Origin of the sequence: Pseudomonas sp. CP-1, assembly GCF_021213715.1 — a bacterium.
Taxonomy (GTDB): domain Bacteria; phylum Pseudomonadota; class Gammaproteobacteria; order Pseudomonadales; family Pseudomonadaceae; genus Pseudomonas; species Pseudomonas aeruginosa.
Window position 1 is genome coordinate 1 of record NZ_JAJQKY010000015.1, and the last position, 57,501, is coordinate 57,501.

Here is a 57,501-nt window from a genome sequence, read left to right on the forward strand (position 1 = left end):
CCGGGGCAGACCTTCGCCCTGTTCGATTCGGCCAATGACGAATGGCTGGAGTGGACGCCCAGGATCGCCCTGAAGAGCGGGGCCCGTTGATGTCGCATCGCACCGCGGCAGCATGAATCCATTCGATCAACCCAGAAGGAGAACGCCGATGTCCAGGCGCTTGCTTTTCGTGGCCACCCTGGTCGCGACCCTTTCCCTTGCCGCTCATGCCGACGAACCCCTGCCATCGGTCGAGCAGGTGATGAACGAGCACAAGGAAAAGATCAGGAACCAGCTGGAAACCATCAACTACAAGCGCAAACGGATGGTCGAGGCAAACATGGCGCTGGACGGCACCGAAGCCGAGACGTTCTGGCCGATCTATTCACGCTACCGAGGCGAGACGGACAGCCTGCACAAGGAGACATTCCAGCTCCTGCTCGAATATGCCCGCGCCTATGGTTCCGGCAGCATTACCGACGCGGAAGCTTCGAGGATGGTCGACCTCTATCGGGGATTGCAGGAGAAACAGCTGGCCGTGCTGCACCGGTACGTGCAGGAAGTGGCCGAGAAGATGTCACCCCGGCGGGCCATGCGTTTCCTGCAGATCGAAGCGCAACTGGACGCGCTGGAGGCGTTGCAGATCGGCAAGCAGGTTCCGCTGATCAATTGAGTTTTCACGGCGCCGGCCGCGTCATGCCTGGGCGAGTTCTGCATCGCCCAGGCGCATCGTTTTGCTCAGCGTGCCGAACGAAGCCGCCGCCACAGCGTGGTCCGGCTGATCCCGAGCCGACGCGCAGCCTCGTCAAGGCTGCCCTGGCAGCTGTCCAGCGTCTCCTGTATGTAGCGCAACTGCGCGGTTTTGCCGATGGCGTGCAAATCCTTTGTGCGCGATGGCTCTTTCCGGGACCTGGGCTGAGGCTGGCCTTCGAATAGCTCGGGCAGCACGCGAGCCAGGTAATGCTCATCCACGCCGTGCTCATGGAAGATTTCGCTGGCGGAGAGCATCGCCCGTTCGATGACATTCTCCAGTTCCCTGACGTTTCCGGGCCAGGAATGGCGGACGAGGTAGGGTAGCAGGAGCGTCGTTATGCCTGCGGCACCCGGTGGCTGGCCCTGGACCAGCAGGCGCTGGCTGATTCCCTGGCAAATCAGAGGAATGTCCTCGGGCCGCTCGCGCAGGGGCGTGGTCTGCAAGCGCAGGATATTCAGCCGGTAATACAGGTCGGTGCGAAACTCGCGATCCTTCATGGCGGCCCCCAGGTCCTTGTGGGTGGCGGCGACGATGCGCACGTCGATGGAGATCGGCTCGGTGCCGCCCAGGCGCAAGACCTCTCGCTCCTGCAATACACGAAGGAGGCGAGTCTGCAGCGACACAGGCATGTCGCCGATCTCGTCGAGGAACAGCGTGCCACGGTGCGCCGCCTCGAACAGGCCGGGCTTGCCGCCTTTGCGCGAACCGCTGAAGGCGCCTTCCTCGTAGCCGAACAGTTCGCTTTCCAGTAGCGACTCGGGAAACGCCGCGCAGTTGATGGCGACGAAAGGCCCGTGCCGGCGAGGGCTCTCGTTATGGATCCCTTGGGCGAGCAGTTCCTTGCCGGTGCCGCTTTCGCCAGTGATCAGGATGGTCGAATGGCTGGCGGCAAAGCGCTTGGCCAGTTGCAACATCTCACGGTTGGCCTTGCTCGCGCCGTTGAGTTGTTCGAGCCGGTAACGCGCGGTGAAGGCACCTGGACGGCGAGTGGAGCGGATGCGTTGATCCGCGCGCTGCACGGCGGTGATGTCCTGGCAGGTGAGCACCAGGCCGGTACGCTCGCCATTCTCCAGGATCGGCAGGAGATTGCTGACCACGGCGTGCGAGCCCAGCCGGATCACCCGGTTTTCCTCGCCACCGCCATCCTCTAGCGCCTGTTGCAGGTCAAGCTCCGGGCATAGCTGCTGTAACGGTCGCCCCAGAGCCGAGCTGACCGGCAACTCCAGCAACTGGGCAAGGGCAGGGTTGAGCGATTGCACCACACCCTGGTTGTCGACCGCTGCCACACCGCTTGGAATGTGTTGCAGCACCGCGTCCAGATGCCGCCGCTTGGCGATCTCCAGGCGCTGGCTGTCGAGGACTCCCATGGCTTCCTCGAGCGCCTTGCGCGCAGTGTCTTCGCTCAGCGACAGCACGCCGTGCAGGCCTGCCTGTTCCGCCAGCTCCACCACCGTCGACGAACCGATGATGCTGCGGCAACCCAGCCGGGCTACCTCCAGGACAGCCTGGCGAGCCTCTTCCAGGGTGGTGTAGGCAACCTGGTGAACCTGCACCGTGAACAGCGTTCGCATGGCTTGCAGGTCCCGGTCGATGCGGTTGTAGCTGAGCAGGGCGACATGGGAGGAGTGTTCGCGGGCTTGCTCCAGCGCACGCAACAGGTCTCCGCCGCCAACGCGCATCGTCAGAACCGGACGTGCCAGGTGTCTACGCAGGTAGGCGGCAGTGGCGCCAGCGCAGACGAACACGTCGACCTTGCCGCGCTGTTCGAGATCGCGGGCGGTTTGCAGGGCTTCGGATACCGAGGTGTCGAGCACCTCGATATGGACGTCCGGGTAGCCCGCCGCCAGGCCGGCCACCAGGCTGGCGAGGCGACTGCGCTGCCGAGGTCGTTGAAGGTGACTGACCAGCACGACGACCTGGGAAAGGGGAGGACGCATGTCGAAACCTGTTCAGGATTGAATTGTTTCGATACTGAATCAGTTCGTTGCAAAAGTGAAACCAAGATTGCTTCGTCGAGCGCCATGGAAAAGCCTGGCGCCAGAGAGCGCGCGGGTTACAGGCATATCCCGAAAATTGGCCCAGGCGTTGCTAAAGCTGTCTGACAACATGACTACAGGCAGGCCCTACAACCCCATGAGCACTCCTCCTACGACCGTACGGGACGGCGAGACATTCGTGGCCCCGGACGACCAGTGGCTGGTCGAGTTCATCCGCGAGTACGCCGCAGCGAAGCGGGTGGTCATCCAGGCACGCCAGCGCCTGAGCGGCGGCGCCATCCAGGAAAACTGGCTGCTGGACCTGCTGATCGAAGGCGGCCCCTGGGCTGGCGCCCGGCGTTGGGTGCTGCGCAGCGATGCGCTTTCCGCGCTACCCGCCAGCCTGGACCGCGAACAGGAGTTCGCGGTGCTGCAAGTGGTTCATCAGGCCGGTGTGAAAGTACCGCGCCCGCTGTGGCTGTGCCGCGATATGCGCGTGCATGGGCGGGTGTTCTTCCTGATGGAGTACGTGCCGGGTGTCGCCGCCGGTCGCTTGCTCAGCGCCGGCGCCGGCACCCAGGGCCGGGCGCAGCTGGCGGCGCAGCTTGGCGCCAACCTGGCGCGCCTGCATCAGGTTCGCCCGCCGTGCGCCGCGCTGGATTTCCTGCCGATGCCAACCCGCTCACCGGCCTTGGCGACCATCGACGCCTATCGCCACTACCTCGACACCCTCGCCGATGCCTATCCGGTGCTGGAGTGGGGCCTGCGCTGGTGCGAGCTGTACGCACCGCACAACGGCACCCTGTGTCTGTTGCACCGTGACTACCGCACCGGCAACTACCTGGCCAGCGAACAGGGACTCGAAGCCGTACTCGACTGGGAGTTCACCGGCTGGGGCGACCCTTGCGAGGACCTAGGCTGGTTCACCGCCCGCTGCTGGCGCTTCACCCGCCCAGACCTCGAGGCCGGCGGTATCGGCCAACTGGAGGACTTCCTGGGGGGCTACCACGAGGTGTCTCCGCTGCGTATCGAGCGCAGCCAACTGCACTACTGGCAGGTCATGGCCACCCTGCGCTGGGCGGTGATCGCCCTGCAGCAAGGCCAGCGCCACCTGTCCGGCGAAGAGCCGTCCATTGAGCTGGCACTGACCGCACGACTGCTGCCGGAGCTTGAGCTCGACATCCTGCACATGACCGGAGCCGAAGCGCCATGACCCAGCCCGATGCCCATGAACTGCTCGACATCGCTCGCTCGACGCTTCTGGAGCAACTGCTGCCAGCGCTGCCCGGCGAGCTGCGTTACCCGGCCCTGATGATCGCCAATGCCATGGCCATCGCAGCCCGCGAAAGCCGCCTGGGGGCTCTGGCCGAGGACCAGGAGCGGACACGTCTGGCCGCCTTGGTCGACGAGGCGCCCGCAGCCTTGCCCGACCTGCGCCGCCAACTGGCACGGGCCATTCGCCTGGGCAGCCATGACGCCCCGCAAAACCATAGAACCCTGGTCGAGACATTGCGCCAGGTCACCCTCGCCCGATTGGCCATCAGCAATCCCAAGGCCTTGCCCTGAACGGCGTCAGCCATCTCATTCCCGACAGACAAGCACCCAGAAGGACAACCATGAACTTCACCCTCCCGGACGAACTGCTCGCCTTGCAGGCCAAGACCCGAGACTTCATCGCCGAACAGGTCATCCCGCTCGAGAACGACCCCCGCCAGGACAGCCACGGCCCCAGCGACGCCCTGCGCCAGGATCTGGTGGCCCGCGCCCGCGCGGCCGGCTTGCTGACGCCCCACGCCAGCCGCGAAATGGGTGGCCTGGCGCTGAGCCACGTGGCCAAGGCGATCGTCTTCGAAGAGGCCGGCTACTCGCCGCTGGGCCCGGTGGCGCTGAACATCCATGCCCCGGACGAAGGCAACATCCACCTGATGGACGTGGTCGCCACCGAGGCGCAGAAAGACCGCTGGTTGCGCCCGCTGGTCCAGGGCCATGCCCGTTCCTGCTTCGCCATGACCGAGCCTGCGCCAGGCTCAGGCTCGGACCCCTCGATGCTGCGCACCACCGCCACCCGCGATGGCGACGACTACCTGATCAATGGCCGCAAGTGGCTGATCACCGGCGCAGAAGGCGCTGACTTCGGCATCGTCATGGCGCGCATGGAGGATGGTACGGCGACCATGTTCCTGACCGACATGAAGCGTGACGGCATCACCCATGAGCGCCAGTTGGACTCGCTGGACAGCTGCTTCACCGGTGGCCACGGGCAGCTGCGTTTCGACAACCTGCGTATTCCGGCGAGCGATGTGCTCGGCGAGATCGGCAAGGGCTTCCGCTATGCCCAGGTGCGCCTCGCGCCCGCGCGCTTGACCCACTGCATGCGCTGGCTCGGCGCCGCGCGTCGCGCCCACGACATCGCCTGCGACTATGCGCGCACCCGCGACGCCTTCGGCAAGCCGCTGGGCGAGCACCAGGGTGTGGGCTTCATGCTGGCCGACAACATGATGGACCTGCACGTGGTGCGACTGGCGGTGTGGCACTGTGCCTGGGTGCTCGACCAGGGCCGGCGGGCGAATGTCGACTCCAGCATGGCCAAGGTGATCAGCGCCGAGGCGCTGTGGCGGGTGGTCGACCGTTGCGTCCAGGTACTGGGCGGGCGCGGGGTGACCGGAGACACCGTGGTGGAGCGGATCTTCCGCGACATTCGTCCGTTCCGCATCTATGACGGCCCGAGCGAGGTGCACCGCATGAGCCTGGCGAAGAAACTGCTCGACCAGCGCCTGGAGGCCCGCTGATGCAGCCGAACCTGACCCGACTGTTCGCCCTCGACGGGCGCCGCGCCCTGGTGACCGGAGCCTCCAGCGGCCTGGGCCGCCACTTCGCCATGACCCTGGCCGCCGCAGGCGCCGAGGTGGTGGTGACTGCCAGGCGCCAGGCGCCGCTGCAGGCACTGGTGGAGGCCATCGAGGTGGCGGGAGGGCGGGCGCAGGCCTTTGCCCTCGATGTGACCTGCCGTGAGGATATCTGCCGGGTGCTCGATGCCACCGGCCCGCTGGATGTGCTGGTCAACAATGCGGGGGTGAGCGACAGCCAGCCCTTGCTGGCCTGCGACGATCAAAGCTGGGACCGCGTGCTCGACACCAACCTCAAGGGCGCCTGGGCGGTGGCCCAGGAAAGCGCCCGGCGCATGGTCGCGGCGGGGAAGGGCGGCAGCCTGATCAATGTCACTTCGATCCTCGCCAGCCGTGTGGCCGGTGCCGTCGGCCCTTACCTGGCGGCCAAGGCCGGCCTGGCCCACCTGACCCGCGCCATGGCGCTGGAGCTGGCACGCCATGGCATCCGGGTGAATGCCCTGGCGCCCGGCTACGTGATGACCGACCTGAACGAGGCCTTCCTGGCCAGCGAGGCCGGCGACAAGTTGCGCTCGCGTATCCCCAGCCGCCGCTTCAGCGTGCCGGCGGACCTGGACGGCGCCTTGCTGCTGCTCGCCAGCGATGCCGGGCGGGCCATGAGCGGCGCCGAGATCGTGGTCGATGGCGGCCACCTGTGCAGCAGCCTGTAACGCGCCCTGGCGCAATAACAACAAGAACAGGAGGTATGTATGTGCGTGCAAGACCCGAGCAATGTGTCGATGAGGTGGCTGCCATGATGGTTCCTACCCTCGAGCACGAGCTTGCTCCCAACGAAGCCAACCATGTCCCGCTGTCGCCGCTGTCGTTCCTCAAGCGTGCCGCGCAGGTGTACCCGCAGCGCGATGCGGTGGTCTATGGCGCAAGGCGCTACAGCTACCGCCAGTTGCACGAGCGCAGTTGCGCCCTGGCCAGTGCCCTGGAGCGGGTCGGCGTACAAGCGGGCGAGCGGGTGGCGATACTGGCGCCGAATATCCCGGAAATGCTCGAGGCCCACTATGGCGTACCCGGTGCCGGGGCGGTGCTGGTATGCATCAACATCCGCCTGGAGGCACGCAGCATCGCCTTCATCCTGCGCCACTGCGCGGCCAGGGTGCTGATCTGCGACCGTGAGTTCGGTGCCGTGGCCCAGCAGGCGCTGGCCATGCTCGATGCGCCGCCCTTGCTGGTGGGCATCGACGATGATCAGGCCGAGCGCGCCGACCTCGCCCACGACCTGGACTATAAGGCGTTTCTGGCCCAGGGCGACCCCGGGCGGCCGCTGAGTGCGCCGCAGAACGAATGGCAGTCGATCGCCATCAACTACACCTCCGGCACCACGGGGGATCCCAAGGGCGTGGTCCTGCATCACCGAGGCGCCTACCTGAACGCCTGCGCCGGCGCGCTGATCTTCCAGTTGGGGCCGCGCAGCGTCTACCTGTGGACCTTGCCGATGTTCCACTGCAACGGCTGGAGCCATACCTGGGCGGTGACGCTGTCCGGTGGCACGCACGTGTGCCTGCGCAAGGTCCAGCCAGATGCGATCCACGCCGCCATTGCCGAGCATGCGGTGACCCACCTGAGCGCCGCGCCGGTGGTGATGTCGATGCTGATCCATGCCGAGCATGCCAGCGTCCCTGCCGTGCCGGTATCGGTGATCACCGGCGGCGCCGCGCCGCCCAGCGCGGTCATCGCCGCCATGGAAGCACGCGGCTTCAGGATCACCCACGCCTACGGCATGACCGAAAGCTACGGCCCCAGCACCCTGTGCCTGTGGCAGCCGGGGGTCGACGAATTGCCGCTGGAGGCCCGGGCCCAGTTCATGAGCCGCCAGGGCGTCGCCCACCCGATGCTCGAGGAGGCCACGGTGCTGGATACCGACACCGGCCGTCCGGTCCCGGCCGACGGCCGCACCCTTGGCGAACTGGTAGTGCGGGGCAACACCGTGATGAAAGGCTACCTGCACAACCCCGAGGCCACCCGCGCCGCGTTGGCCGACGGCTGGCTGCACACCGGCGACCTGGCCGTGCTGCACCCGGACGGCTACGTGGAAATCAAGGACCGGGCCAAGGACATCATCATTTCCGGCGGCGAGAACATCAGCTCGCTGGAGATCGAGGAAGTGCTCTACCAGCACCCCGAGGTGGTCGAGGCCGCGGTGGTGGCGCGCCCGGATTCGCGCTGGGGCGAGACACCCCACGCGTTCGTCGCCTTGCGGGCGGATGCCTTACCCAGAACCACGGGTGACGATCTGGTCCGCTGGTGCCGCGAGCGCCTGGCGCACTTCAAGGCGCCGCGGCATGTGACGCTTACCGAACTGCCCAAGACCGCCACCGGCAAGATCCAGAAGTTCGTCCTGCGCGAGTGGGCCCGGCAGGAGGAGGAGGCCGGCGACGCCGGCCGCTGATGGCGCTGCCGCACCCGCACATTCCATAACAATAACTAGGTTGCCCGAGGTGTCCCATGTCCAGCCTGCTATACGCGCGTATCCGCGCCAGTGCCCGGTTCCAGCAACTGGTGGCGCGCCGAAACCGTTTCACCCTGAGCCTGCTTCTGCTGATCCTGGCCACGTTCCACGGCTACATCGCGCTGGTATCGTTCTGCCCCGAGCTGATTGCCAGGCGTCTGGCGCAGGGCTCGAACATGACCTTCGGGGTCGCGGCCGGCGTGTTCCTGTTCGTGTTCTTCTGTGCCTTGTCGGCGCTCTATGTGTACCGCGCCAACGGCGAATTCGATCGCCTGACCCAGGCTCTGGTCGCTGGGCTGGAAGAGGAGCGGGGCGCATGAAGAAGCTCCTTCCCCTGGCGTTGTCGCTGCACTCCGGCCTGCTGTCGGCCTCGCCCGCGTTGGACGCTGGCCAGCGCCAGCCGCTCAACCTGCATGCCATCGGCATGTTCATGGTGTTCGTGCTGTTCACCCTGTGCATCACCTGGTGGGCGGCGCGACGGACCCATTCGACGGCGGATTTCTATAGCGCCGGAGGCGGTATCCGGGGCTGGCAGAACGGCCTGGCGCTGGCCGGCGACTACATGTCCGCCTCCACGCTGCTGGGAATCACCGCGCTCATCTACAGCTCCGGGATGGATGGCTACATCTATCTCATCGCCTTCTTCGCGGGCTGGCCGGTACTGCTGCTATTGATGACCGAGCGGCTGCGCAACCTGGGCCGCTTCACCTTCGCCGACATCACCTCGTACCGTCTCGACCAGGGCAAGGTGCGCACCATGGCCGCCATCGGATCGCTGACCGTGGTGTGTTTCTACCTGGTGGCGCAGATGGTCGGGGCCGGGCAGTTGATCAGGCTGCTGTTCGGCCTGGACTACCAGATCGCCCTGGTGATCGTCGGTGCGCTGATGATGCTGTATGTGACCTTCGGCGGTATGGTGGCAACCACCTGGGTGCAGATCGTCAAGGCATTCCTGCTGCTGGTCGGCGGCTCGCTGGTGCTGTTCCTGGCGATGCGCGAATTCGACTTCAGCTATGACAGGCTGGTCAGCCAGGCGATGGATAGCCATGCCCTGGGCGAACGCCTGCTGGCCCCTGGTGGCTTGCTGGCCGACCCGTTGACCGCGCTATCGCTGAGCCTGGGGCTGGTGTTCGGCACCGCCGGGCTGCCGCACATCCTGATGCGTTTCTTCACCGTCGGCGATGCCCGGGAGGCGCGCAAGTCGGTGCTCTACGCCACCGGGTTCATCGGCTACTTCTTCAATGTCATTTTCCTGCTGGGCCTGGCGTCGATCGTGATCGTCAGCCAGCAGCCCCGGTTCTTCGAGGGCGGGGAAGCGGGAGGCAAGCTGCTGGGCGGGGGCAACATGGTGGTCATGCACCTGGCCCAGGCAGTGGGAGGCAACCTGCTGCTGGGCTTCCTCTCCGCCGTGACCTTCGCCACCATCCTGGCCGTGGTGTCAGGCCTGGCCCTGGCCGGGGCGTCCGCTATCGCCCATGACCTGTATGCGCGGGTGATCATGAAGGGCGCGGCCAGCGAGGCGCAGGAGCTGCGGGTAACCAAGCTGGCAACCCTGGGCCTTGGCTTGGTGGCGATAGCCCTGGGCATCGTGTTCGAGAACATCAACGTGGCCTTCATGGTCGCCCTGGCCTTTGGCATCGCCGCTTCGGCCAACTTCCCGGTGCTGTTCCTGTCGATGTTCTGGTCGGGGCTGACCACCCGTGGCGCGTTGGCCGGTGGCTACGTCGGGTTGTTCAGCGCCATGGGCTTCGTGGTTTTCTCCAGGCTGGTGTGGGTGGATGTGTTGCACTTCGCCGAGCCGCTGTTCCCCTATACCCAGCCTGCGCTGTTCTCCATGCCGTTGGCGTTCCTGGTGGCGTATGGCGTTTCCCGCCTGGACCGGACCACGCGGGCCATGGCGGAAAGGGAAGCCTTCGCCGACCAGTACGTACGAGGCCAGACCGGCCTTGGCGCCAGCGGAGCCATAGACCACTGAGGCGCACACGGTCGCTGTCGAACGGGTGGCAGCGACCGCATGGCAGGCTTTGAGGCTGTCTGTCGCCCGAGGCCTGGCTAGTGCCCCCGGAAGATGTCTCCGATACCGACGGTGGGGTAGTGCTCCATGCGCTGAGCCGTCCCGCGGTTGACGACGGAAGGCTTCGAAAACAGTGCACTCAGGAAGATGACCAGTACAAGGACAGCCAGTAGAAAACCGAATCGGCGCATATGATTCTCCAGCGATTTTTTATAGTTGTTGTCTTCGGGCGCTATCCACGAGGACCTTAGAAGCGCAGCGCAGTCACTGTCCCGCCGCGCTTGCGGTGTCGCATTCGCGGGCGAACAGGTGGGTGACGGCTACGATGTCCTGGTCGCCATAGCCCATGGCTGCCGCGCGTTGCACGGCCTGGCACAGCGCGTCGAAGACCGGCGTCCAGGCCCCTTGTGTGTGCAGGGCTCCGGCGATATGGGCGAAGGCCTGGGCATGCACATCGAGCCTCGCCTGATCGCCTGCGAAATCCTGCGCTTCCAGCCGACGGACCGCTTCCTCGAGTGCATCGGCGACGAAAAAGCGCGACGTGTCGAGCATGAGCCGAGCGGTCTTCGAAGGCGGCAGGCCGAAGTGGACACCAGCCCCCACGGCCTCGAAGAAAGCCACCATCGCGGCAAACGCATGCGCGTGGAGCACGGTGGCGAAGGCCAATGCTTCGTCCCAGGGGAGGAACGTCGTATGACCGGCAAGCCCCTCAAGCAGCGCCCGATGCCGTTCGAAGGCCTCAGGATCACCGGTATGAATGCTGTGGCTTTCGCGACGACCAACATTGCGCGGGTAGGCCACGATCATCCCTTTGACGTAATGGCCGCCCGCGCGGTTGACGAGACTCTGAAGCGCCAGGCCCTCGTCCCGGGCGTTGGTCGTGTAATCGACGAGCGTACGGTTGGCCAGTGCCTGCATCACACCTGGCATCCCGAGCACCTCGTGGGTCGCCTGGTTGTCCAGGAGCACGAAGATCGTGGCCGGGCTTGCAGCCAGCGCGGCTTCGGCGCTCTCGCACAGGTGAGCGTCAGCGGCGACGAGCGCCGCGGCCTTGCCGGGTGAGCGGTTCCAGATCGCCACGCGCCTGCCTTGCCTGAGCAACGCTTGGGCCATGATGGTTCCCATGGCTCCGAGCCCGATCACGGACACTTCGAACTCGACGCTTTCATCATTGTGTTCACGCACGCTCGAGGTCTCCTGATTATTGTTCTGGCTGATGTCCAACAGGTCTCCGGCCTGCGCTTCAACACAGGCCGAAGGGTGACCCTGGCAGCTATTCGCCCAGCGCTGCCGCGACCGATTCGCCGAAGGCCCTGAGGCCGTCTTCGAGTTGGTCGGTCGGAGTGTTCAGCGGTGGCATCAGCTTGATGATTTCGCCATTCGGGCCGCAGCGGTCGACCAGCACGCCCGCTTGCAGCACGCGCTGCTGGGCGTCCTTGGCGACCTCGACGTTGCCGCGGCCGAAATCGATGCCGGCGATCATGCCGCGACAACGCGCGGACGCGACGCCTGGAATTTCCGCAAAGCCGGCAACCGCGCGCTCCATGGCCGCGCAGTTGTCGGCCAGCAATTTCAGGAACTGCTCATCGTGCCAATAGCTGAGCGCGATGCGGGCGGTCAGGAACGCCAACTGGTTGCCGCGGAAGGTGCCGATGTGATCGCCCGGTTGCCATACATCCAGCCCGGCACGAAGCAACACGATCGCCATCGGCAGGCCGAAGCCGCCGATCGATTTGGCGCAGGTGATCAGGTCCGGCACCACCCCGGAGCGCTCGAAGCCGAAGAAGTCGCCGGTGCGGCCGCAACCGGCCTGGATCTCGTCGCAGATAAGCAGCACGCCGTGGTCGGTGGTCCACTTGCGCAAGCGTTGCAGCCATTGGTTGGAAGCCGGGTAGACGCCGGCCTGGATCTGCACCGACTCGACGATCACCGCCGCCGGCAGCTCCGAGCCGCTGCCCTGGTCGTTGGCCAGGCGCTCGAGGAAGCCAATGCTGTCGAATTCGCCATAGGGGCTGTCTTCGTAGGGCACGAACACCACGTCGGTGGAAAGCCCGGGGCCACGGCGAGTGCGGTTGCCGGTGACGGCCAGGGCGCCGGCGGTCATGCCGTGGTAAGCCCCGTAGAACGATACGACCTTGGTACGCCCGGTCGCCTTGCGCGCCAGCTTCAACGCCGCCTCGACGGCGTCGGCACCGGTCGGGCCGGTGAACTGGACCTTGTAGTCCCAGCCGCGTGGCTTGAACAGGTCGCGCTCGATCGCTTCCAGGAACTGGCGCTTGGTGGTGGTGTGCAGGTCGAGGGCGTGGGTCACGCCGTTGGCCGACAGATACGCGATCAGCGCATCGCGCATGCGCGGGTCGTTGTGGCCATAGTTCAGGGCGCCGGCGCCGGCGAAGAAGTCCAGGTATTCGCGGCCATCTTCGCCGCGGATCCTGCTGCCTTGGGCGGTATCGAACACCAGGGGCAAGTCGCGGCAGTACATCCGCACGTTGGACTCGAGCCTTTCGAACGTCTCGATGTTGTTCATGCAAACCTCTTGAAAAATGATCTGGGTAGTCCGGGGTGTGGGCGGTCAGTGCTTGAACATCACGTGGCGCACCACGGTGTAGTCTTCCAGGCCGTACATCGACAGGTCCTTGCCGTAGCCGGACAGCTTGACCCCGCCGTGGGGCATTTCGCTGACCAGCATGAAGTGGGTGTTGACCCAGGTGCAGCCGTATTGCAGGCGGGCGGCCAGGCGATGAGCGCGCCCCACATCGGCGGTCCATACCGAAGACGCCAGGCCGTAATCGGAGTCGTTCGCCCAAGCCAGCGCCTGGGCTTCATCCTCGAACGACGAGACGGTCACCACCGGGCCGAAGATCTCGCGGCGCACCACCTCATCCTCCTGCGTAGCGCCGGCCAGGACCGTCGGCTCGAAGAAGAAGCCGGCACCCTCGGCGCGCTTGCCGCCGGTGACCACTTCGATGTGCGGCAACTCCCTGGCCCGGTTCACGAACCCCTCGACACGCTCCAGATGCTCCTTGGTGATCAGCGGTCCCATCTCGGTCGCCGGATCGTCCGGCAGCCCGCACCGGATGCTGGATACGGCCTCGCCGAGCTTGCGAACGAACTCCTGGTAGACCCCTTTGTGCACATAGAGGCGGCACGCGGCGGTACAGTCCTGGCCGGCGTTGTAGAAGCCGAAGGCGCGGATGCCTTCGACGGCGGCGTCGATGTCGGCATCGTCGAAGATCAGTACAGGAGCCTTGCCCCCCAACTCCATGTGCATGCGTTTCACGCTCTCGGCCGTACCTTCGATGATCCGGCTGCCGGTGCGCACGGAGCCGGTCAGCGACACCATGCGCACCTGGGCATGGCTGGTCAGCGGCTCACCCACCGAGGCACCTCGACCGTGGACGATGTTGACCACGCCGGCGGGGAAGATCTCGGCAAGCAGCTCGCCCAGTTTCAAGGTACTCAGCGGCGTGTGCTCCGACGGTTTCAGCACCACGGTGTTGCCGCCGGCCAATGCCGGGCCGAGTTTCCACGCTGCCATCAACAACGGATAGTTCCACGGCGCGATGGAGGCGACCACGCCTACCGCGTCGCGGCGGATCATCGAGGTATGCCCCGCGACGTACTCTCCCGCCGCCGAGCCCTGCAGGCAGCGCACGGCGCCGGCAAAGAAACGGAACACGTCCGACACGGCGGGCAGTTCGTCCAGCAGCACGGCGTTGAAAGGCTTGCCGCAGTTGTCCGCCTCCAGGCGAGCGAACACGTGCGCCTGGGCATCGATGCGCTCGGCAAGCTTGAGCAGCAGGGCCGCGCGATCCTTGGGCGGCGTTTGCGACCAGGCGTCGAAGGCCGCATCCGCGCTCTGCACCGCGGCATGGACCTGGGCGCCGCTGGCCTCGGTAATTCGCACCAGGACGTTGCCCTGGGACGGGTTGTACACCGCGTGGCTCTCGCCTTCGCCGGCCACCAGGGCACCATTGATCAGAAGTTTGGTTTGCATATCGATTCTCGCCATTGAAGGGCAGGCTCGAAGCCGGCCTTGTGGTTGTTGTCAGAGCGTTCGATAGAAGGGTGGTCGCTACGCCAGCGCGTCGGGCACCGGGTTGCGGAAGAAGCTGGTCCGGCAAGCGAGATAGACCGCCCCCAGGCCCAGCCAGCTACAGCCCATGATCAGCGCGTCTTTATCCAGGCTGACCAGCATCCACCCGGCCGTGACCAGGCCAACGAGCGGGCAGAGCACCCCGTGCAGCAAGCCCGCCCCGTCTCCGAGGCGGGTATCGAAGGAGAGCCGCAACGCGCAAAGGTTGACTGCGCTGAAGGCGAGAAACGCGCCGAAATTGACCAGGGACGTCGCGGTGGCGATCGTCAGGGCAAAACCCGCGCAGCCGAAAATGCCGCAGAGCAGAATGTTGAAGGCCGGGGTCTTGTAGCGAGGATGCAGGGCACCGAACAGCTTGCGCGGCAGTTGGTTGTCCCGCCCCAGGGTACAGCAGCCGGCCCACGCTGGCCTGGAACGACATGCCTGCGGCGAAGTGGGCGATGATGATCCCCGCCAGGACCACACCGAAGAACAGGTCGCCGCCGATCATGCGGGCGATCTCGAAGGCGGCGCCGTCCACATGCTCGAAGGCGGGGGAGGGATGCGCCAGGTACATGAAGTACGACGAGCCGACGTAGACCGAGCCGCCGATCAATGCGACCAGCAGGATCGCGCGCGGCAGTGTCCGGCCCGGGTCGCGGGTCTCCTCGCTGAGCGTGGACAGCGCGTCGAAGCCCAGGAACGAGTACGCGGCAATGGCGGCGCCGGCCATGCTGGTGGCGAAGGACACGTCCGGGTTGAAGAACGGCTTGGCCGACAGCAGCCCGCCAGGGCCGTTGGCCGCGACGATGTAGTGCACGCACAGGCTGATGAACACGACGATGATGGCCAGTTGCGCGACCATCAACAGCACGTTGAAGCGGTTGGCGACCTGGATGCCCAGGATATTAAGCAGCGAGGTGGAGACGATGAAGCCGATGATCCACACCCATTGCGGCACCTCTGGAAAGGCCATGTTGAGGTAGCTGGCGCCGAGCAGCCAGATCAGCATCGGGATGAAGAAGTAATCGAGCAGGGCGGCCCAGCCCACCATGAAGCCGAGGTTCGCGCTCAGCATCTTGCGGGTATAGGTGTAGGCCGAACCGGCGACCGGGAACACCCTGACCAGCCGGCCATAGCTCAAGGCCGTGAACACCACGCCGATTGCCGCGATCAGGTAGGCCATCGCCGTGGTGTTGCCGCTGGCCTGCGTGATCACGCCATAGGTGCCGAACACGATCAACGGAGCGAGGAACGCCAGACCGAACAGCAGAACGGAAAACGGACCCAGCGTGCGCTTCAATGAAGCGCCGGCGATTGATTCGCTCATGACGGGCCTCCTTCACGCTACGTAGTGGTAAGCGGCGGCGACGATTTCACGGTAGGTTTCCACCGTCATTTGCTTGGCATTGCTGCCGTCGGAGAAATTCTTCTTCGACTTTTCGGCGATGCTCAGGAAGTCTTCCTCGCGCACGCCTTTCACCTCGGCGAAGCGGGGGATGCCCAGGTCCTTGCTCATCTGGAACAGGTAGCCAACGGCGGCCTCGGCGGCCTCGGCCGGCGAGAGGTTGGGGTCGATACCCAGTGCATAGGCGACCTGCGCGTGGCGGGTGATGTCGGCGTCGCGGTTATGGCCGAACACGAAGGGCAGGAAGATCGCGTTGCCCACGCCGTGTGGCGTGTCGTACATGCCACCGATGGCTTCGGAAATGCAGTGCACGCTGCCGACGTCCGCGTTACCGAAGGCCATGCCGGCGATCAGGCTGGCCACCAGCATTTGCTCGCGTGCATGCAGGTTGTCCGGCTCCAGTACGGCGGGCCTGAGGTATTGGCTGATCAGGCGGATGGCATGCAGCGCCAGCCCGTCGCTGATCGGGTTCGACACGCGGCAGGTGTAGGCTTCGATGGCGTGGGTGAGGGCATCCATGCCGGTTGCGGCGGCAATCGATGCAGGCAGCGTGTCGAGAATGCGGGAGTCGAGCAATGCCAGAACGGGGCCCACCCGGTAATCCTGGACGCTCATCTTGAAATGCCGGGCGGTATCGGTGATCACCGAGAAACAGGTCACTTCGCTGCCGGTTCCGGCGGTGGTCGGGATGGCGACGATAGGCGGGATGGCGTGCCTGAGGGTGAAAGAGCCCTCGTAGTCTTCGATCCGACCCTCGTGGGTTAGCAGCAGGCTGATCGCCTTGGCCGCGTCCATCGCGCTGCCGCCGCCGATGGCCAGCAGGCCTTGGATACCTTTGCCGCGATACAGCTGCGCCGCCTGGTTGATGTCTTCGCTGCGAGGGTTTGCCTTGACGTCCGATATCTCGTCGAACGCGATCTCCCACTCATTCAGGCTGGCATACACGCCATTCAACAGGCCTGCGGCCTTTACCCCGGCGTCCGTCACGATCAGCACATGCGCCATGCCGAGTTCCCGCAGGTATTCGCCGGTGCGCTCACGCAGGTCGGGTCCCATCACGACTTTGGCGGGGAGTAAGAACTTGAATTCCATACGTACCTCTTGCTCGATTTTTGTCGTTGTTGAACGGCAGTGGAGGAATTCACGCGCAGGGCGAACCAACGGCTCCGGCGTGTGATGCATGGCTCTGCGGTCGAGAATCAACCGGGAACCTTTTTGTCTTATGTGGGCCTGGATAAGCACGAACTTCGAAAAGCCCCATGCAAGTCCCGAGGTGTAAAAAGAGGGGCGGCACCCACCCACCCACCCGCCCCTGAAGGGATGTTCCGTACTAATGCATTTGGCCTGCGAGCAGGGAAAGCAGCGTTCCTGTCAGGCAGGCGGGGAAGTCATGCCCCATTCCCGGCAACAGCACCAAGCGTGCCCTGGGAATGGCCGCCGCCGTGGCGAAGCCTCCGCTGGTGGCGACCATGAGGTCTTTCTCAGCATGGATGACCAGCGTGTTGCAACGAATTCGCTGGAGTTCCTGCGTTCGGTCGCCCGAGTTGATGATGGCGCCGATCTGCCTCGCCATCCCGAGGTTGCTCGCTTCCCCGCCGCCTCGTTCCCAGGCTTGCATGGCGTAGTCGCGATGGGCCTGCTCGTCCCATTCCAGCGTCGTACCGACGGAACGCATGATCTCCACATAGTCGCGAACGCTCTCCTGCTGGTTCCGAGGAGGGCGCCGGAGAAGCTGCAAGATGGTCTTGAACGCTGGCTGGCCTACTCGCAGCGATCCTGTCGTCGAGAAGATGGACGCCAGGCTCATGACTCGCTGCGGATAACGAGCGGCAAGTGTCTGGGCGATCATGCCGCCCATCGACATCCCTACGACGTGCGCCGCACCCAGGCGCAGGCCATCCATGAGGCCGATCACATCGTCGGCCATGTCGCCCAGGTCATACCCCGCAGTCGGTTTACGGAAGAACTGTTGCAGGGTCGTGGGCGGGGTAACCTCGGTGAAGAAAGACCTGCCCGAGTCACGGTTGTCCAGCGTTATCACGCGCAGGCCCCGCTCGACCAGACCGGCGATGAGCGCTTCAGGCCAATAGATCAATTGCAGCCCCAGGCCGACGATGAGGATGACCGCAGGCGCGGTTTCCGGACCGTGGCTGCGATAGCAGAGGCTACGCTTGCCCGGTAGCTCGCAGAACCGATCCGCAGTCATCGCCCGCCGCCCTGAGTCTGAAGCGCCACGCTTCTGTGCAGGTAGGCGTCAGGCACCGTGCTGAACCGGAGGCATTCGTCGGCGACCTTCCCTCGGCGCAAAAGCTTGATGTCACGGAAGTAATCCATCGACATCACCCAGGGCTCGCGAGGCCCCTGGCGCGGCATGCTATCCAATGCCCGCTGGACATATCCGGCCCCGAAATCCAGCAGGGGACGGGTTTCGACACCATCCGGCGCCTTCGGCTCGCAGACGTTATGGCCCTGGCTGTCCATGAAGCCCAGCAAGCGACAGAAGTGGTCGCACAGCAGGCACACTTTCAGCGTCCAGGATGAGTTGGTATAGCCCACCGCAAAGGCAAAGTTGGGTACGCCGGAAAGCATCGTGCCCTTGTACGCCAGCGTCTGGCTCAACACTACCGGCTCGCCATCCTTGTGCAGGGCGATACCGCCGAACAACTGCACGTTCAGACCGGTGGCCGTGATGATGATATCGGCCTTCAGTTCCGTGCCGGACTTGAGCAAGACACCGGACTCGGTAAAGCGCTCGATATGGTCGGTAACGACCGAGGCTTTACCTGCACTGATGGCCTTGAAAAGATCGCCTTCGGGAACCGAGCACAAGCGTTGGTCCCAGGGCTTGTAGGGCGGGTTGAAATGAACGTCGACCGGATAGCCCTTCGGTAATTCTCTACGGGTCAGCCATATGAGCAGCTTGCGGGCGAGCCCGGGGAAGCGCTGGCAGAATCGCCAGAAGACCAGGGTGATCTTGGCATTCTTGTAGCGCGTCAGTGAGTAGGCGGTTTGCGCCGGCAGAATCTTGCGAAGAAAAGCGGCAACGGAATCGTTGGCGGGCTGGTTGACGATATAGGAGGGCGTCCGCTGCAACATGGTGATGCTGGCGACCTCGTCGGCCATGGCGGGAATCAGCGTCACCGCCGTTGCGCCGCTGCCGATGACCACCACATGCTTGCCCCGATAGTCCAAGCGCTCGGGCCAGTGTTGCGGGTGGATGATTTGCCCCTTGAACTGCTCCGCGCCCTCGAAGCGTGGGCTGAAGCCTTGGTCATAACGGTAGTAACCGCCTGCGCTGAACAGCCAGCGGCATTCGATGGTGCGGGTTTCTGCCGTGTGGCCGTCCTCGACGCATACTGCCCACAGCCCTTTGTCGCTCTGCCAATTCGCCGAGACCACTTTCTGCCGGTACTGGATGAAAGGGTCCAACTGGTATTCAGCGACGGCTTCTCGCAGGTATTCGAGAATGTCGGCGGCATCCGCCAGAGATTTCGCCTTGGTCCAAGGCTTGAAGTCGAAGCCGAAGGTGTACAGGTCCGAGTCGGAGCGTATGCCGGGATAGCGGAACAGGTCCCAGGTGCCGCCCATCCGCTCCCGGGACTCGAGAATCGCAAACACCTTGTTCGGCTGGTGACGTCGAAGGTAAGCCGCAGCGCCGATGCCAGACACACCGGCTCCTATGATCAGAACATCGAGCGGCTCAATTGGAAGAGCAGTGTGAGAGGACATGTCGCCTCCTATTGTTGTGTTATAGAGACTTGATCTTTTGACTTGATCGTTTGACCAGAATAGACGCGAGCGAGTTGCTGGTACAAGGTGCGAAATGCACCAGGTTTCCATCGGTTTGGGTTTATTTGCACCTAGGTGCCGCACCCTGTTCCCCGCCAGGCCATGGCGGAAGGCCTGATCCATGGACGAGAAGCGCACAGTCCGCTTGCAGGACTACGAGGAGGAGACCGGGCGAGGTAGCCCCGCTGGAGGCGGGGAGAGGAGAGCTAGAAGAGGCGTCGCACCTGCACTGGCAAGAGGCCCGAAGAGCAGGGGCACGGCGAACCGTGTCACCATGCCCCTCTCTAGAGATGCGCCTTCGAAAAGATCAGAAGCTGGCCACCAACAGCTTCACAGCCTGGCAGGCGGCTTCGGTCTCGGCATTCAGCCGCTCCTGGTCACCATGGGCGGACCAGGCGAGAAGCAAGCCATCGAACAGGTTGATGAGCAAGCGACTGACAGTGCCCAGCGCTTCTTGGTCCAGCACCGAGCCAGCGACCTGTTCGATGGCCTGCTTCGTCGCTTCGATGGAGTCGGTGTAGATCTTGCTCGCCATCGCGGGGTTGTTACGCAGATTCCAGAAAAACAGCTCGAACTGGGTAGTCGCCAGTTGCGGATGCGTGGTGAACCACCCGACCAACTGGCGCAATATCTCTGCTACCGAGTCTGCCGCCGTGGCTCCCGCCGTAACGTGCAGCAAGGACTGCTGTGGCGTGTCTATCAGGGATTCATAGACCGCGTCGAACAATTCGTCCTTGGTGTGGAAGACATAGTGCAGGGAGGCCAATGGAGAATTCGCCGCGGCCGCGATGCGACGGGTAGTGGCGTTCGCCACACCATATTCCGCGATCACCTTCACGGCGGCCTCAATAAAGTCTTGCCTGCGCACTTCGGCGCCCACTCGAGCCATTCAGCTTCTCCTTCTTCGGTGTTGCCGCCAGGCGACTGGTCCGCTGTCGACCGGAACGAATGCTAACGCATGGCCGTTCTCCAATCCATGAGTCGACACGCCTGAAGACCAAGGCAGCGACCCTTTGTCTCTCCAGATGTTTCGCTCCGACCGCAGGCGATGCGTAGCCGAAGCGGAACAGGATCGAGCCTGGGCAATCCGCTATCGCCAGCGCGAACCCGCGTAGAGCCGCATCTTGATTCGGCAGGCCTTTCCTGAGCGCCGAGATGCCACGCAGAATTATTAATCGTTTGACTTGATCACGTGATCATGTCGTATGATCAAACCTCCTTTCCGCGCCAGGCGCAAGGAGAGGGCGGTCTGACCGCATGAGAGTGAACGCTCATGGGCTGAGGCTGATTGCGGAGGCCCTGCAGAACAATGACAACACCACACAGGTAGGCATCAGATGAGTACGCGAAGATTGACGACAGTCAGCTGCGACACCCCGATCGAGCAGGTAGTGGAAATCATCAGGCGTGATGGCGCTGTCGCTATTTGCAACTTCGTCTCGGAAGAAACCTTGAAGTCTCTTACCGAGGACCTGGACAGCTATCTGGGCGTTACCCCCTGCGGCATGGACCCTTACTTCGCCGGCACCCAGACTCGACGTACCGCGCGGATCCTGGCGAAAAGCGACTCCGCCGTGGAAGTGGCACTGAACCCCCTGTTCCTCGAGACGGCAAAGCAGGTATTGCAGACTCCCACCCATGTCTGGGTAGGGAACGATCGGGTCGAGATCACGCCCGATATCCAACTGAGCATGACCCAGGCCATACAGATCGGGCCTGGACAAGGTCTTCAACCCCTGCATCGCGACGATGCCACTTCGCTCTGGCGGCATCCGCAGTATGGTCGCGAGGCTCGCTTGCAGCTCATGCTGGCGATTACCGACTTCACCGAAGAGAACGGCGCGACGCGGGTCATTCCTGGCAGTCATCAATGGGATGACGAACGTATGCCCACCCAGGAAGAAACCATCGGCGCGGAAATGAAGGCAGGCACTGCGCTTCTCTGGTTGGGATCGGTATATCACGGCGGTGGCGCCAACAGATCCGACGCTCCTCGCACAGGCCTGACCATGGCCTACGACCTGGCCTTCCTGCGCCTGGAAGAAAACCACTTCCTTTCCATACCCGTCGAGCGCGTTCGGCAACTCCCCGCGCAAATGCAGCGTCTGCTGGGGTGGAGTGCCAGTTCCACGCTACTGGGATGGGTGGAGATCGATGGTCAGATGCGTGACCCGCAAGAGCTGCTGGGCATGCCCTCCTTTTCCGAGGCAGGGAAGGGGTTCTAGCGGCACTGCCATGGATCGGCCCATGAGAGGAACAACGTCCGGCAACCCGGGAGTGATGTGAATGAATGCCTTCAACGGAGCGGCACGCAACAATGCCGAACCCATGAGATTCCGCAGCCTTGGCGGATGGGTGGAGCAGCCAGACGACCTGCAGCCGGCGCTGACAGGCCACGAGCACGCAGACGTAGTCGTGGTCGGCGCCGGGTTCGCCGGCCTGTCAACGGCGCTGGAACTAAGGGCGCGTGGAGCGAACGTCATCGTTCTGGAACAGCAGTTCGCAGGCTTCGGGGCCAGCGGGCGCAATGCCGGCTATCTGCTCGGCAGCATGGGCATAGAATGCGAGGTTTTCGTCAAGCGAGTGGGGCTTGAGCAGGCACGTAAGTTCGTCGGTTTCTATGACGAGGCCGTCACTTATGTGGAAGAGCGTTTGGCTGCGCTGGACATCGATTGCGATTACACGCCCTCGGGAATCATCCGGGCCGCCGTCCATCCCAGCCAGGAAAAGCGACTGCGAGCGAACATGGAGCTTGGCCACGCGCTGGGCTCTGTCACTCGCTTCGTGGATAGCGCCGAGATGCGCGCGCGAGGCATACCGCCCGCATTCCTGTTTGGCAGCGAGCAGCGTGGCGGCACCTTGAATCCGGGAAAGTACGTCAACGGCCTGCGTCGTGCGGCAATCAAGGCTGGCGTGAAATTGTACGAACGCACGCCGGTGCTTTCCTACTGTGAAGGACAGGTGATTACCTGCAATACGGCCCAGGGTATCGCCACCGCCCCTGTAATGGTTCTGGCGACCAACGCCTACACGCCTCAGCTGGGAGTGCTACGCAACAAGGTTGCACCGATCCGGGTTTCGGCAATCGAAACCCAGCCACTATCGGCGGAGCAACTGGCGTCCCTGGGTTGGCAAGAGCGTGAAGGCCTCATTACGCCGCACTACACCATGGAAAGTCATCGCCTGACGGCCCATGACACCCTGCTGCTGACCGTGAAGCAATTGGGTTATGCCTACGGCTCGAAGACACCCAATATTCCGGACCACGCCGCCTACGCCGCGTTGTCGCGAGTATTGCGCGAGCGTTTTCCTTCCTTGCAGGGCCTTGCCATTCGGCATTGCTGGAGCGGGTATATCAGCGGGGCCTACGACTTCCTCCCCGTGGTCGGAGTGACAGGGGCCAGGCAGAACATCTTCTATACGGCGGGATGTTCAGGGCATGGCCTTGCCACTCAATCGCTCATGGGCGCGCTTTTCGCCGAGCGAATCGGCGGTGGAGAGCCTCCGCTGCTAGCGGCGCTGGAACACAAGACGCCATCCATGCTACCCGAGCCACTTCAATGGTGCGCCATAAAGTCGGCCTTTGCGGCCGCCAGGCTACTGGATGCATGGACCGACAAGAAAGTGCGCAAAGACAAAGCCTTGAATGGCTGATAACGATGCGGGGAGTTAATGGGGATATGCCCGTACTCCCTTGCACCGATTAGACACAAGGCATCGATACAACTCTATCTGAAGGGGCAGTTAACGTGGAACCGAGAGACTTGTTCGCTCTGCTCTCATGTATTCTCCTGGTGATTTCCGGATTGTTTTATGGCGCTGCATTCATCAGGCGGAAAAACTATTTGCTTGGTCTGGAGTTCTTGATCGTAGGTATCTCGGCATCGAACTTCACTACATTCATAGCCACCGGCTGGCAAGCCAACTACAACATCGCGATCTTTCTCGACGCCTTTTCGCGAGGGGTGGGAGTGCCAGTTATCGCTACTCTCGGGCTAATGGCAGTTACCCACGATTACAAACCGTCGCCCGCCAAGGACATTCTCATTTTTGTAGCTGGCTTTGCCGCTACCGGCGTCTATTTCCTGTCTGGAATCATCGCGGGATTCCTCCCTTATTTCTATGTATTCATGTGGTCAGCCTATACCTTGTATCTTTGCTACTTCACCTTGCAACTGGCCCGTGCAGGCGAAGCCCTCCATACTCTGGCCACCATCGTTGGCGGGCTGGCGGGCCTGGTAGTAGCGCTCAGGTATGACTTCTTCCCGATTCCGGGAGACGACACGAAGATGGTCTTCATGACCATGGCCTTCCTGGCTTGGTCCTATTCCATGGTGCAGTTGTACTATGCCTATGGTGCGCTGGAGCGTTCGAACAAGGTATACGGCCAAGCGTTTCCTCGTCCACGCTAAACAATACGGCGCGACAAGTTTTTCTTTCTGATCCGACAACCTGGCAGAACTGTTCTGCTGTAACTCCATGGCAGGCCCTGGCCCTGCCTTTTACCGCCCTTCGGGGCGGTTTTTTTTGCAGGCATTACATCCGCTATAGTCCCGCTCCGCCGCGGAGCGTGCATTGTCGGATAAAGTTGCTCGATTCATGACCGGTCATATCCGATCGCTCCCTCTGACTCGAGGCGAAACGACAATTGAAAATGCCCGAGCCGATATCTACGAAAGTTCCCCTCAAGCTCTCTTGTGCCCTGTTACCAAGCATCTCCAGGTAACACATGTTTCTTTACTTCCCAAGGTGGTGCACAGGGCACTGGGCCTGGAACAGAACTTTTTCCATAACCGCCTGATTTATAACAATTAAAAAAACATGAAAGAGAACTGGCATATGGTTTGCCTCATGATCGCCCGACATGGTCAATTGATCAGGTCAAATGATCATTATCGACAGGAGCCGACTTCTTCCCCTTGGGAGGTCGAGCAACCGGTCCATGCCCTGTGTGAGGAGCCATCCAATGAAAGATGTAACTGAACGGCTGGAAGGTGAAGCGCCCACCCGTCGTGTTTTCCAGCAGCAGTTGTTCATGACCCTCGCGGTATCGACCGTGCTCTGTTCGGTCCAGGCGGCGCCCCAGGGCCCCGAGGCGCTGGGGTCGAAACTGACCCCCTTGGGCGGGGAGATCGCAGCGAGTGCAAGCGGGGACATTCCTGCCTGGACGCAGCCTGGACAGCAGGACGAGGGATGGAGCTACGGCCAGGTGCGAGGAGAGCACTGGAAGTTCAAGGGCGACAAGCCGCTCTACAGCATCGACGCGAACAATCTCGCGCAACACTCGAGCAAGCTGTCCCCCGGACAGGTCGAGCTGTTCAAGAGGATTCCCGGCTATCGCATGGATGTGTATCCGACCCGTCGGACCTGTAGCGCTCCGGACTTCGTGATCGAGAACACCCGGCAGAACGTTGGTTTCGCCAAGCTCGATGCTGCCGGCCTCGCTCTGGACGAGGCTCACGTTCCGGGCATCCCGTTCCCCATGCCGAGTACCGGTGCCGAGGTGATGTGGAACATGAAGATGCGCTACCGCGGCGTTGGCGTCGAAATTCCCCGGACCATTTCCGGAATTTCTCCACGCAAAGGGGGGGAATGGTTACGTCAGTCGACAGATACCTTCTTCTTCACGCCCTGGGGGAAAAAGGGGAGTGCGCTCTTCTCGTCAGTTGGCCGCCTGGAGAATGCGACCTTCTTCAACTACCTCGAGCCGGCTGCTCTGGCCGGCCAGTCCGCGGTACAGACTGCCGTGGCCGGCGAACAGGCCACGACCTTCTACTACTTCCCCGGCCAGCGCCGCGTGCGGCGAATGCCGTCGTACTCCTACGATGCGCCACAGATCGGCCTGGATAACCAGTACACCGTCGACGAGGCGAACGTCTTCTTCGGCACCATGGACCGTTTCGACTGGAAGCTGATCGGCAAGCAGGAGTTGCTGGTGCCTTACAACGATTTCGGTGCCTACGACACTGGCGCCAAGGTGGAGACGTTTGCCGGCAACGACTCGATCGCGCCGCAGTCGCGTCGCTATGAGCTGCATCGGGTCTGGGTCGTCGAGGCCAATGTCCGTCAAGGCATGCGCCATCAGGCGCCGAAGCGCATGTTCTACATCGACGAGGACAGCTGGAACCCGTTGCTGGCGGTGGACTACGACAAGCAAGGGCAGATCTGGAAAGTGCGCGAAGGGTTCTCGATTCCCGTGTACGAGACAGGCGCCTGCGACGTCCAGGCCCAGGTCCAGTACAACCTGGCGGATGGCCGCTACCTCTTCGACATGACCTCGATCGGTGCGGGCAAGAACGATATTCGCTGGCTCACCGAAGACAACGGCTCCCCCCGCCTGAAGCGTGACTTCTTCACCTCCGACAATCTGCGAGCCATCAGCGAGCGCTAACCGACGTCAGATCGAGAGCCAGCATGAAAAAAATAATTACGAAAGCCTCAGGCCTTGTCATCGCGTGCACAACCCCATTGGCAATGGGATTCACGTTCGAAACCGAAACCCTCAATGGCTCCTTCGACTCCACGATCACCGCAGGCATGGGTCTGCGTACCGAGTCACGGGGCTGCAACCTGATCAACCAGGGACCGACCGGGCACAACGCGCCCTCCGGCTGCCTGGCGCAGAGCTCCGGCGTGGCCGACCAGGGCGACCTGAACTACGACCGCGGCGACATGTTCACCAACTACCTCAAGGGCACCCATGAGCTGTTGCTGAAGATGCCCGAGGACATCACCTTCATGGCGCGCGGCACCTGGATCCGCGACTTCGCTGCCACCGATACCACCGGCACGCTGTCGTTCAACACCCCGGAGAGCGTCGGCAGCAACGGGCTGAGCGACGACGCCCGCGACGACCTCGCGTTCAAGGCCCGCCTGCTGGACCTGTGGGTGAGCAAAGGCTTCGACGTGGGCGGGCAGCGGGTCCGCGCACGCCTGGGCAACCAGGTGATCAACTGGGGCGAAAGCCTGTTCGTGGCCGGTGGCATCAACAATACCAACGCCTACGATTACCAGGCCTTGGCGCGCCCCGGCGTGCAGCTCAAGGAGGCCGTGCTGCCGGCGCCGATGCTCAGTGTCGCGTCGGGCCTGGGTTCGGGTGTCAACGTCGAGGCCTACTATCAATTCCGCTGGAACAAGAGCGAATTGCCGCCGGTGGGCAGCTACTGGTCCACCACCAACGCGCTGGGTGAGGGCAGGGGGGACTATGGATTCTCCGAAAAGGACGCCCGTGACAGCGGCCAGTGGGGCCTTTCGCTGCGCTGGCAGCCGGAGGACAGCGACGTCGCCTATGGCTTCTACGTGATGCGTTATCACGACAAGTTGCCATCGTTGCGTGTCGCCATTCTCGACCCGAACACCTTCGCGGCGGCACCGACCTGGGAGTACCAGGAAGACCGGATGATGTACGGCATCAGTGCCAACATGCCGATCGGTGACTGGGCCGTCGGTACGGAGCTGTCGTACCGGCCGAAGGACTCGGTCATGCTCAACCCGGTCATCGACCTGTGTACCGGCAACGGCGGCAAATGCTGGAAGGACGAGAAGAAATTCCAGTGGCACCTGACCGGCCTGTACAGCTTCACGCCGTCCAATTCCCCGACGCTTCTGGATTTCAGCGGGGCCAGCACGGGCAGCTTGCTGACCGAACTGGTGGTCATCAAGTACCCGGGGCTGCATGACGAGGTCAATGGCGAACCGCTCGCCGCGGGGCTCAATGCCTGGCAGCTGGATCCTGCCAGAGCGCCGAAGTCCCGTGGCGACAAGACCTCTTCAGGGATCAACCTGGACTTCAGCCTGACCTATGACGGCACCTTGTTGCCGGGCTGGCAGGTCACGCCGGGCGTCTTCTATGCACGGTCGCTGGGAGGACGGACACCGAACCTCAGCGCAACCTTCACCAAGGACGCGAGCAGCATGAACCTGTACCTGAACTTCGTGCGGAACCCGGCCAGTTGGCAGATTTCCCTCAACTACGCGAAGTTCATGGGCGGTGAGACGCCCTACGACCAGCTTTATCGTGACCGCGATTATGTCGGCATCGCGATCTCCCGCACCTTGTGAGGCTTGCCTTGAACGGTTCTGTAAAGCTACCTGAGGCCCCGACACGTGGCCTGTTGTCATATGTCGAAGGTGTGTTGTTCAGGCATCGCCGGCTGGTGCTGGCGAGCCTGGCGGTATTCACGCTGATCATGGGCTGGTTCGCCGTACAGCTGCGCATGGATGCCGGCTTCGAAAAGCAATTGCCGGTAGGCCACGAATACATCGAGACATTCGAGGCCTACCGCAATGACCTGCTGGGGGCGAACCGACTGACCATCGTGGTCAAGGCCCGAGAGGGCGATATCTGGAGCGCCCCGGGCCTGAAGGGGGTCATGCCGAGATAAAGGAAAATTAGGACATACGCGCTGCAACTGATTGTATTTAAATATCTTTCTAGCGTCGCTAAGTTACTCAGGATGGGCTTTATAGGATTTTATAGTCAATTATAGAATCGGCTCTGAACGCCTGATTGAAGTTATGCCGAGGTAAGGGGGGAATCAGGGGTATGCCGAGATGAGGCAAAAATTAGTGCATTCGTTCTGTAACTTGCTGTATTTAAACGAACAGAATGGAAGTCCTGCTCAAGCGAAGGCGCGCTTAGCGCAATGGCTTCAGCCTGATACCGCTGAGGATCAGTTCGGCCTGCTGCGAATTAAGTAGGCCGATCTGGAGTTGGCAAAGGCACCGGGGTGTCGGTATCAAGGCTCTGAGCCCAGGTCTCGACCAATGCGTGATCGATCACCAAACCCTCGCTCACGTCGGCTAATGCCTCGCGTGTTAGATCAGCGAGTCGTTGGTCGTCATTTGTTGAGTTGGCCATTCCGCGTCCATTTTGCCGTGCCCTGCTGCTAGCTTACGGGCGTTGGCTCTGAATAGCCCGTCTTCACGCCCTGGGTGGCGGCGTAATGGCGGGTTTGGAAAGCCAGGACATCCTGCATCTGCTTGCTGACGTCCTCTTCAAGCCCCCATTCATAGGCCAGCTTGTCGAGTTGGTAGCGAGAGACAAGCTGGGTCGCACGAGGTGAGCGTTCTGCTGGTTTCAGGTTCGACCAACTGCTGACAAAGCCTTTTAGGCGCGCGGCTTTGTCCGTTGATACACAGGGAAAGCGACGCAGCAGGTCGACGAGATAGAGGGCACGCAGCTTCTGTTCAGGCTCGCGCAGCTTGCTTGCCACTTCACGCTGCAGTACTGGCACGAGGTCGCGCTCTTCGTACCACAACTGCTTGGCAAGCTCCACAAGAGCATCGGACGCAACTTGGCTAAGACGCTGCTGGGTGACAGTCTCCAGGAGCGTGCCAAAGCTTTGTTTACGATCCAGACGTGGCATCTCGCCCATCCTCCAGGTACTTCGCTATGACCAGTTTCAGGCAGCCTAGCATTGCGCTTCGGTTGCCCACGGCATAATCGATTGCCTCTGTTGCCAGTGTAACAAACTGGCCGACATCGACACGGCCACATTCGATGAGCTGTTCGATATCATATTGATCGTTTTCCGTAAAGCGGCCGAGCTTGGAGATGGCCAGATCCACGCCGGCGGCAACGAAGATATGCAGCGGCTGCTCACCCTCGAAACCCTCCATCGGGATGGCGCGCTCGCGGTAGTCCTCGTGCAGTGGCCCGAGGGCATTGGTGTAGTTCTGGTCCAGGTACACCTGCAAGTCGCGGCCGTCGCCGTCCTCATAACCCTCTGGCGGTGTGTAGACGGCCATGATCTCGTCCTTACGCAGCACGCGGGCCGCCTCGATCTCCGCATCGATGTCCGCACTACCACGCGCATGGGTGAGCAGGTGCACCGCGCAGCCGCCGAAGACGAAGACTTTGAGCGAGCCTGGCGGATTGCCATCCAGTAGCGGCAAGGCCCGGGCGAACAGATTACCAATGGCCTGGCCCAGTGGCGTAGTCAAACGGACAGGTTCCGCAGCCCCCTCATTGGTAGTCTCAAGTAGTGTCATCTTCACCTCCGCTCAGCGCATAGGCTCAGTGTGCCGGTTCATGTGCTACATGCGCCATCGCTGTTCGCAAGCGGTGCCCCGAGTAGCTTCAGCTGTGTAGTGGCTTCGACCAAGCGCTTCTGCAGGCCCTGCGTCTGCTGCGCCTGAAGCGCGGAGGCTTCGCTCAGCCGGGACACCTCCTCCTGCAATGTGCGACAACGCTGATCAAGGGCTTCATTCGTGCGTTCGGAGCCGGCCAGCGTGCTCTGCAGAGCCTCCAGGGCCTGAGTTTTCTGCGCCACTAGCTGTTGCTGTGCATGTCGCTCTTTTTGCAACTGCCGCGCCTCGGTGAGCAAGCGTGCATTGTCGCGGTTCAGTTGCGTCAGCTCGTCCTGCTTGATTATCAAGGTCTGCTGCAGTTGCCGCAGTTCTAGTTGCAGTTGTTGTACCTGCGACTCGTGTCGGCGTTGTTCCTGCTCACGCTGTTCCTTGCTGGCCTGTCGGTAGTGCTCCAGGGTGTCGCGCGCATGTCGGTGTTTTTCCTCCAGCGAGTGGATCTGTGCGTCGCGATCCTTGTGCCGCTCCTCGAGGTCACGATTAGCCTGCTGTAGGCGGGCGTTCTCGATCTCGGCCTGTTGCCGTTGCTCGCGTGCCTGCTGCAACTCGTGATGAGTGGTCTGAAGCCGTTCCGCGTCGAGCGCGGTCTGGCCTTCCAGTTGTTGGATGCGGCTTTCGGCCTGTCGAAACCGATGCTGGTAATCGAGCCGTTCGCGGGTCAGTTGTTCGCGCTCCAGGGCCACCGCGGCCTGCGCCTCCTCCTCTAGCTGATCTGCCAGTTGGCTGACCAGATTGGCCAGCTGTTCGCTGAGCGGGATCGAAGCCGCATCCCGGCCGCGCTCGGCGTCTTCGAGCTCTTTCAGGTAGCGGTGAATGGTGGTCTTTGAACCGGTGTTGCCCAGCTCGATGCGCACCGCATCAATACTGGGGTGGGCGCCGCGGGCGAGGAGGGCATGCCTGGCTTTCTGCACGACAGCTTTGTTGATTCCACCACGGGCCATGACGGAGCCTCCTAACGATTTCGTTCTGTGGTACATACCATGTAGATACATAGCACTTTATCAAGAATTTCCCTTATTTTCTACCAATAATCTAGAATTGGGTAATCATGAATTATCCAAGGTGAGGCGGCATTTTTGTCGTTTAGTCGTCGCTCACCGGTACACCAAGGGGATACGCCCAGATGAGCCAGGAGATCGAGCGGTACCTGCAGGCCGGCACCCGCGCTAGCACGCGGCGCAGCTACCAACAGGCGCTCGAGCACTTCGAAGTGACCTGGGGCGGCTTTCTGCCGGCAACCAGCGATGCCATCGTGCGCTACCTGGTCGATCACGCCGCCATGCTGTCCAGTAACACTCTCAAGCTGCGCCTGGCGGCACTGGCGCAGTGGCACGTCAGCCAAGGCTTCCCCGATCCGACCAAGACCCCACTGGTTCGCCAGATCCTCAAGGGAATCCGTACTCTGCACCCGCGCCAGGAGAAGCAGGCCGAGCCGTTGCAATTGCGCCAACTCGAACAGTGCGTGCTGTGGTTGGAACAGGCCGAGGGGAGAGCACGAGCGGAGGACGACTGGCCGCGGTTGCTGCGCTGTTGCCGCGACCGTGCGTTGATGCTGATTGGCTTCTGGCGGGCGTTCCGCAGCGATGAGCTGTGCCGTCTGCAGGTCGAGCACATCCAGGTAAGGCCGGGGGAGGGCATGCAGCTGTTTCTGCCCTGGAGCAAAGGTGACCGCGACAACCAAGGCCAGACCTTCAGCGCGCCGGCGTTGGCCAGGTTATGTCCAGTACAAGCCTACGTCGACTGGATCAGCGTGGCGGGCATCGCGCGTGGGCCGGTATTCCGTGGAATTGATCGCTGGGGGCATTTAAGTGAGCAGGGTTTGCACCCAAATAGCATTGTCCCACTCATGCGCGCCGTACTGCAGGCGGCAGGACTGCCTTCGGAGCTGTACAGTAGCCACTCGCTACGCCGCGGGTTTGCCACCTGGGCCACCCGCAGCGGCTGGGATCTCAAAGCGCTGATGCAGTACGTAGGTTGGAGCGATGGCCAATCCGCATTGCGCTATGTGGAGAGCACAGGAGTGTTCCCTGGGCAGTTGAGTGCGCTACAACACATCTCAAACTGGCCCGAGGGGACTGCCATAAGACCGCCTTCCGCGGCCCCGATCTGCACCTAGCTGCGCACTGGGAACACCAGCTCGTCATGTGCGGTGCAAATGAGTCGATGATCCAGCACATGGAAAATCGCAGGGTTCTTGGCATCCTGGGCACCCACAAAGAAGAGGTAACTGCGGGATGCCTGCTTGTCTTTTTTGGCTTTTATGTTCTCTTGCCGGGCTATTTCCAGCTCATTTTTCAGTCGCCCGCGGGCAGCTGCTGACCACTCGCTCCAAAGGACGACCACCTGGTAAGGCGTTAGTTTTTTCTCTTCCCATTCGCCCGCGTTGAGTGAAATGGTCAAGTGTTCATGCTACAAAGACGCGCTGAGGGAACGCTGGTCGAGGCAGTCCAGGTTGTACTGCCTGCGAGGCTGAATGGATCCAATGACTGGACGATGGAGAAGCTGACCGAGCTGATAAGGGTCTATGACCGGGACGAACGAGTCTTGGGCTACGACTTCAAAACGGCATCAGGCCAGACCTACTCGCACAGAGATTGCCTGTACTCACAGGACGGAGCCAAGCACCAGGTCTATTGTTCGATGATGTGTCCCGCATGAGATGGTCGCCACCTCTGGTGGTTCTTGGCAGGGCCACTCACGAGGTTTGACAGGACAATGAAGGCTCTTCCCGAGAAAATCCTGGACATCATTCAACAGCTTCCAGAAGGTGAGGTTCTGACACCTAGCAGATTCCTGCATCATGGTTCTCGCCATGCTGTGCAGCGAGGACTCTCTCGCCTGGTCGAAGGTGGAAAGCTGTTTCGCGTTGCTCGGGGCATTTATGTTGCCGCAGTCGAAACTCGGTTCGGCGTGCGCCCGCCGGCACCGGAGAAGGTTGTCCACTCGCTGGCTAATGCGCTGGGTGAAGTGCTGGTCGACCACGGGGCTCGTGCCGCGAATAAATTAGGGCTGAGCACACAGGTTCCAGTTCGCTATGTCTTTCTAACCGACGGACGCTCTAGGGAGCTTCAGGTAGGCAAGACCACCGTGTCGATTCGGTATGCGCCTCGATGGTTGATGGCTCTAGGCGCTACTGGAGCGGGGGAAGCCATTCGAGCATTGGATTGGATTGGCGAGGCAAGCGTGGGGTATGCCGTTTTCAAACTTCATAAACTACTACCCGAGAGCGAATGGGGTGATCTGGTGTCAGCTCACCGCTCGTTACCTATCTGGATGGCGAATGCAATCTGCGCTCAGTCGAGTTGCACCCACCCTGTCAAGTTGGGCTAGCGGTTTAGCTGTAGCCTACTTACCGCCAGATCGGCATCATCTGGAATGGGGCAATTCGATGTGAAAGCCCGTGAGGCCGGCGGCTGAGGTGCACCAGATGCGGCCTTTGTGAGCCTCAATGATGGATCGGGTGATGGCAAGTCCGAGCCCGGCGTTGCTCGGGCTTCCCTCCCGCCGAGCGGGGTCGACCCGGTAAAAGCGGTCGAAGAGCTTCTCTAAATGCTCTGAGCTAATTGTGTCCCCTGGGTTCTCGATGCTGAAGGTTGTGGAGTCCGCTGTCTCGCGGATCAAAACCGAAATTGTATGTCCCACCGGCGTGTAGCGCAGTGCATTGGACAGCAAGTTGGAAAGTGCACGATCAAGCATCAGCCGATCTCCCAGCACTTGGCCTGTGCCTGTGAGCGATAGTTCAATGCCATGTTCTTCGGCCAGAAGGTGGTAGTAGTCAAACAGCTTGAAGACTACGTCAGCCAGTTCGATCCTGGCCTGCTCGGGGATGATTAGGCCATTATCAGCCTTGGCCAAGAAAAGCATGTCATCAATCATCCGAGACATGCGCTTCAAGTCCTCCAGGTTGGAGTAGAGATTCTCTTCATAGGCATTGATATCGCGTTTCTTGCTCAGCACGACCTCGGTGTGGGTCATCAGGTTGCTAACGGGCGTGCGTAGCTCGTGGGCAATGTCGGCCGAAAAATTGGAGAGCCTAACGAAGGCATCCTCTAGCCGAGCCAACATCGCATTGAAGGATAGAACCAGTTGCTGAAGTTCCCGCGGCACTGGTTCGAGAGGGATTCGTTCCTGTAACGAGCGAGCGGACATCCCGGAGGCCACATGAGTGACTTGCCGCAGAGGCCTAAGGCCGCTGCGAGCAACCACCCAGCCGAGCGTGGCACTGAACAGGGCACTGATGACCAATCCAATCCAGAACCATCGTTGCAGCGTGTCGAAAAAGTGTGTGTGATTGGTGACGTCAAGAATCAGCAAAGCTGTGAGCGGCTCAGCCTGATCGGCTACCGAGATTTGCGCCGTCATGCCGCGGTACATGTGTTGGCCGTTCTGCCACTCCCACATGCTCTGCTCATTTTCACGTCTGAAACGCTCTGGTACTTCGACTGCTCTGGGGGCGGAGAACAGTACAGAACCGTCACTGGCCAGGATAGTGGCCGCCAGATCCTGATGGGCTCCCAGCAAGGCTCGCAACTGCGGTAATTCTTCCGAAAGGCTCGCTTCACCGCGAGCATTGTTGAGGATATGTTTGGCGGATTCGAGTTTCTCCACCAGGGCCTGCCGATCCAGCATCTTGAAGTGGTGCTGGCTGAGCATATTGAAACTCAGCCCTGCTACCGTCAGGACTGCAATTACCGCGGACATGAACATCAGGCTCATGCGTGCTGTCAGCGAAAGGTGCTTCATATTCACTCCGGCGCATCCATCATGTATCCCATGCCGCGGGCGGTATGAATCAGCTTGAGATCGAAATCGTCATCGATTTTTGCGCGTAGCCGGCGTACCGCAACCTCAATGACATTGGTGTCGCTGTCGAAATTCATGTCCCAAACCTGAGAGGCAATCAGCGACTTCGGGAGCACCTCGCCGCGCCGGCGCAGTAGCAGTTCCAGCAGTGAAAACTCCTTCGCGGTCAGGTCAATTCTTTTCCCGCCACGGATCGCACGCCGCTTCATCAGATCGACTTCCAGATCGGCAATTTTCATCGTTGTTTGCGTGGGTGAGCCATTGCCTCTACGCAGCAGCGTTCTGACCCTGGCCAGAAGTTCTGAAAAAGCAAATGGCTTGATTAGGTAGTCGTCCGCACCTAGCTCCAACCCTTTAACGCGGTCCTCCACACCATCGCGTGCCGTCAAGAACAGTACGGGGACGTCTTTTCCTGCTGCGCGCAACATGCGCAGCACTTCCCAACCGTCCAGCCCAGGCATCATTACATCCAGAATTAGCAGGTCATAGGCTTCGCTAAGTGCATGCTGAAGGGCATCTGTACCGGTCATAACCCGGTCGACATTGAACCCAGCCTCGGTGAGACCTTGCTGGAGGTACGTACCGGTTTTGGGTTCGTCTTCAGCTACCAGTAGTTTCATGTGTGCAGACTCCAAAAGTCGGGTGGCCTGAGTTTGCAGGCAAACCGCGGCCCCAACCAGAAGCTTACGAAAATGTAATTCTGACTTCAGCTCACTGACAGGGTGGCTTGTCTAGGGTGCAAGCATGAGTACTAGGTTGTGCTCTCGGCCCTCGACAGACCAAAAGCAGAGGTGCCGGCCATAGTTTGCACTGATGGAGACTGCCCATGAAATCGCTGAAACCTTTGCTTCTGGTTGGTTCGCTACTGCTGTCTTCCATGGCTTGGGCCGAAGGGGGCAGCGACCGTGTATTCGAGCGCATCCAGCAGATGCGCGACAAAGCAGAAGCCGTGCTGATCCAGGCGGAGAAGGCCCCGGTCGGCGAGCGGCATGTGCACATGAAGGAGCATATGAACATGCTCGAAGACATCATGAGCCAGCTGCACAACGAACATCCCGCGCCAAACATGTCTGCCGAAGAGCATCTGGCCTGGATGGAAAAGCATGACAAGCTGGTAGACGACGTGCTGGGTCAAATGATTCGAGAGCACAAGCTGATGATGGCCGACAAGGAATGCCATCAGTAAAGATTTCCCCCATCTTACAGGCCTTTCGTGATTGCTCCTTCGGCCTAGCGGCGCCTTTATGGCGCCGTGCTTTTTCCCAGCTGACGCAATTGTAGTTTTGGGGTCAGCGGCCTGGCAGCAAGCGGGGAATAGCATGAGATTTCCAGCACCCATCTCGAGGTCTCACCATGAAACGCTTACCCCTTAAACTGCTGATCAGCACTCTGTTCATCAGCACCACCTTTCCGGCATTTGCCGAGGTCGGCGGCAGTAGCAATGGCATTGGGCAGCAGGCCCAGGCGACGCCAGCGACTCGTACCATCTTGGTAAAGATGGACGACATCAACTACAGCCAGAAAACGATCGATGTGAAGCCAGGTGAAACCGTGCGCTTCGTTCTGAAGAACGAGGGCGCGTTGATGCACGAGTTCAACATCGGGCAGGCAGCGTCCCAGCTGGAGCACCAGCGCAAGATGGCGTCCTTGTTCAAGGACGGCACACTGACCCCGACCGGCATGGCCGAGCGCATTGTCTGGCATGAGCGTTATGGCATGGGAGACTCCAACCCTCCAGGCTATCCGGAAGTCATCAAAGCCAAGCATGACGACCCGAACGCGGTTCTCGTCGAGCCCGGCACAACCAAAGAGTTCGTGTGGACCTTCCCTAAGGCGGGCAGTTTGAGCTTCGCCTGTACATTGCCTGGGCATTACCAGGCGGGGATGGTCGGTGAGTTTGCTCTGCGTTAGTCCGGCATCGGTGCTACCCGTTGGCCGCGAGCTGGGTAGCACCGATCTGACGAACCTTACTGCGATGTAGTTTTCACGTCAGCGTACCGCCAGCTGCACCTCATTAGCATCGGGACTCATCCCTCCTCAACACCTCAGAGGCACACCATGAAACTCAGACCCGCTTTCATAATCACCACCCTTGGCTTGCTGCTCAGTGCTGCCAATGCGCTGGCCAGCCCGGGCCACAAGAAAGACAGTATTGGGCAACCGGGAGACGGTCAGGCAGTAGATCGCACCATCGAAGTCCGGATGGGGGACATCTTCTTCGAACCCAAAGCAATGGAGATCAAAGCAGGCGAGACAGTTCGCTTCGTCCTGAAAAATGACGGTGCACTGCTACACGAATTCAATCTTGGCAAAGCGGCATCCCATGCCGCGCACCAGAAAGAGATGGCCGCGATGTTTCAGAACGGCACGCTGTCCCCTACAGGTGCACATGACATGAGCAATATGGGCCATGCCATGGGCGGCATGAAGATGGTCGGTATGGAACACGATGACCCCAACAGTGTTCTTGTCGAACCTGGAGCACGCGAAGAGTTGATCTGGACCTTCTCCGCCGCCACCGAACTGGAGTTCGCCTGCAATATTCCAGGACATTATCAGTCGGGAATGGTCGGTAAGGTGACCGTACGCTGACGTTTATTGATACTCGCCAACTCCGTCCAGTCTGAGACACCTATACTGATCCGGCCGCCATTGAAACGAGGCTATTGTCGTGGACCATACCCATCACACCAGTACCACTGAGCCGCCTTTTTGGAAGAGCAAGATTGGCATTGCGCTGATCATGCTGGCCGTAATCGGCATCTTCTATGTAGCGCGTGAGCATTACGGTCATCTTTCGCAGGCCCTGCCGTACCTCATCCTGCTGCTATGCCCGCTGATGCATCTGTTTGGCCACAATCACGGCGGGCACTCCCACTCCAGCAGCACCGCTGTTTCCAAGGACGAAGAAAGGACATAGATCGCATGCAAAAGACCTCCTGCCATCATGACCAGGATCATTCACATAACTCGCACGCCCACTCCGAGAGCCAGCGCGACCCGGTGTGTGGCATGGAGGTGAAATCTGATAGCCCATACCGCGAGAGCGTTGAAGGGAAGACCTATCGCTTCTGCAGTGCCAAATGCCTGCAGAAGTTTCAAATTGATCCCCACTCGTACATGGGCCACTCGTCTCATGAAGCACATCAGCATACGAGTCACCCTACGATATCGGCACCAGAAGGAGCCGCATATACCTGTCCGATGCATCCAGAGATTCGCCAACCGACCCCTGGCAACTGCCCGATCTGTGGCATGACGCTGGAGCCTGTCATCCCGGAGCTGGAAGAGGAGGAAAACCCGGAGCTGAAGGACTTCTCTCGGCGATTCTGGTGGACCCTACCGCTGACCGTCATCGTGACCGTGCTGGCGATGGCTGGCCATTCCTTGCAACTGTTTCATGGCACGACCCAGAACTGGGTCGAGCTGGCTCTGGCGACGCCCGTGACGCTATGGGGTGGCTGGGTGTTCTTCGCCCGCGGCATTGACTCCATCCGGCACCGCAGCCCCAACATGTGGACCCTGATCGGTTTGGGAACGGCCGCTGCCTACCTCTACAGCGTGGCCGCTACCTTGGTTCCGCAGTGGTTTCCGGCGGCTTTTGCCCAGGACGGACGTATCGGCGTCTATTTTGAAGCAGCCGCGGTGATTATCTCACTCACGCTGTTGGGCCAAATGCTCGAACTCAAGGCCCGCTCGCAGACGTCCGCAGCTATCAAATCGCTGCTGGGACTGGCACCAAAGACAGCGCGGCGCATCATGCCCGATGGAGTAGAAGAGGACATTCCTCTAACCCATGTCCATCAGGGCGATCATCTGCGTGTCCGGCCAGGCGAGAAGGTTCCTGTAGATGGCACTGTGCTGGAGGGTGAGAGCGCAGTCGACGAATCGATGCTTACTGGAGAACCGTTACCCGTGACCAAACGGGCAGGGGATGCCCTTATCGGTGCCACCCTAAACACCCACGGCAGCCTAGTTATGGAGGCGCAGAAAGTCGGTGCCGAAACCATGCTGTCGCAGATCGTGCTGATGGTGGCCAAGGCCCAGCGCTCTAAGGCACCCATGCAGCGTATGGCCGATGCCGTTGCGGGGTATTTCGTGGTCGGGGTGATCCTGATCGCGATTCTGACCTTCTTCGGCTGGGGGCTGTTCGGGCCGGAATCTGGCTGGGTATTTGGCCTGATCAATGCGGTGGCGGTGCTGATCATTGCGTGTCCCTGCGCCCTGGGTCTGGCAACCCCGATGTCCGTCATGGTTGCGACTGGCAAGGCCGCTAGCAGCGGTGTGTTGTTCCGCGATGCCAGCGCCATCGAAAATCTATGCAAGATCGACACGCTCATCGTCGACAAGACCGGAACCCTGACTGAGGGGTGCCCCGTATTCCATAGTGCGGAAGGGACAGGCGGTTACGACTCCAATGAAGTGCTGCGCCTGGCTGCCAGTCTCGACCAGGGTAGTGAGCACCCGCTGGCTCATGCCATCGTCGATCATGCGCGGGGTCAAGGCATTGCACTGGTCAAGCCGGACACTTTCGAGTCGGGCTCGGGTATTGGCGTGCGCGGTCAGGTCGATGGCCATCAGCTGCAGCTCGGCAACACCGCACTGATGGACGAGGCGGGCGTCGATATTACCCCGCTGCGCAATCGCGCCGAGCAACTGCGTCTGGAAGGCATCAGCATCATCTATTTGGCCGTTGATGGTCGCCTGGCGGGACTCCTGGCCGTTTCCGATCCGATCAAGCCTACTTCTCAACAGGCTGTCTCCAAGCTTCAAAGCGAAGACGTAAAGGTCATCATGGCCACTGGTGATGGCCTCACCACAGCAAGAGCCGTGGCGAAGCAGCTCGGAATCGAGGAAGTGCATGGTGAGGTCAAACCGCAGGATAAGGAGAAACTGGTCGCCGATTTGCAGGGCTATGGCCGTCGTGTCGCCATGGCGGGTGACGGCATCAACGATGCGCCCGCCCTGGCCAGGTCTGACGTAGGTATCGCCATGGGCACCGGTACCGATGTGGCGATGAACAGCGCCCAAGTGACGCTGGTCAAGGGAGATCTGATGGGCATCCTGCGAGCGCGCACCCTGTCAGTGGCAACCGTGAAAAACATGAGGCAGAACCTCGCCTTTGCGTTCCTCTACAACGCGATGGGAATCCCGCTAGCAGCGGGGCTGCTGTACCCGCTGACGGGGCATCTTCTGTCGCCCTTGATTGCTGCGCTGGCGATGAGTGTCAGCTCGGCGTCGGTGGTCTTCAATGCTCTGAGGTTGAAATCAACGGACATCGGATAGGCTTCCATACCACCGACCAGGTGATTATTCAGAAGCGCATCTGACCGGAAAATGCCGTACGGTAGTTTCCGGTCCGACCTATCTGTCGCAACACATAGTGACGAGGTGACGTTCGATGGACTGTTGCCGCTGCGGGTAGGAGACTGGTCGTCGTTAACCCATGAGGACTCTCCGTGGCCCGCATTCGCAGACTGATTATCAGCAACTTCCGATCTATCCAGGCGCTCGACTGGGTGCCGGCCCCAGGAATTAACTGCCTCATAGGTCCTGGCGATAGTGGAAAGTCCAGCATTCTAGATGCGATTGACCTTTGCGTCGGTGCCCGCCGGGGCGGCACGTTCGGCGACATGGACTTCTTCGCTCTGAACGTCGAAACACCCATCACCATCAGTGTGACGCTTGGCGATTTGCCGGTATCGCTGATGGATATCGATGTTTACGGCGAGTTCTTGCGTGGATTCAATCCAGGAACGGGAGAAGTCGAAGACGAACCGCGAGCGGGGCTGGAGACCGTTATCACCTTGCTTCTGCAAGTTGGTGCCGATTTGGAACCTACCTGGACACTTTTTTCTGAGCGTGCGGAGCAGCAGCAACTCGAACGCACTCTTCCCTGGAAGGAACGAGCGGCACTAGCACCCGCCCGTATCGGCAGCTTTGCGAGTTCGAACTTGTCGTGGAGTCGTGGCTCAGTGCTCAATCGACTTACTGACGAGCGTGCAGAGCTAGGTGCCGAACTTGCGCGCGCCGCGAGGCAAGCAAGAGCGAACTTTGGCAATCAAGCCGTCGGACATCTAACTCAGACGCTTGAGGTGGTGCAACGCACGGCTCAGCATCTTGGGGTTTCGGTTGGAGCGATGCCACAAGCACTCCTTGACGCACATTCTGTGTCGATTGGCGAGGGTGCGATCGCGCTGCACAGCGACACAGGCATTCCCCTTCGCTCCCTTGGCACGGGCTCGTCGCGATTGCTAGTGGCAGGGTTGCAAAGAGCTGCAGCTAGCGCCGCGCCAATTGCTCTTGTCGATGAGGTGGAATATGGGCTTGAACCTCATCGGCTCATGCGATTCCTGGACTCCCTGGGCGCAAAGGACGCTGCCGCTCCGCTGCAGGTCTTCATGACGACTCACTCACCGGTCGCGCTGCGCGAATTGTCCGGCAGCCAGTTATTCGTTGTTCGGTCTGGGCCTCAACGCCACAGCGTTATGGCGGCAGGGGAGGCCAACGAAGTACAAAGTACCCTTCGGAAGGACCCAGAGGCATTCCTCGCCAAATCCATTATCGTTTGCGAGGGTGCCAGCGAGGTTGGCTTCGCGCGTGGCCTTGACCAATGGTGGGGCAGCCTTGGCGCTACCTCATTCCTGGCTCATGGTGGCGCTTATGTGGACGCCGGCGGGGGAAGTCCCGATAACAGTCTTATCCGCGGAACGGCACTTCAGAACCTAGGCTATCGCGTGATGGTTTTTGTAGACGCCGACAAACCTTCGACCGCAGGGCTACCTGAAGCATTCTTGGCCGCAGGCGGACAAATTCTGACATGGCGACCAGGTCTCACTCTGGAGGACGAGATCTTCCGCCATCTCAGTGACCAAGCACTCGATGCACTTCTGGCGAAAGCCGAAACAATAGTGGGTGCAGAGCTGATGAATGCGCATATCCAGACGAAGTCCCAAGGACGTATGACACTACATGACATCAAAGCTGAAAGACTTATTCAGGGCTACTTGCCCGCGACGCGAGAGCTTTTGGGAGCTGCATCTCGTATCCGCAACAGCGGGTGGTTCAAGTCGTTGACAACCTATCAGGAGGTTGCAAGGGACATCGTCGGCCCGTCTCTACAGAACGCCGACCAGGGCTTCATGGCAGTCACGAATCAGCTCTGGACGTTTACAAGTGCCCCTTGAGATCGATCTTTTCGCTATCGAGCGTGGCTCCATAACAGCCCCCGCAGGTTGTGGAAAAACGCAATTGATTGCCGAGACGCTCATCGCGCATAGGCAGAGCAAACCCATACTCGTACTAACGCACACGAACGCAGGCGTTGCGGCCTTACGGGCACGCCTGAGACGAGCCGGCGTTCCTAACTCCGCATATCGAGTCTCCACCATTGATGGATTCTCGATGCGCCTCATCGCTAAGTTCCCAGCGCGAAGCGGCCATAACCCACAGATCTTACAGCTCCACCAGCCCAACACCGACTACCCTGCAATTCGGCACGCCGCCATGCTGTTACTGCAGGCAGGCCACCTTGCTCAGCCTCTCCGTGCCACTTACGCGCGCTTGCTTGTCGACGAATACCAGGACTGCAACGTCGTCCAGCACGCCATCGTGTCAGGTTTGGCCCAGGTGCTACCGACCTGCGTGCTCGGTGACCCAATGCAAGCCATCTTCGACTTTCGTGGCAATCGACTGGTGCATTGGGCGAATGAGGTGCAGCCCCTGTTCCCCGCGGCAGGAGAGCTGAGGATACCCTGGCGCTGGCGGCTGGCCGGAGCTGAGAACCTTGGGCAGTGGCTACTCGCCATACGGCAGCAACTTCAAGTTGGCCAGCCGGTGGATCTGCGCACGGCTCCGGCAGAAGTGCGCTGGGTGCAGCTCAACGCCGGGACCGAAGTCCAGCAGCGGCTGGTGGCCGCTAGAACCGAGTCACCCAACGCTCGGGGCAGCGTCCTCATCATCGGGGACTCCATCAACGTGCAAGGTCGCCATCAGCTCACGAGCCAGACACCCGGCGCCATGGCCGTCGAAGCCGTCGACCTAAGGGACCTCGTCAACTTCGCCAGGAACTTTAACCTGCAGGGTGCCAATGCTCTGGCACAACTTGCGGAATTTGCTTCAAGCGTGATGACGGGGGTAGGTGCAGCAAACCTGCGAACGCGTGTGGAGTCTCTGCGCACAGGACGTGCCCGAACGCCACCGACCCCGGCCGAGGCCGAGGCCGTCGCATTCGTCGGGGAGCCAACACCGCAGCGAGCACTCCTTGTGCTCAACGCCCTCGCCGAACAGCCGGGGGCACGGGTGTACCGACCGGAAGTTCTGCACTGCTGCCGGTCCGCTATGCAAGCTGTGGCGGGAGGTACAGCCGACTTTCTGAGTGCAGCCATTCAAGCGCGAGAACGCAATCGACACCTTGCCCGCTCCATCGCAAGACGCTCGGTAGGCAGCACATTACTTCTCAAGGGGCTCGAGGCCGATGTCTCGGTTGTTCTGCATCCTGAACTTATGACCGCTCAGAATCTGTATGTCGCCCTGACGAGGGGCGCAAGGCACGTAGTGGTGTGTTCATCGAACCCCATCCTGATGCCTGTGAACAACGGCTGAGCCTTATTGTTGCGTTTGCGCACTTGACCTTGCCATCGTGTCAAGGTCGATGCTGTCTGTGCGGTAACTTGAGCCGCGGACGAAATGAGGTGAGAGAGATGTTCAGCCTGAATGTTTCGGGTATGGGTTGTGGCAGTTGTGTCAGCAAAATCACGAAGGCCATCCAGACGCTGGATCAGGACGCACGCGTAGAGGTGGATCGGGCAGCCGGCAAGGTCACTGTAGAGAGCACAGAAAGTGCCGAATCGATCCGCGAGCTGATCCAGGAGCTTGGTTATGCGGCCCAGGTCAGCGCTTGAGCGCTGGCCTGCCGACCGACTAAATCTCCAGTTCTGAGAGCTCTTTCAGCCCGTGAATACTGGTGACCTCGTTAGTAATACCTTCATCCCCATCTCGGCCGCGAAGCCAGTTTGAGTGATCGCCTGGCTCGCGCATTTCCAGCGTGTCATAGGAGTAGCGCTTTCGCTTGAACAGGCTTTTCAATGCGGCGAACTCGTGGCTTTTCTCGTCTTCTATTCCGACGACTTTTCCTACAAGCGCCTCCCAATGACCGACGCCGTCGGCCAGCATCGCCTGGTAAGTCTCTGGGTCCAGCAAGGCTTGCTGTTTGAAATGAATGATGCGGTGTGTCATCGACGCGCTCGGGAGTGGCCAAAGAGAAGCCGCTAGCCTATAGGTTCCGGGTCATTCGTGAATAGTTGCCCTGAGCTTTAGCAAACCTTCGTTGACCCACAATTTCAACCAAGTTGCGGCCTGCAGGGGGGCTTGCTCTCCATGTGTTGCGCTCAATGACTCGCAGAGTTCGGCGAACGATCCACCCTCGACGAAAAACCGCAATGCTGACGCCTCTTCTGGCTCCAGGCTTCGGTAATGGCATACGAGGTTATGACGCCAGACCAGACAGTCTCGATTCCCGGCTGGTTGGGTGGCAACGGGAAGCAGATCCCCAGACTTGGCAGCCTTCCACAGCGCCAGCGTGTTGTACTGCAATCGCAGCCATCTGGCAGATGGAGTCAGGGAAACCCTGAATGAAACCCAGTCTTCAGCCGAAAACTCACTGATGGCCTGCAGTGAAAGCGCTTCGACATCCTGAGCATCGAAAGCCAGTGTAAAAGCCCACTCCAGCTCCGCGAGTTCGCGCATCGGTGAAAGTTGAGGTTCCGCAATGTAGCTGCGAATGAACTCGGGCAGCTTTTCACCCAGCCAGCGAATGCTGAAATGCCGCGGTGGCCAGGCGGCGATATAGGCCAGTGCGAGTTGCTCGAACGACTCTTCTCCCAGCCATTGCTGCAGCGCCGGGAAATCCTCGCGCAGCACCGCCAGCAGGCGCGAGCGATAGGCGTTATGGTAGATCCGCAGGCCTTCGAGGGCACTCAGCGCAGTGCAACCCCGGACTTGCTCCAAAAGCTCGTTGGAGGGCAGGGCACCATCTGTCAGGTAAGTTTCAAATGCAGTCTGTAAGGCGCTTAGGCTCAAAGGGTTGCCCTCGATATCACGCCATTGGCGATAGCTCGGGCATGCTCCAACTCGGATAACAGATCCTCGAACGGTGGAAAATGATCATCCCGCTCGATCAACGTCGACGTTGGACCCAAGTAGCTCAAAGTCTTGCTGTAGAGCGCCCAAACCGGGTCAGCGATGGGCTGGTCGTGGGTGTCGATGAGGTATTGCCCGTAATCGCTATGCCCGGCCAGGTGAATTTGACGAATCCGCTCGTGCGGCAATTCCAAGATGAACTGCCATGGGTCGAAATCCTGATTTCGTGCGCTGACGTAGACGTTGTTCACGTCAAGGAGCAATTCGCAACCGGTCAGGAAACTCAGTTCCGAGAGAAACTGCGATTCGCTCATGCTGGACGTCTTCCACTGCACGTAAGAAGAAACGTTCTCCAGCACAATGGGACGTTCCAGAACATCCTGCACTAGACGCACCCGCGCGGCGACATGCAGCAGGCTTTCTTGGGTAAACGGCAGCGGCAGCAGGTCGTGGAGTTGATGGGCGTTGCCGCGACTCCAGCACAAGTGGTCGGAAACCCACTGGGGCTGTACCCGGTCCGCCAGTTGCTTGAGCTGTCGTAGGTAGCCCATGTCCAGGTTATGCGAACCGCCGATCGACAGCGATACTCCGTGCATCACCAACGGGTATTGCTCGCCAATCGCATCGAGAAAGTAGAGGGCCTTGCCACCGCCCACCAGGTAATTCTCGGAAATGATCTCAAACCAGTCGACCGCAGGTCGCTGTTCAAGAATCTGCTGGTAATACTCACTGCGAAGGCCAAGACCGAAACCCAGTGTTTTGCGCTTACTCATTCAAGACTCCAGCAGGGGAGTGGCAGGCACTCCCCGCAACGGCATTATTCGCTGGTCTTGCCACCGGCCTCATCGCACTTGGCCTGAGTCATCAGCTTGAAACCCTGGCCTTTACATTCTCCCTGGCCTTTGCAGGCATTTTTGGCGGTCATGCAGTCGTTCTGGCCCTTGCAACCGTTGACGCCGAAGCACTTCACTTCAGCTGCTTTGGTGTCCTGGGCGGCCTGGACAGGCAGGGTAGCAAACAGGCTGGCGGCCACGAGAGCCAGAGCGGCACCGGTAGCGACGTTGGATTTATTCGACATAGTGACAATCTCTCTTAATTGTTGGTGGTCTTATCCGCGGGTGCGAATTACCCTGAGTAGCTTAGGCATCGCTGCCGAGCATGCCCTCTCAAGAAATTCGCAAGGCTTTATGAGGGCATGAAAGACAGTACCGAGCCTTCTGGATGGGCTACAAGAAAGAAATAGCAACCTGACAGAACTGTAATGTTCGGCTCAGGTTGCTGACAGGCCCTCTTAGTTAACGTGACATCGAGCCTAAAGCTCGGCCTCTGCAGTTGCAGGGACCACTTAACTTACGAGGAATACCCAAAATGAAATCGATCAAAGCTCTGCTTGTAGTTACTGCTCTGAGCATCTCCAGCTTGGCAATGGCTGAAGGTGGTGCTGACCGAACCTTCGCGCGCATGGAGCAGGCACGCCAGACGTCTCTGGAGGCCTACCGGGTGGCCCAGCAGCAGAAAGTTGAGGCTCCTGTAGCCAGCAGTCCAACCGAGCAAGCAGAGCACACCAACTGCTGAAGTCATCTACCTTACAGAAATGTAATCACCCGGATGGTTGGGATATGGCAGTTTCATACTGCTCATCGTCGGTAAGGCTTGTGCAATGCACCGACGTGGAAAGTTGAGGGGTAAATACCCGACATTGAAGCAGCCATGAACCCGAGACCGGGCACACCATCACCGGCTCATTTGACGGATTGGACAAAACGGCATGCAAAGCAAAACCACAAGGCGCACCTTCGTCAAAGGCCTGGCAGCCACCGGTATTATCGGCGGACTTGGCCTGTGGCGCACGCCGGTCTGGGCGGTGAACAGCCCCGGCCAGCCCAACGTACTGACTGGTAACGAATTCGACCTATTCATCGGTGAAACCCCGGTGAACATCACCGGCGCAGCGCGCACGGCCATGACCATCAACGGCTCGCTCCCTGGGCCGATTCTTCGTTGGCGCGAAGGCGATACCGTCACATTGCGCGTGCGCAACCGCCTCAAGGAGGACACCTCCATCCATTGGCACGGCATCATCCTGCCGGCGAACATGGATGGCGTTCCTGGCCTGAGCTTCCATGGCATCGCCCCTGATGGCATGTATGAGTACAAGTTCAAGGTCAACCAGAACGGCACCTACTGGTATCACAGCCATTCTGGGCTCCAGGAGCAGGTCGGCGTATACGGTGCGCTGGTCATCGATGCCAAGGAGCCCGAGCCCTTCAGTTACGACCGTGATTACGTCGTGTTGCTGAGCGACTGGACGGATGAAAATCCAACGCGGGTACTGGCCAAGCTCAAGAAACAGTCGGACTACTACAACCAGCACAAACGCACCGTTGGTGACTTCATCGATGACGTAAGCGAGATGGGTTGGTCCGCCGCCGTAGCCGACCGTAAGATGTGGGCCGAAATGAAGATGAGCCCGACTGATCTCGCCGACGTCAGTGGCTACACCTACACCTACCTGATGAACGGCCAGGCACCTGATGGCAACTGGACCGGCATATTCAAACCGGGCGAGAAGATTCGTCTGCGTTTCATCAATGCCTCGGCCATGACGTACTTCGATGTGCGTATCCCCGGCCTGAAGATGACGGTAGTCGCGGCCGATGGCCAGCACGTCAAACCAGTCAGCGTCGATGAGTTCCGTGTCGCCGTAGCCGAGACCTACGACGTGATAGTCGAGCCCGATAGCGAGCAAGCCTACACCGTCTTTGCTCAATCCATGGATCGCACTGGCTATGCGCGCGGCACCCTTGCGGTACAGGAAGGGTTGAGTGCACCGGTACCAAGCCCTGACCCGCGCCCACTGATTGCCATGGGTGACATGGGCATGGACCACGGCAGCATGGGCGGCATGGATCATGGGAGCATGGCCGGGATGGATCAGGGCAATATGGCGGGAATGGATCATGGCAGCATGCAGGGTGGCATGGCTGGTATGGATCACAGCCAGATGGCCGGAATGGATCATTCAAACATGGCTGGCATGGCTGGCATGGCTGGCATGGCTGGCAACATGCAGGCACACCCGGCCTCAGAGACCAACAATCCTTTGGTCGACATGCAGACCATGACGCCGACGCACAAGCTGGACGACCCAGGTATCGGCCTGCGTGATAACGGCCGGCGCGTCCTGACTTACTCTGACCTGCGCAGCACCTTCCCTGATCCGGATGGTCGCGAACCAAGTCGCACCATCGAGCTGCACCTTACCGGGCACATGGAGAAATTCTCCTGGTCCTTCGATGGCATCAAGTTCTCTGACGCTGAGCCTCTGCGCCTCAAGTACGGCGAGCGTGTTCGCATCACGCTGGTCAACGACACCATGATGACTCATCCGATCCATCTTCATGGCATGTGGAGTGATCTGGAGGATGCGAACGGCAATTTCCTGGTGCGTAAACACACCATCGACATGCCGCCAGGTTCCAAGCGCAGCTATCGGGTGACCGCCGATGCGTTGGGGCGTTGGGCCTACCACTGCCACCTGTTGCTCCACATGGAAATGGGCATGTTCCGTGAAGTCCGTGTGGATGAGTAAAGGAGATTTCTGATGAGTACTTTTATGAAGCGTAATGCCCTGTTTGGCAGCGCAGCGATGTTCAGTCTTTTGGCTGTTCTGCACGCGCCGACGTCATTGGCAGGTGAGGGGCACAGCGAGCACGAACAACATGCTGCCGAGTCGGCTGCGCCCGACGCCAGTGACAAGCCTGCAGATCAATCGAAAGGCAAGGCCGCTGGCCATCAGATGGATCATGGCGCCATGGATCATGAGGGTATGAACCATGACGATATGGGGCACGAGAAGATGATGGATAAGCATGGCGGCACCGAAGCCGAAGCAGGTTCGAACCATGACCACTAGGTTTTCACGCCCGTCCCTCATAGCGCTGGCCGTGTCGCTGAGTGCACTCAGCGGCGGCGTTACCCAGGCTGCGGAAGAAATGGATCATTCGGCAATGGGGCACGGCTCCATGTCGATGGACCACAGCCAGATGGGCCACGGTTCCGCCAAAGCGCCGATGGAGGGCATGGATCACAGCAAGATGGATCATGGTGCCATGCAGAGCGAATCGGGCAGCATGGACCATAGCCAGATGGGCCACAGCCAGAGCCAAGAGAAGGCCCCAGCCATGGACCACAGCAAGATGGGACACGGCACCATGCAGGGACAGATGGAGGGCATGGATCATTCGAAGATGAACCATGGCTCCGCTGAAGCCCCGAGAACTACCAGTCGTACGCCGATTCCCGTTCTGACGGATGCTGATCGCCAAGCGGCTTTCCCGCCACTGCCTGGCCACAAGGTGCATGACAGCGCCATCAACAGCTTTTTCCTGCTCGATCAGCTCGAATACCAAGACGCAGATGAGGGCAGCACCCTGGCCTGGGATGCGTCGGGTTGGGTAGGCGGTGATATCAACCGGGTCTGGTTCCGCTCCGAAGGCGAGCGTACCAACGGCGTTACCGAGGACGCTGAATTACAGCTGCTGTACGGCCGCTCGATCGGCCCTTGGTGGGATGTCGTCGCGGGCGTTCGCCAGGACTTTAAACCGGAGTCGCCGCAGACTTGGGCTGCCTTCGGTATCCAGGGCATGGCGCTTTACGCCTTTGAGGCCGAAGCCACGGCCTTCGTCGGCGAGAATGGCCAAACTGCTGCCCGACTGGAGGGCGAGTACGACATTCTGCTGACCAACCAGCTGATTCTCCAGCCAACTGCCGAAATGAACTTCTACGGCAAGAACGATCCTGAGCGAGGTGTGGGGTCTGGGTTGGCAAATACCGAGCTCGGCTTGCGTCTGCGTTACGAGATTGTCAGACAGTTTGCTCCCTATGTCGGGGTTTCCTGGAGCCGCTCCTATGGCAACACGGCAGACATGGTGCGCGACGAGGGCGGTGATGTAGACGAGGCGCGTTTTGTCGCCGGTATCCGGATGTGGTTTTGAGAACCTGACATGAAAAGAACAATTAAAACTTTGGTGGCGGCCGGCGTGGTCGGTAGCACAGCTGTCCTGGCCGGCGCCTACTTTGGCGTGGTCAACGTGGGGGCCGACGATCCCCATTTTCCTGCAGTGCATGCGTTTCTCACGATGGCCCGTGACCGCTCTATCGAAGTCCGTTCGCGGGACATCGAGGTTCCCAACCTGGATGATCAAGCTCTTATTCGCGCCGGTGCGGGCAACTACAACTCCATGTGTATCGGCTGTCATTTGGCGCCAGGTGTGGCGGAGACCGAGCTAAGCCAATCGCTTTATCCTGCGCCCCCCAACCTCGCCAAGATCGGTGTCGATGGCAATCCGTCAGCAGCGTTCTGGGTGATCAAGCATGGCATCAAGGCAACGGGTATGCCTGCGTGGGGCAAGAGCATGGGAGACGAGTACATCTGGGGCATGGTTGCCTTCCTCAACCAACTGCCGACGATGGATGCCAAGCAATACCAAACACTCGTCGCATCCAGTGGCGGCCATCAGCACGGTGGTGGGGAAACGCAGATGCATAACCATGAAGGACAGCACGGCGACAACAAGCCTGGCCATCATGACAATAGTGGCGGTGGCGATGACCATCATGGATCAGGTGATGCTGGAGAGCCTGGTCATCACGATGCCGCGGCTACGGATAGCGAGGGTGGCTCCGCACCTAAGGCAGGTCACCATTCGGATATGAGTGGCGATGACCACCATGCTGGAGATGAGGCGTCGTCCAACGGAGGTGATCATCACGCCGAGCAGGCTCCGAACGCCTCGCCCAAGACCCACACCCACGCCGATGGCAAAGAGCACGTACATGAAAGCTAAATATCTGGCCTTACTGGCCGCTCTCTCCGTCACGTCTGCGGTTCAAGCAGCTGATGCCCTGACGATTGATGTCCATCGTGATGCCAATTGCGGATGTTGCAAGAAGTGGATTTCACACCTCGAAGCGAATGGCTTCAAAGTCGTCGACCATGTTGAAAGCAACATGACAGCAGTGAAGCAAAGACTGGGCGTCGCGCCACGGTTAGCGTCTTGCCACACCGCGGTGATTGACGGCAAGTTCGTCGAAGGTCATGTGCCGGCGGCTCAGGTCATCGAACTCACCAAGCGCGATGATCTGCTGGGCATCGCTGTTCCCGGGATGCCGGCGGGCTCCCCCGGCATGGAAGTCGATGGCGTACAGCATGCCTACCAGGTCATTGGCTTGACCAAGACGGGTTCTGATCAGGTCGTTGCAGAATATCCCGCCCAGTAGTACTGCCTGCCAGCACGGCCGCTTGTGTGTAGTGGCCGACTCATTTTCATACGTCCTTTAACCTAAGTAAAAAAGGCGCCCTAGGGCGCCAAGGGCTGTCTCCAAACCAAAGGAGCACTACGAGGGGACAGCAGGACCAAGGAGCGAGCGGGCAATCAACCCGCTCGCTTGCCAGGGTTAGAGAACTTCCAGCGGGTACTCGACAATCAGGCGGAACTCATCCAAATCCGACTCGAAGTCGGTGGCGCGAGTCGTGGCTTGTCGAATGCGAAAGGACATGTCCTTCAACGACCCAGACTGCACAACGTACTTGGCCTCGATGTCCCGCTCCCAGCGCTTCTGGTTGGTCAACGGATCGCCGTTGTCATCACGGCGCATATAGACTTCGTTGGCGTTGCTGTAGTCGGCATCCCAGCCTTGGGCATATCGAGTCATGAAGCTCAACCCAGGCACACCGAAAGGCTCCATATCCAGGTCATAGCGCACTTGCCATGACTTCTCCTTCGGCGAGTTGAAGTCGCTGTACTGGATGGAGTTGTCGAGGTAGATGGAGTCCGATTGGCGCAAGTAGTCGAAGTCATCATCGCCATTGTTGCGCTGGAGACCCACCAGCACTGTGTGAGCGCCGAATTGGATGCCGACCTTGCCGCTCCAGATGTTGTTATCGAAGCTCCCGAGGAGCTGCTTCCCTTCATCGACCGCCTTGTAGTAGTTCAGCCCGCCGATCAAGGCGACATCGTCCGCAAGCGGGTAGCTCAGCGTGGTGCCCGCGTAATATTGATTCCAGGCATCCTTAGTTATTCATTACCGCTACGGCATGAAACTCGATATCGCCAGGGTCGTGGCCACTACCCCGACGGACTCTAGCTGCGGTGTGATGCCGGCCCAGATGACCTACGAGGACTCCAATGGCGATCTGAATATTCTTGAATACCGGGCAGCCGGGACAGGTTGCCGTAATCAAAACTAGATAAATGACATCGCGCTGACTGAAATGTAATTTCCAAGTCACCCTGACGTTATTTGGCATGTGGAAATATGACCAAGGCGTGCCTGGCTATGCCCGGCGCGCTTGGCACATATATGCGACCACACAATGACAACTGCCAATAACATCAGGAGCATTTATGAATAACAGAACCCTGTTAGGACTTTCTCTGCTCACTCTGAGCGTCAGTACCGGGCAAGCTGCAATGGCCGCCGACGAGAAAGGCGAGGGATTTATCGAAGGCAGCAGCCTGACCATCCTCAATCGAAATCTCTACTTCAACCGTGACTTCCGCAAAGGCCAGTCCAGCAGCTCGGGTAATGGCTATTCGGAAGAGTGGGCGCATGGCGTGATAGGCCGATTCGAGTCTGGCTTCACCGAGGGCACCATAGGCTTCGGTGTCGATGCCTTTGCCATGCTAGGACTTAAACTTGACACTGGCGACGGCCGTTCAGGAGCCGGTGGCTCAGTCGATGTGCTGCCTTACAACAGCCTCGGGCAGGCTGAGGATAACTACTCCAAACTGGGTGGCGCGGTGAAAGCTCGGTTCATGGATACCGAGATCAAGGCAGGCGACGTCTTTCCCGTCAGCCCGGTCGTCCAATACGGTGATGCACGGCTTTTACCGGAGAGTTTTCGAGGTGTCACCGTGGTCAACAGCAGCGTGGAAGGACTGTCGCTTCAGGGCGGTCGCCTCCACTCGATGAGCCAACCCAATACCAGCAGCATGCGCGACGGCTTCGCTACCTTCTACGCGGGCGAAGTGGACTCGCCATGGATCGCCTATTTCGGTGGTGATTACACGCTTAATGACAACGTCGGCTTTAGTCTCTACACCAGCCGCCTCAAGGATGCCTGGAATCAATATTACGCGGGCACCACGCTGATAGCGGCAGCATACTCTTGCATGGCCTGCTCATTGGCCTGAATCATCCGACCATAAACACGATCAGCGCCGCCTTCTGCCAGAGTGGCAGAGGAAACAACCATAGCGGCAAGGGCTGCAATAACTTTGAGGCTTTTCATGTTTAATCACTCCTTCAAGGTGGTGATTAAAATATATCCGCTCAACCTGTCATAAAAATGAAGTCAAAGTTACATCGCCGTAATGCTTCCTGCCGCGTTACCCGGGCGAGTCAGCTTGGCGCGTGGCTTGCCCGGGTTTGTAAAGCTATAGCTCCTGCGGTGCGCGAACCTTCTGTGTACGCTGCCTTCGCATCAGCCAGTACGCGGCCGGCAAAACCAACATGGACATCAGCGGCGCGGTAATCATGCCGCCGACCATGGGCGCGGCGATGCGCTTCATCACCTCAGATCCGGCACCTCCGCCCCAGAGGATTGGCAACAGGCCGGCGATGATCACGGCCACCGTCATCACCTTGGGCCGCACACGCAGCACCGCGCCTTCACGAATTGCCTCCAGTAGGGCCGGATCACCGCTGCGCCCGGTATCCACACGCGCATGCCAGGCGTTCTTCAGGTACAGCAGCATGATCACCCCGAACTCGGCCGAGACGCCGGCCAGGGCGATGAAGCCCACGCCGGTGGCCACCGACAGGTTGAAGCCGAACCAGTAGAGCAGCCAGATGCCGCCCGACAGGGCAAAGGGCAGGGTGGCCATGATCAGCAGGGCCTCGCCGAAGCGGCTGAAAGTCAGGTAGAGCAGCACGAAGATAATCAACAGAGTCGCCGGCACCACCCAGGCCAGCCGCGCATTGGCGCGCTCGAGGAATTCGAACTGACCGGAGTAGGAGACGGTCATGCCGGCGTCGAGTTGTACCCGCTCGGCGACGCGTTGCTGCAACTCGCGCACGGTCGATGCCAGGTCGCGCCCACGTACATCGACATACACCCAACCGGACAGACGCCCGTTCTCGCTGCGCAGCATTGGTGGCCCTTCGGTCAGACTAACCTGGGCGACGGTGCCCAAGGTGATCTGCTGGCCGGCTTGCGTGAGGATCGGCATACGCCGTAGTGCCTGCGGACTATCTCGCCACTCCTTGGGATAGCGCAGGTTGATCGGGAAGCGGGCCAGTCCTTCAACCGTCTCACCAATATTGCTGCCGCCGATGGCGCCCGATACCACCGCCTGCACATCGGCGATGCTCAGGCCATAGCGCGCCGCGGCCAGTCGATCGATCTGGATGTCCACGTAACGGCCGCCAGTAAGGCGTTCTGCCAAGGCCGAACTCACCCCAGGCACCTCTTTGGCCACGGCCTCGATATCGCGCGTTATGCGCTCGATGTCGACCAAGGAGGTTCCGGACACTTTCACCCCAATGGGGCTCTTGATCCCCGTCGCCAGCATGTCGATGCGGTTGCGGATGGGCGGCACCCAGATATTGGACAGCCCCGGAACTTTTACCGCGCGATCCAGTTCCTCGATCAGCTTTTCGGGTGTCATCCCCGCGCGCCATTGATCGCGTGGTTTGAACTGCACCGTGGTCTCGAACATTTCCAGCGGTGCTGGATCGGTGGCGGTCTCTGCTCGCCCGGCCTTGCCGAATACCCGTGCCACTTCGGGCACCGTGAGGATCATCCGGTTGGTTTGCTGCAGCAGCTGGGTGGCCTTGCTGGCCGGCAAGCCGGGCAGGGCTGATGGCATGTACAACAAGTCGCCCTCGTCCATCGGCGGCAGAAACTCTCCTCCGAGTCTGCTGAGGGGCCAGAGACTGGACAAAAACACTAGCAAGGCCAGCGCTAGGGTCACCTTAGGCCAAGCCAGCACCCACTCCAGCACCGGCCGGTATGCACCGATCAGCCAACGATTCAAGGGGTTCTGTTGTTCGCTGGGGATATGCCCACGAATCCAGTAGCCCATCAGCACCGGTACCAAGGTGATCGAGAGGCCAGCAGCGGCAGCCATGGCATAGGTCTTGGTGAATGCCAGCGGGCCAAACAGGCGACCCTCCTGGGCCTCCAGGGTGAAGACCGGGAGGAAAGACAGGGTGATGATCAAAAGGCTGAAGAACAGCGCCGGCCCGACCTCGGCCGCAGCTTCGCCGATCACCCGCCAGTGCGCCTCGCCCTGAAGCGGTTCACCGGGGTGTCGAGCCTTCCAGGCCTCGATGTGCTTGTGCGCGTTCTCGATCATCACCACGGCGGCATCGACCATGGCGCCGATGGCGATTGCGATCCCGCCCAGCGACATGATGTTGGCATTGACGCCCTGGTAGCGCATGACGATGAAGGCCATCAGGATGCCCAGGGGCAGGGTGATGATCGCGACCAGCGACGAGCGCAGGTGCCAGAGGAAGATCAGGCAAACCAGGGCAACCACCGCGAACTCTTCCAGCAGCTTGTAGCTGAGGTTATCGATGGCGCGGTCGATCAATTGCGAACGGTCATAGGTGGTGACCACCTCGACGCCGGCCGGCAAGCTGCCCTTCAGGCTGTCCAGCTTGGTCTTCACCGCGGCGATGGCATCGCGGGCATTCTTTCCGGAGCGCAAGATGACCACGCCGCCTACCACTTCACCCTGGCCATCCAGCTCGGCAATGCCACGACGCATCTCTGGCCCCAGCTGAATGGTGGCCACCTGACCCAGCAGCACCGGAACTCCGCTGGCCGAAGCCCGCAGCGGCACATTGCGGAAATCCGCCAGGCTCTCTAGATAGCCTGAAGCCCGCACCATGTACTCGCGCTCTGCCAGCTCCAGGATGGCGCCGCCGGTTTCCTGATTGGCGCTCTTCAGCGCCGCTTCGACCTCCTGCTGAGTTACCCCATAAGCCACCAGCTTCTGCGGATCGAGCAGCACTTGGTATTGCTTGACCATGCCGCCGAGGGTGGCCACTTCGGCTACGTTGGGCAGGCTCTTGAGTTCGTACTTGAGGAACCAGTCCTGCAGTGCCCGCAGCTGGGCAAGATCATGCTGGCCGCTGCGGTCGACCAAGGCGTACTGGTAGATCCAGCCCACGCCGGTGGCATCCGGCCCAAGGGTGGTGGTAACACCCTCGGGCAGGCGTTCCTGCGCCTGGTTGAGGTACTCCAGCACCCGCGAGCGCGCCCAGTAGAGGTCGGTGTCGTCCTCGAACAGCACGTAGACGAAGGAGTCGCCGAAGAACGAGTAGCCGCGCACCGTCTTCGCCCCCGGTACCGAGAGCATGGTTGTGGCCAGTGGGTAGGTCACCTGGTTCTCGACGATCTGCGGTGCCTGTCCGGGAAAGCTGGTTCTGATGATGACCTGGGTGTCAGATAGGTCCGGCAGTGCATCCAACGGCGTGTTGCGCAGCGACCAGATGCCCAGGGCGGTGATGAACAGGGTCGCCAGCAGCACCAGAAAGCGATTGCCGATAGACCAGTGGATCAGGCGTGCGATCATGGCTGGTCTCCTTCCTTGCTGAGCTGCTCGATCATCAGGCCGGAGTTTTTCTGGCGGGCGCCGATACGTACGTGATCTCCTGGCTTAAGTCCCACAGCTACTTCTGAGCTGACCAATGGAAAAGCCATGGTCATACCTGGCATATTCAGGCTCTCGAAGGGCCCGTGCTCCAGGGTGACTGACTCCGCGTCCAGAGCACGAATCACACCGTGAGACACATGCAGCCCCTCCGTGCTGTCCTGTTCTGCATTGCCGGCCAGGATGCCCTGCAGGCTGGCTTCCGAATCGATGAGGAACTGGCCGGAGGTAACGACCGCCTGACCTTCCTCGAGACCGGACAACACCTCCAGACGCCCATCGGCCTCGCGGCCCAAGGTGATTTCCTGGGGGCGGTAGCGTCCGTCGCCTTCGGCCAGCATCACCAATGCACGCTTGCCGGTGCGAATCACGGCTTCACTCGGCACAAGAAGCGTGGATTGTTCGACGGCACTGTTCAGGCGTACGGCGGCGAACATGCCGGGGCGCAACTTACCGGCAGGGTTGGGTAGCTCGCTGCGTACCGTGAGCGTGCGCGTTTGCGGATCGGCACTCGGCAGCAAGGCTATGACGCGGCCCAGCAGCGGTCGATCAGGAAAGGCCGTCAGGTTGGCGCGGATCTCGTCCCCGACCTGGATACTTCCGGCCATGGCCTCGGGTATCGCCGCATCGAGCCAGACACTGGACAGCCCGTTGATCAACGCCAGATCCTGCCCGGCTTCAACGGTCATCCCGGCGCGTACCTGCAAGGCTTGGAGCTCGCCGCTGATAGGTGTGGTGAGGGTTTGCACTGCCCGCGGTTTGCCGCTGCGGCGAACCTGCTCTATCAACGCTTGTGGCATGCCGAGCAGGCGGAGGCGCTCTTGGGCCGCAGTGATCAAGCGGGCGTCACCGGTACGCAGTACCGCGAGGAACTCCAACTGCGCGGCGGACCACTCGGGAATCAGCAGGTCGACCAGGGGTGTTCCAGCTGGCAGTACATCGCCAGGGGCACGCCCGTAAACCCGCTCGACGAATCCGCCAGCGCGGGCCTGGAGGTTCGCTACCTCTCGCTGGTTATAGGCCAGGGAGCCGACCACCTCGATATCCGAGGGCAGTACACCGCGGATCACCGTCGAGGTTCGCATTCCGAGGTTCTGCACGGCTTGAGCGGGGACGCTCAGGACAGACGGATCTTGCTCGGATCCTGCGTATTTAGGGACAAGCTCCATATCCATGAAAGGTGACTTGCCCGGTTTATCGAAGCGCTGCTCAGGCTGCATCGGGTCGTACCAATAGAGCACCTTGCGCTCGTCCGTCGGTGCGGAGCTAGGCAGTAGCTCGTGTTTGGCTTGCCGCTGGGCCAGCCAGTAGCCACCGCCCGCCGCGCCAATGCCCACGGTCAGCACGGCGACCGCAAAACCAAATGTCGATATCTTCATTTCAGGCCCTCCACATAGGCGTAGTACAGGCTTGCGGAGAGCTGGCTCAACTTGCGCTGCTGTTCAATCTGCCGCAG

General features: G+C 60.7%; 51 protein-coding genes and 6 pseudogenes (1 of these 57 only partly in view). 33 read left to right on the plus strand and 24 right to left on the minus strand.

All coding sequences use genetic code 11. The features are described 5' to 3' along the window. Together LT948_RS33385 and LT948_RS24275 are read left to right on the plus strand one after the other, a co-directional pair. Positions 1-90: hypothetical protein (locus LT948_RS33385; protein WP_442964592.1), on the plus strand; the 90-nt coding region annotated here is incomplete at its 5' end. Between the two features lie 79 nt (positions 91-169). Further along, the gene (locus tag LT948_RS24275; protein ID WP_223309047.1) at positions 170-652 is read left to right on the plus strand and encodes a transcriptional regulator; all 483 of its coding nucleotides are present in this window, start codon (positions 170-172) and stop codon (positions 650-652) included. 65 nt (positions 653-717) lie between these two features. Here LT948_RS24275 and LT948_RS24280 read toward each other — a convergent pair whose 3' ends face one another. Beyond that, complete coding sequence (locus tag LT948_RS24280; RefSeq protein WP_033995509.1) at positions 718-2,670, minus strand: sigma-54-dependent Fis family transcriptional regulator; 1,953 nt, start codon at positions 2,668-2,670, stop codon at positions 718-720. A 238-nt stretch (positions 2,671-2,908) separates the two neighbouring features. Here LT948_RS24280 and LT948_RS24285 point away from each other — a divergent pair, with 238 nt between their 5' ends. The 7 genes from LT948_RS24285 to LT948_RS24315 all read left to right on the plus strand — a co-directional run bounded on the left by LT948_RS24285 (position 2,909) and on the right by LT948_RS24315 (position 10,033). Next, positions 2,909-3,922, plus strand: a complete 1,014-nt coding sequence (locus tag LT948_RS24285) for a phosphotransferase family protein (protein ID WP_373459747.1) — start codon at positions 2,909-2,911, stop codon at positions 3,920-3,922. Continuing rightward, the gene (locus tag LT948_RS24290) at positions 3,919-4,275 is read left to right on the plus strand and encodes a DUF6285 domain-containing protein (RefSeq protein WP_003089151.1); all 357 of its coding nucleotides are present in this window, start codon (positions 3,919-3,921) and stop codon (positions 4,273-4,275) included. Before LT948_RS24285 ends, LT948_RS24290 begins: the two co-directional genes overlap by 4 nt. Before the next feature lie 50 nt (positions 4,276-4,325). Next, the gene (locus LT948_RS24295) at positions 4,326-5,498 is read left to right on the plus strand and encodes an acyl-CoA dehydrogenase family protein (protein ID WP_003132040.1); all 1,173 of its coding nucleotides are present in this window, start codon (positions 4,326-4,328) and stop codon (positions 5,496-5,498) included. Then, positions 5,498-6,265 (plus strand): SDR family NAD(P)-dependent oxidoreductase, encoded by a 768-nt coding sequence (locus LT948_RS24300; protein ID WP_003132039.1) that lies wholly within the window; start codon positions 5,498-5,500, stop codon positions 6,263-6,265. Before LT948_RS24295 ends, LT948_RS24300 begins: the two co-directional genes overlap by 1 nt. A gap of 86 nt (positions 6,266-6,351) precedes the next feature. After that, positions 6,352-7,998, plus strand: coding sequence for a long-chain-fatty-acid--CoA ligase (locus LT948_RS24305; protein WP_073657028.1), 1,647 nt, complete (start codon positions 6,352-6,354; stop codon positions 7,996-7,998). Positions 7,999-8,054: 56 nt separating this feature from the next. After that, positions 8,055-8,378, plus strand: coding sequence for a DUF485 domain-containing protein (locus LT948_RS24310; RefSeq protein ID WP_015502944.1), 324 nt, complete (start codon positions 8,055-8,057; stop codon positions 8,376-8,378). Next, complete coding sequence (locus tag LT948_RS24315; protein WP_003089159.1) at positions 8,375-10,033, plus strand: cation acetate symporter; 1,659 nt, start codon at positions 8,375-8,377, stop codon at positions 10,031-10,033. The genes LT948_RS24310 and LT948_RS24315 overlap by 4 nt, the downstream gene beginning before the upstream one ends. A 303-nt stretch (positions 10,034-10,336) precedes the next feature. On the opposite strand, the gene LT948_RS24320 is transcribed toward LT948_RS24315, so the two are convergent. From LT948_RS24320 to LT948_RS24355, 8 genes and pseudogenes are all read right to left on the minus strand, one after another. Then, positions 10,337-11,257 carry an NAD(P)-binding domain-containing protein gene (locus LT948_RS24320; protein WP_073657027.1) on the minus strand — a complete coding sequence of 307 codons (921 nt, stop codon included), beginning with the start codon at positions 11,255-11,257 and terminating at the stop codon, positions 10,337-10,339. An 88-nt stretch (positions 11,258-11,345) separates the two neighbouring features. Continuing rightward, positions 11,346-12,599 carry an aspartate aminotransferase family protein gene (locus LT948_RS24325; RefSeq protein WP_003089166.1) on the minus strand — a complete coding sequence of 418 codons (1,254 nt, stop codon included), beginning with the start codon at positions 12,597-12,599 and terminating at the stop codon, positions 11,346-11,348. 45 nt (positions 12,600-12,644) lie between these two features. Next, entirely contained in the window at positions 12,645-14,069 is a 1,425-nt protein-coding gene (locus tag LT948_RS24330; RefSeq protein WP_016253450.1) for a gamma-aminobutyraldehyde dehydrogenase, read from the minus strand. Between the two features lie 78 nt (positions 14,070-14,147). Further along, positions 14,148-15,477, minus strand: a pseudogene (locus tag LT948_RS24335) (APC family permease). Between the two features lie 12 nt (positions 15,478-15,489). After that, complete coding sequence (locus LT948_RS24340; protein WP_023094040.1) at positions 15,490-16,647, minus strand: iron-containing alcohol dehydrogenase; 1,158 nt, start codon at positions 16,645-16,647, stop codon at positions 15,490-15,492. Between the two features lie 238 nt (positions 16,648-16,885). After that, positions 16,886-17,761 carry an alpha/beta fold hydrolase gene (locus LT948_RS24345; protein ID WP_003089172.1) on the minus strand — a complete coding sequence of 292 codons (876 nt, stop codon included), beginning with the start codon at positions 17,759-17,761 and terminating at the stop codon, positions 16,886-16,888. Then, on the minus strand, positions 17,758-19,284 hold the full coding sequence (locus LT948_RS24350; RefSeq protein WP_016253449.1) for a flavin-containing monooxygenase: 1,527 nt from the start codon (positions 19,282-19,284) through the stop codon (positions 17,758-17,760). Before LT948_RS24350 ends, LT948_RS24345 begins: the two co-directional genes overlap by 4 nt. A 367-nt stretch (positions 19,285-19,651) precedes the next feature. Then, the gene (locus LT948_RS24355; RefSeq protein ID WP_003089176.1) at positions 19,652-20,233 is read right to left on the minus strand and encodes a TetR/AcrR family transcriptional regulator; all 582 of its coding nucleotides are present in this window, start codon (positions 20,231-20,233) and stop codon (positions 19,652-19,654) included. Positions 20,234-20,681: 448 nt separating this feature from the next. Here LT948_RS24355 and LT948_RS24360 point away from each other — a divergent pair, with 448 nt between their 5' ends. The 6 genes and pseudogenes from LT948_RS24360 to LT948_RS24385 form a co-directional block, all read left to right on the plus strand. Beyond that, entirely contained in the window at positions 20,682-21,569 is an 888-nt protein-coding gene (locus LT948_RS24360) for a phytanoyl-CoA dioxygenase family protein (RefSeq protein ID WP_023089827.1), read from the plus strand. Positions 21,570-21,630: 61 nt separating this feature from the next. Further along, positions 21,631-22,998: an NAD(P)/FAD-dependent oxidoreductase gene (locus LT948_RS24365; RefSeq protein ID WP_023091817.1), complete on the plus strand. Its 1,368-nt coding sequence runs from the start codon at positions 21,631-21,633 to the stop codon at positions 22,996-22,998. Positions 22,999-23,108: 110 nt separating this feature from the next. Beyond that, complete coding sequence (locus tag LT948_RS24370; RefSeq protein WP_019485411.1) at positions 23,109-23,756, plus strand: hypothetical protein; 648 nt, start codon at positions 23,109-23,111, stop codon at positions 23,754-23,756. A 554-nt stretch (positions 23,757-24,310) separates the two neighbouring features. Next, positions 24,311-25,735: a DUF1329 domain-containing protein gene (locus tag LT948_RS24375; protein WP_015648785.1), complete on the plus strand. Its 1,425-nt coding sequence runs from the start codon at positions 24,311-24,313 to the stop codon at positions 25,733-25,735. Between the two features lie 23 nt (positions 25,736-25,758). After that, the gene (locus LT948_RS24380; RefSeq protein ID WP_023094036.1) at positions 25,759-27,405 is read left to right on the plus strand and encodes a DUF1302 domain-containing protein; all 1,647 of its coding nucleotides are present in this window, start codon (positions 25,759-25,761) and stop codon (positions 27,403-27,405) included. A 53-nt stretch (positions 27,406-27,458) separates the two neighbouring features. Further along, positions 27,459-27,710 (plus strand): annotated as a pseudogene (locus tag LT948_RS24385) (RND family transporter); the annotation flags it as partial. A 522-nt stretch (positions 27,711-28,232) separates the two neighbouring features. On the opposite strand, the gene LT948_RS24390 reads toward LT948_RS24385, so the two are convergent. Genes LT948_RS24390 through LT948_RS24400 form a run of 3 tightly spaced genes read right to left on the minus strand, consistent with a single transcriptional unit; the run spans position 28,233 to position 30,374 of the window. Then, a complete protein-coding gene (locus LT948_RS24390) occupies positions 28,233-28,712 on the minus strand; it encodes a hypothetical protein (RefSeq protein WP_003117290.1) in 480 nt (159 codons plus the stop codon). Continuing rightward, positions 28,693-29,337 (minus strand): DUF6036 family nucleotidyltransferase, encoded by a 645-nt coding sequence (locus tag LT948_RS24395; RefSeq protein WP_003117289.1) that lies wholly within the window; start codon positions 29,335-29,337, stop codon positions 28,693-28,695. Before LT948_RS24395 ends, LT948_RS24390 begins: the two co-directional genes overlap by 20 nt. Before the next feature lie 38 nt (positions 29,338-29,375). Next, positions 29,376-30,374 carry a DNA-binding protein gene (locus tag LT948_RS24400; protein ID WP_003117288.1) on the minus strand — a complete coding sequence of 333 codons (999 nt, stop codon included), beginning with the start codon at positions 30,372-30,374 and terminating at the stop codon, positions 29,376-29,378. Positions 30,375-30,556: 182 nt separating this feature from the next. Between LT948_RS24400 and LT948_RS24405 the strand changes: the two genes are divergently transcribed. Continuing rightward, entirely contained in the window at positions 30,557-31,549 is a 993-nt protein-coding gene (locus tag LT948_RS24405) for a site-specific integrase (RefSeq protein WP_003117287.1), read from the plus strand. Here LT948_RS24405 and LT948_RS24410 read toward each other — a convergent pair. Next, positions 31,546-31,833 (minus strand): hypothetical protein, encoded by a 288-nt coding sequence (locus LT948_RS24410; protein WP_016487034.1) that lies wholly within the window; start codon positions 31,831-31,833, stop codon positions 31,546-31,548. The genes LT948_RS24405 and LT948_RS24410 overlap by 4 nt on opposite strands. Positions 31,834-32,148: 315 nt before the next feature. Between LT948_RS24410 and LT948_RS24415 the strand changes: the two genes are divergently transcribed. Continuing rightward, positions 32,149-32,763 (plus strand): DUF6088 family protein, encoded by a 615-nt coding sequence (locus LT948_RS24415; RefSeq protein ID WP_004374692.1) that lies wholly within the window; start codon positions 32,149-32,151, stop codon positions 32,761-32,763. Between the two features lie 36 nt (positions 32,764-32,799). Here LT948_RS24415 and LT948_RS24420 read toward each other — a convergent pair whose 3' ends face one another. Together LT948_RS24420 and LT948_RS24425 are read right to left on the minus strand one after the other, a co-directional pair. Then, positions 32,800-34,176: a heavy metal sensor histidine kinase gene (locus tag LT948_RS24420; RefSeq protein WP_003139556.1), complete on the minus strand. Its 1,377-nt coding sequence runs from the start codon at positions 34,174-34,176 to the stop codon at positions 32,800-32,802. A 2-nt stretch (positions 34,177-34,178) separates the two neighbouring features. Further along, a complete protein-coding gene (locus LT948_RS24425; protein ID WP_004374688.1) occupies positions 34,179-34,856 on the minus strand; it encodes a heavy metal response regulator transcription factor in 678 nt (225 codons plus the stop codon). 206 nt (positions 34,857-35,062) lie between these two features. Between LT948_RS24425 and LT948_RS24430 the strand changes: the two genes are divergently transcribed. The 8 genes from LT948_RS24430 to LT948_RS24465 all read left to right on the plus strand — a co-directional run bounded on the left by LT948_RS24430 (position 35,063) and on the right by LT948_RS24465 (position 43,139). Beyond that, entirely contained in the window at positions 35,063-35,422 is a 360-nt protein-coding gene (locus LT948_RS24430) for a co-regulatory protein PtrA N-terminal domain-containing protein (protein ID WP_003139552.1), read from the plus strand. A 167-nt stretch (positions 35,423-35,589) separates the two neighbouring features. Next, positions 35,590-36,147 carry a cupredoxin domain-containing protein gene (locus LT948_RS24435; RefSeq protein ID WP_003139550.1) on the plus strand — a complete coding sequence of 186 codons (558 nt, stop codon included), beginning with the start codon at positions 35,590-35,592 and terminating at the stop codon, positions 36,145-36,147. A 147-nt stretch (positions 36,148-36,294) separates the two neighbouring features. After that, a complete protein-coding gene (locus tag LT948_RS24440) occupies positions 36,295-36,828 on the plus strand; it encodes a cupredoxin domain-containing protein (RefSeq protein WP_003246762.1) in 534 nt (177 codons plus the stop codon). 79 nt (positions 36,829-36,907) lie between these two features. Beyond that, entirely contained in the window at positions 36,908-37,156 is a 249-nt protein-coding gene (locus LT948_RS24445; protein ID WP_003246761.1) for a DUF2933 domain-containing protein, read from the plus strand. Between the two features lie 5 nt (positions 37,157-37,161). Then, a complete protein-coding gene (locus tag LT948_RS24450) occupies positions 37,162-39,522 on the plus strand; it encodes a heavy metal translocating P-type ATPase (RefSeq protein ID WP_023095628.1) in 2,361 nt (786 codons plus the stop codon). A 173-nt stretch (positions 39,523-39,695) separates the two neighbouring features. Continuing rightward, positions 39,696-41,423, plus strand: coding sequence for an ATP-dependent nuclease (locus LT948_RS24455; protein WP_003139541.1), 1,728 nt, complete (start codon positions 39,696-39,698; stop codon positions 41,421-41,423). Beyond that, positions 41,413-42,840 carry a UvrD-helicase domain-containing protein gene (locus tag LT948_RS24460; protein ID WP_003139540.1) on the plus strand — a complete coding sequence of 476 codons (1,428 nt, stop codon included), beginning with the start codon at positions 41,413-41,415 and terminating at the stop codon, positions 42,838-42,840. Before LT948_RS24455 ends, LT948_RS24460 begins: the two co-directional genes overlap by 11 nt. A gap of 98 nt (positions 42,841-42,938) precedes the next feature. Beyond that, complete coding sequence (locus LT948_RS24465; protein ID WP_003139539.1) at positions 42,939-43,139, plus strand: heavy-metal-associated domain-containing protein; 201 nt, start codon at positions 42,939-42,941, stop codon at positions 43,137-43,139. Between the two features lie 19 nt (positions 43,140-43,158). Here LT948_RS24465 and LT948_RS24470 read toward each other — a convergent pair whose 3' ends face one another. From LT948_RS24470 to bufA2, 4 genes are read right to left on the minus strand one after another with little or no spacing between them, the layout of a single operon-like run. After that, the gene (locus LT948_RS24470) at positions 43,159-43,473 is read right to left on the minus strand and encodes a hypothetical protein (protein WP_003139538.1); all 315 of its coding nucleotides are present in this window, start codon (positions 43,471-43,473) and stop codon (positions 43,159-43,161) included. A gap of 51 nt (positions 43,474-43,524) precedes the next feature. Continuing rightward, entirely contained in the window at positions 43,525-44,316 is a 792-nt protein-coding gene (locus LT948_RS24475) for an HvfC/BufC N-terminal domain-containing protein (protein ID WP_009394809.1), read from the minus strand. After that, positions 44,313-45,149, minus strand: coding sequence for an MNIO family bufferin maturase (gene bufB / locus LT948_RS24480; protein WP_003139536.1), 837 nt, complete (start codon positions 45,147-45,149; stop codon positions 44,313-44,315). Before bufB ends, LT948_RS24475 begins: the two co-directional genes overlap by 4 nt. Before the next feature lie 44 nt (positions 45,150-45,193). Further along, on the minus strand, positions 45,194-45,454 hold the full coding sequence (gene bufA2 / locus LT948_RS24485; protein ID WP_004577564.1) for a BufA2 family periplasmic bufferin-type metallophore: 261 nt from the start codon (positions 45,452-45,454) through the stop codon (positions 45,194-45,196). Positions 45,455-45,744: 290 nt separating this feature from the next. On the opposite strand from bufA2, the gene LT948_RS24490 reads away from it, so the two are divergent. The 6 genes from LT948_RS24490 to LT948_RS24515 all read left to right on the plus strand — a co-directional run bounded on the left by LT948_RS24490 (position 45,745) and on the right by LT948_RS24515 (position 50,658). Next, on the plus strand, positions 45,745-45,951 hold the full coding sequence (locus tag LT948_RS24490; protein WP_003139535.1) for a co-regulatory protein PtrA N-terminal domain-containing protein: 207 nt from the start codon (positions 45,745-45,747) through the stop codon (positions 45,949-45,951). A gap of 193 nt (positions 45,952-46,144) precedes the next feature. Next, a complete protein-coding gene (locus LT948_RS24495; RefSeq protein ID WP_003139530.1) occupies positions 46,145-47,968 on the plus strand; it encodes a copper resistance system multicopper oxidase in 1,824 nt (607 codons plus the stop codon). A 12-nt stretch (positions 47,969-47,980) separates the two neighbouring features. After that, positions 47,981-48,292: a hypothetical protein gene (locus LT948_RS24500; protein ID WP_003246749.1), complete on the plus strand. Its 312-nt coding sequence runs from the start codon at positions 47,981-47,983 to the stop codon at positions 48,290-48,292. After that, positions 48,282-49,373, plus strand: a complete 1,092-nt coding sequence (locus LT948_RS24505; protein ID WP_023095630.1) for a copper resistance protein B — start codon at positions 48,282-48,284, stop codon at positions 49,371-49,373. The genes LT948_RS24500 and LT948_RS24505 overlap by 11 nt, the downstream gene beginning before the upstream one ends. 9 nt (positions 49,374-49,382) lie before the next feature. Continuing rightward, on the plus strand, positions 49,383-50,225 hold the full coding sequence (locus LT948_RS24510) for a c-type cytochrome (protein WP_003139525.1): 843 nt from the start codon (positions 49,383-49,385) through the stop codon (positions 50,223-50,225). Further along, positions 50,215-50,658, plus strand: coding sequence for a DUF411 domain-containing protein (locus LT948_RS24515; protein ID WP_003246746.1), 444 nt, complete (start codon positions 50,215-50,217; stop codon positions 50,656-50,658). The genes LT948_RS24510 and LT948_RS24515 overlap by 11 nt, the downstream gene beginning before the upstream one ends. Before the next feature lie 177 nt (positions 50,659-50,835). Here the strand turns inward: LT948_RS24515 and LT948_RS24520 are convergent. After that, positions 50,836-51,453: pseudogene (locus tag LT948_RS24520) on the minus strand (OprD family outer membrane porin); the annotation flags it as partial. Position 51,454: 1 nt separating this feature from the next. Between LT948_RS24520 and LT948_RS24525 the strand changes: the two are divergent. Continuing rightward, positions 51,455-51,628: pseudogene (locus LT948_RS24525) on the plus strand (DUF2790 domain-containing protein); the annotation flags it as partial. A 157-nt stretch (positions 51,629-51,785) separates the two neighbouring features. Continuing rightward, positions 51,786-52,529, plus strand: a pseudogene (locus LT948_RS24530) (OprD family outer membrane porin); the annotation flags it as partial. A 5-nt stretch (positions 52,530-52,534) separates the two neighbouring features. On the opposite strand, the pseudogene LT948_RS24535 reads toward LT948_RS24530, so the two are convergent. From LT948_RS24535 to LT948_RS24550, 4 genes and pseudogenes are all read right to left on the minus strand, one after another. Next, positions 52,535-52,672 (minus strand): annotated as a pseudogene (locus tag LT948_RS24535) (co-regulatory protein PtrA N-terminal domain-containing protein); the annotation flags it as partial. A gap of 145 nt (positions 52,673-52,817) precedes the next feature. After that, positions 52,818-55,967: an efflux RND transporter permease subunit gene (locus tag LT948_RS24540; RefSeq protein ID WP_003117283.1), complete on the minus strand. Its 3,150-nt coding sequence runs from the start codon at positions 55,965-55,967 to the stop codon at positions 52,818-52,820. Further along, a complete protein-coding gene (locus LT948_RS24545; protein ID WP_003117282.1) occupies positions 55,964-57,424 on the minus strand; it encodes an efflux RND transporter periplasmic adaptor subunit in 1,461 nt (486 codons plus the stop codon). Before LT948_RS24545 ends, LT948_RS24540 begins: the two co-directional genes overlap by 4 nt. Then, a protein-coding gene (locus LT948_RS24550) for a TolC family protein (protein ID WP_003139513.1) crosses the window boundary here: on the minus strand, positions 57,421-57,501 show its end. Its footprint extends 1,182 nt past the window's final position; 81 of the gene's 1,263 nt are visible here — the last part of the coding sequence; the start codon falls outside the window, past its right edge; the stop codon is at positions 57,421-57,423. The genes LT948_RS24545 and LT948_RS24550 overlap by 4 nt, the downstream gene beginning before the upstream one ends.

Coding starts and splice junctions, on each gene's coding strand:
- LT948_RS24280 (WP_033995509.1), bottom strand. CDS start 2,670: ATGCGTCCTCCCCTTTCCCAGGTCGTCGTGCTGGTCAGTCACCTTCAA.
- LT948_RS24290 (WP_003089151.1), top strand. CDS start 3,919: ATGACCCAGCCCGATGCCCATGAACTGCTCGACATCGCTCGCTCGACG.
- LT948_RS24295 (WP_003132040.1), top strand. CDS start 4,326: ATGAACTTCACCCTCCCGGACGAACTGCTCGCCTTGCAGGCCAAGACC.
- LT948_RS24300 (WP_003132039.1), top strand. CDS start 5,498: ATGCAGCCGAACCTGACCCGACTGTTCGCCCTCGACGGGCGCCGCGCC.
- LT948_RS24305 (WP_073657028.1), top strand. CDS start 6,352: ATGGTTCCTACCCTCGAGCACGAGCTTGCTCCCAACGAAGCCAACCAT.
- LT948_RS24310 (WP_015502944.1), top strand. CDS start 8,055: ATGTCCAGCCTGCTATACGCGCGTATCCGCGCCAGTGCCCGGTTCCAG.
- LT948_RS24315 (WP_003089159.1), top strand. CDS start 8,375: ATGAAGAAGCTCCTTCCCCTGGCGTTGTCGCTGCACTCCGGCCTGCTG.
- LT948_RS24325 (WP_003089166.1), bottom strand. CDS start 12,599: ATGAACAACATCGAGACGTTCGAAAGGCTCGAGTCCAACGTGCGGATG.
- LT948_RS24330 (WP_016253450.1), bottom strand. CDS start 14,069: ATGCAAACCAAACTTCTGATCAATGGTGCCCTGGTGGCCGGCGAAGGC.
- LT948_RS24340 (WP_023094040.1), bottom strand. CDS start 16,647: ATGGAATTCAAGTTCTTACTCCCCGCCAAAGTCGTGATGGGACCCGAC.
- LT948_RS24345 (WP_003089172.1), bottom strand. CDS start 17,761: ATGACTGCGGATCGGTTCTGCGAGCTACCGGGCAAGCGTAGCCTCTGC.
- LT948_RS24350 (WP_016253449.1), bottom strand. CDS start 19,284: ATGTCCTCTCACACTGCTCTTCCAATTGAGCCGCTCGATGTTCTGATC.
- LT948_RS24355 (WP_003089176.1), bottom strand. CDS start 20,233: ATGGCTCGAGTGGGCGCCGAAGTGCGCAGGCAAGACTTTATTGAGGCC.
- LT948_RS24360 (WP_023089827.1), top strand. CDS start 20,682: ATGAGTACGCGAAGATTGACGACAGTCAGCTGCGACACCCCGATCGAG.
- LT948_RS24365 (WP_023091817.1), top strand. CDS start 21,631: ATGAATGCCTTCAACGGAGCGGCACGCAACAATGCCGAACCCATGAGA.
- LT948_RS24375 (WP_015648785.1), top strand. CDS start 24,311: ATGAAAGATGTAACTGAACGGCTGGAAGGTGAAGCGCCCACCCGTCGT.
- LT948_RS24380 (WP_023094036.1), top strand. CDS start 25,759: ATGAAAAAAATAATTACGAAAGCCTCAGGCCTTGTCATCGCGTGCACA.
- LT948_RS24390 (WP_003117290.1), bottom strand. CDS start 28,712: ATGCCACGTCTGGATCGTAAACAAAGCTTTGGCACGCTCCTGGAGACT.
- LT948_RS24395 (WP_003117289.1), bottom strand. CDS start 29,337: ATGACACTACTTGAGACTACCAATGAGGGGGCTGCGGAACCTGTCCGT.
- LT948_RS24400 (WP_003117288.1), bottom strand. CDS start 30,374: ATGGCCCGTGGTGGAATCAACAAAGCTGTCGTGCAGAAAGCCAGGCAT.
- LT948_RS24405 (WP_003117287.1), top strand. CDS start 30,557: ATGAGCCAGGAGATCGAGCGGTACCTGCAGGCCGGCACCCGCGCTAGC.
- LT948_RS24415 (WP_004374692.1), top strand. CDS start 32,149: ATGAAGGCTCTTCCCGAGAAAATCCTGGACATCATTCAACAGCTTCCA.
- LT948_RS24420 (WP_003139556.1), bottom strand. CDS start 34,176: ATGAAGCACCTTTCGCTGACAGCACGCATGAGCCTGATGTTCATGTCC.
- LT948_RS24425 (WP_004374688.1), bottom strand. CDS start 34,856: ATGAAACTACTGGTAGCTGAAGACGAACCCAAAACCGGTACGTACCTC.
- LT948_RS24430 (WP_003139552.1), top strand. CDS start 35,063: ATGAAATCGCTGAAACCTTTGCTTCTGGTTGGTTCGCTACTGCTGTCT.
- LT948_RS24435 (WP_003139550.1), top strand. CDS start 35,590: ATGAAACGCTTACCCCTTAAACTGCTGATCAGCACTCTGTTCATCAGC.
- LT948_RS24440 (WP_003246762.1), top strand. CDS start 36,295: ATGAAACTCAGACCCGCTTTCATAATCACCACCCTTGGCTTGCTGCTC.
- LT948_RS24450 (WP_023095628.1), top strand. CDS start 37,162: ATGCAAAAGACCTCCTGCCATCATGACCAGGATCATTCACATAACTCG.
- LT948_RS24465 (WP_003139539.1), top strand. CDS start 42,939: ATGTTCAGCCTGAATGTTTCGGGTATGGGTTGTGGCAGTTGTGTCAGC.
- LT948_RS24470 (WP_003139538.1), bottom strand. CDS start 43,473: ATGACACACCGCATCATTCATTTCAAACAGCAAGCCTTGCTGGACCCA.
- bufB (WP_003139536.1), bottom strand. CDS start 45,149: ATGAGTAAGCGCAAAACACTGGGTTTCGGTCTTGGCCTTCGCAGTGAG.
- bufA2 (WP_004577564.1), bottom strand. CDS start 45,454: ATGTCGAATAAATCCAACGTCGCTACCGGTGCCGCTCTGGCTCTCGTG.
- LT948_RS24490 (WP_003139535.1), top strand. CDS start 45,745: ATGAAATCGATCAAAGCTCTGCTTGTAGTTACTGCTCTGAGCATCTCC.
- LT948_RS24495 (WP_003139530.1), top strand. CDS start 46,145: ATGCAAAGCAAAACCACAAGGCGCACCTTCGTCAAAGGCCTGGCAGCC.
- LT948_RS24500 (WP_003246749.1), top strand. CDS start 47,981: ATGAGTACTTTTATGAAGCGTAATGCCCTGTTTGGCAGCGCAGCGATG.
- LT948_RS24505 (WP_023095630.1), top strand. CDS start 48,282: ATGACCACTAGGTTTTCACGCCCGTCCCTCATAGCGCTGGCCGTGTCG.
- LT948_RS24510 (WP_003139525.1), top strand. CDS start 49,383: ATGAAAAGAACAATTAAAACTTTGGTGGCGGCCGGCGTGGTCGGTAGC.
- LT948_RS24515 (WP_003246746.1), top strand. CDS start 50,215: ATGAAAGCTAAATATCTGGCCTTACTGGCCGCTCTCTCCGTCACGTCT.
- LT948_RS24540 (WP_003117283.1), bottom strand. CDS start 55,967: ATGATCGCACGCCTGATCCACTGGTCTATCGGCAATCGCTTTCTGGTG.
- LT948_RS24545 (WP_003117282.1), bottom strand. CDS start 57,424: ATGAAGATATCGACATTTGGTTTTGCGGTCGCCGTGCTGACCGTGGGC.